Annotated in this window: 47 protein-coding genes (1 of these 47 cut by a window edge); 26 read left to right on the top strand and 21 right to left on the bottom strand. The window is 70.6% G+C overall.

The genetic code is table 11. The features are described 5' to 3' along the window. On the top strand, positions 1–173 hold the end of the coding sequence (locus ACZ6K0_RS22115) for a MarR family winged helix-turn-helix transcriptional regulator (RefSeq protein ID WP_376403755.1). The gene continues 295 nt to the left of window position 1, outside the view; the window shows 173 of its 468 coding nt (coding positions 296–468); its start codon lies beyond the left edge, outside the window; its stop codon occupies positions 171–173. 236 nt (positions 174–409) lie between these two features. Continuing rightward, complete coding sequence (locus tag ACZ6K0_RS22110) at positions 410–1,465, top strand: zinc-binding dehydrogenase (RefSeq protein ID WP_469229782.1); 1,056 nt, start codon at positions 410–412, stop codon at positions 1,463–1,465. A 7-nt stretch (positions 1,466–1,472) separates the two neighbouring features. Here the strand turns inward: ACZ6K0_RS22110 and ACZ6K0_RS22105 are convergent, their stop codons facing one another. After that, positions 1,473–2,201 carry a GntR family transcriptional regulator gene (locus tag ACZ6K0_RS22105; protein WP_376403759.1) on the bottom strand — a complete coding sequence of 243 codons (729 nt, stop codon included), beginning with the start codon at positions 2,199–2,201 and terminating at the stop codon, positions 1,473–1,475. A gap of 177 nt (positions 2,202–2,378) precedes the next feature. Here ACZ6K0_RS22105 and ACZ6K0_RS22100 point away from each other — a divergent pair, with 177 nt between their 5' ends. The 6 genes from ACZ6K0_RS22100 to ACZ6K0_RS22075 all read left to right on the top strand — a co-directional run bounded on the left by ACZ6K0_RS22100 (position 2,379) and on the right by ACZ6K0_RS22075 (position 9,372). After that, on the top strand, positions 2,379–4,487 hold the full coding sequence (locus ACZ6K0_RS22100; RefSeq protein WP_469229780.1) for an alkaline phosphatase D family protein: 2,109 nt from the start codon (positions 2,379–2,381) through the stop codon (positions 4,485–4,487). 213 nt (positions 4,488–4,700) lie between these two features. Next, entirely contained in the window at positions 4,701–5,618 is a 918-nt protein-coding gene (locus tag ACZ6K0_RS22095) for a phosphate/phosphite/phosphonate ABC transporter substrate-binding protein (RefSeq protein WP_376403763.1), read from the top strand. Next, positions 5,618–6,331 (top strand): phosphonate ABC transporter ATP-binding protein, encoded by a 714-nt coding sequence (locus ACZ6K0_RS22090; RefSeq protein ID WP_376403765.1) that lies wholly within the window; start codon positions 5,618–5,620, stop codon positions 6,329–6,331. Before ACZ6K0_RS22095 ends, ACZ6K0_RS22090 begins: the two co-directional genes overlap by 1 nt. Then, complete coding sequence (phnE, locus tag ACZ6K0_RS22085) at positions 6,328–7,200, top strand: phosphonate ABC transporter, permease protein PhnE (protein ID WP_469229778.1); 873 nt, start codon at positions 6,328–6,330, stop codon at positions 7,198–7,200. Before ACZ6K0_RS22090 ends, phnE begins: the two co-directional genes overlap by 4 nt. A gap of 22 nt (positions 7,201–7,222) precedes the next feature. Beyond that, the gene (locus ACZ6K0_RS22080; protein ID WP_376403769.1) at positions 7,223–7,876 is read left to right on the top strand and encodes a phosphonatase-like hydrolase; all 654 of its coding nucleotides are present in this window, start codon (positions 7,223–7,225) and stop codon (positions 7,874–7,876) included. 239 nt (positions 7,877–8,115) lie between these two features. Continuing rightward, complete coding sequence (locus ACZ6K0_RS22075) at positions 8,116–9,372, top strand: extracellular solute-binding protein (RefSeq protein ID WP_469576755.1); 1,257 nt, start codon at positions 8,116–8,118, stop codon at positions 9,370–9,372. A gap of 144 nt (positions 9,373–9,516) precedes the next feature. Here ACZ6K0_RS22075 and ACZ6K0_RS22070 read toward each other — a convergent pair whose 3' ends face one another. Together ACZ6K0_RS22070 and ACZ6K0_RS22065 are read right to left on the bottom strand one after the other, a co-directional pair. Continuing rightward, positions 9,517–10,716, bottom strand: a complete 1,200-nt coding sequence (locus ACZ6K0_RS22070; protein ID WP_376403773.1) for a S8 family peptidase — start codon at positions 10,714–10,716, stop codon at positions 9,517–9,519. 292 nt (positions 10,717–11,008) lie between these two features. Next, positions 11,009–12,442 (bottom strand): tetratricopeptide repeat protein, encoded by a 1,434-nt coding sequence (locus ACZ6K0_RS22065; protein WP_469229776.1) that lies wholly within the window; start codon positions 12,440–12,442, stop codon positions 11,009–11,011. A 148-nt stretch (positions 12,443–12,590) separates the two neighbouring features. Between ACZ6K0_RS22065 and ACZ6K0_RS22060 the strand changes: the two genes are divergently transcribed. The 4 genes from ACZ6K0_RS22060 (at position 12,591) to ACZ6K0_RS22045 (ending at position 16,106) form a co-directional block, all read left to right on the top strand. Continuing rightward, positions 12,591–13,568, top strand: coding sequence for a hypothetical protein (locus tag ACZ6K0_RS22060; RefSeq protein ID WP_376403777.1), 978 nt, complete (start codon positions 12,591–12,593; stop codon positions 13,566–13,568). Positions 13,569–14,255: 687 nt separating this feature from the next. After that, positions 14,256–14,612, top strand: coding sequence for a hypothetical protein (locus tag ACZ6K0_RS22055; protein ID WP_469229774.1), 357 nt, complete (start codon positions 14,256–14,258; stop codon positions 14,610–14,612). Between the two features lie 121 nt (positions 14,613–14,733). Beyond that, positions 14,734–15,117, top strand: a complete 384-nt coding sequence (locus tag ACZ6K0_RS22050; protein ID WP_469229772.1) for a BlaI/MecI/CopY family transcriptional regulator — start codon at positions 14,734–14,736, stop codon at positions 15,115–15,117. Continuing rightward, positions 15,114–16,106, top strand: coding sequence for a M56 family metallopeptidase (locus ACZ6K0_RS22045; RefSeq protein WP_469229770.1), 993 nt, complete (start codon positions 15,114–15,116; stop codon positions 16,104–16,106). Before ACZ6K0_RS22050 ends, ACZ6K0_RS22045 begins: the two co-directional genes overlap by 4 nt. A gap of 71 nt (positions 16,107–16,177) precedes the next feature. On the opposite strand, the gene ACZ6K0_RS22040 is transcribed toward ACZ6K0_RS22045, so the two are convergent. From ACZ6K0_RS22040 to ACZ6K0_RS22025, 4 genes are all read right to left on the bottom strand, one after another. Further along, positions 16,178–17,119, bottom strand: coding sequence for a M56 family metallopeptidase (locus ACZ6K0_RS22040; RefSeq protein ID WP_469229768.1), 942 nt, complete (start codon positions 17,117–17,119; stop codon positions 16,178–16,180). A gap of 266 nt (positions 17,120–17,385) precedes the next feature. Beyond that, positions 17,386–18,048 carry a hypothetical protein gene (locus ACZ6K0_RS22035; protein WP_469229766.1) on the bottom strand — a complete coding sequence of 221 codons (663 nt, stop codon included), beginning with the start codon at positions 18,046–18,048 and terminating at the stop codon, positions 17,386–17,388. 83 nt (positions 18,049–18,131) lie between these two features. Continuing rightward, the gene (locus tag ACZ6K0_RS22030; RefSeq protein ID WP_376403790.1) at positions 18,132–18,686 is read right to left on the bottom strand and encodes an RNA polymerase sigma factor; all 555 of its coding nucleotides are present in this window, start codon (positions 18,684–18,686) and stop codon (positions 18,132–18,134) included. A gap of 78 nt (positions 18,687–18,764) precedes the next feature. Further along, positions 18,765–19,181, bottom strand: a complete 417-nt coding sequence (locus tag ACZ6K0_RS22025; protein WP_469229764.1) for a hypothetical protein — start codon at positions 19,179–19,181, stop codon at positions 18,765–18,767. A gap of 603 nt (positions 19,182–19,784) precedes the next feature. On the opposite strand from ACZ6K0_RS22025, the gene ACZ6K0_RS22020 reads away from it, so the two are divergent. The 3 genes from ACZ6K0_RS22020 (at position 19,785) to ACZ6K0_RS22010 (ending at position 22,835) form a co-directional block, all read left to right on the top strand. Continuing rightward, entirely contained in the window at positions 19,785–20,804 is a 1,020-nt protein-coding gene (locus ACZ6K0_RS22020; RefSeq protein WP_469229762.1) for a cupin-like domain-containing protein, read from the top strand. 15 nt (positions 20,805–20,819) lie between these two features. Beyond that, on the top strand, positions 20,820–21,578 hold the full coding sequence (locus ACZ6K0_RS22015; protein WP_469229760.1) for an SDR family NAD(P)-dependent oxidoreductase: 759 nt from the start codon (positions 20,820–20,822) through the stop codon (positions 21,576–21,578). 105 nt (positions 21,579–21,683) lie between these two features. After that, positions 21,684–22,835, top strand: coding sequence for an amidinotransferase (locus ACZ6K0_RS22010; protein WP_469229758.1), 1,152 nt, complete (start codon positions 21,684–21,686; stop codon positions 22,833–22,835). Between the two features lie 52 nt (positions 22,836–22,887). Here ACZ6K0_RS22010 and ACZ6K0_RS22005 read toward each other — a convergent pair whose 3' ends face one another. Further along, the gene (locus ACZ6K0_RS22005; RefSeq protein WP_469229756.1) at positions 22,888–24,810 is read right to left on the bottom strand and encodes a B12-binding domain-containing radical SAM protein; all 1,923 of its coding nucleotides are present in this window, start codon (positions 24,808–24,810) and stop codon (positions 22,888–22,890) included. Positions 24,811–25,068: 258 nt separating this feature from the next. On the opposite strand from ACZ6K0_RS22005, the gene ACZ6K0_RS22000 reads away from it, so the two are divergent. From ACZ6K0_RS22000 to ACZ6K0_RS21980, 5 genes are read left to right on the top strand one after another with little or no spacing between them, the layout of a single operon-like run. Further along, positions 25,069–26,202, top strand: coding sequence for an amidohydrolase family protein (locus tag ACZ6K0_RS22000; RefSeq protein WP_469229755.1), 1,134 nt, complete (start codon positions 25,069–25,071; stop codon positions 26,200–26,202). 10 nt (positions 26,203–26,212) lie between these two features. After that, a complete protein-coding gene (locus ACZ6K0_RS21995; protein ID WP_469229753.1) occupies positions 26,213–27,472 on the top strand; it encodes a hypothetical protein in 1,260 nt (419 codons plus the stop codon). Positions 27,473–27,511: 39 nt separating this feature from the next. After that, entirely contained in the window at positions 27,512–28,369 is an 858-nt protein-coding gene (locus tag ACZ6K0_RS21990) for a hypothetical protein (RefSeq protein ID WP_469229751.1), read from the top strand. A gap of 33 nt (positions 28,370–28,402) precedes the next feature. Then, entirely contained in the window at positions 28,403–29,392 is a 990-nt protein-coding gene (locus ACZ6K0_RS21985) for a TauD/TfdA dioxygenase family protein (RefSeq protein ID WP_376403807.1), read from the top strand. Between the two features lie 28 nt (positions 29,393–29,420). Further along, positions 29,421–30,644: an aryl-sulfate sulfotransferase gene (locus ACZ6K0_RS21980; RefSeq protein ID WP_469229750.1), complete on the top strand. Its 1,224-nt coding sequence runs from the start codon at positions 29,421–29,423 to the stop codon at positions 30,642–30,644. A 22-nt stretch (positions 30,645–30,666) separates the two neighbouring features. On the opposite strand, the gene ACZ6K0_RS21975 is transcribed toward ACZ6K0_RS21980, so the two are convergent. The 7 genes from ACZ6K0_RS21975 to ACZ6K0_RS21945 are packed head-to-tail and all read right to left on the bottom strand — an operon-like array spanning position 30,667 to position 40,395. Next, the gene (locus ACZ6K0_RS21975) at positions 30,667–31,533 is read right to left on the bottom strand and encodes an NAD-dependent epimerase/dehydratase family protein (RefSeq protein WP_469229749.1); all 867 of its coding nucleotides are present in this window, start codon (positions 31,531–31,533) and stop codon (positions 30,667–30,669) included. Positions 31,534–31,537: 4 nt separating this feature from the next. Next, complete coding sequence (locus tag ACZ6K0_RS21970; protein WP_469229748.1) at positions 31,538–33,769, bottom strand: FAD-dependent oxidoreductase; 2,232 nt, start codon at positions 33,767–33,769, stop codon at positions 31,538–31,540. After that, the gene (locus tag ACZ6K0_RS21965) at positions 33,766–36,078 is read right to left on the bottom strand and encodes a hypothetical protein (protein WP_469229746.1); all 2,313 of its coding nucleotides are present in this window, start codon (positions 36,076–36,078) and stop codon (positions 33,766–33,768) included. The genes ACZ6K0_RS21970 and ACZ6K0_RS21965 overlap by 4 nt, the downstream gene beginning before the upstream one ends. Before the next feature lie 41 nt (positions 36,079–36,119). Further along, positions 36,120–37,001, bottom strand: coding sequence for a carbohydrate ABC transporter permease (locus tag ACZ6K0_RS21960; protein ID WP_376403817.1), 882 nt, complete (start codon positions 36,999–37,001; stop codon positions 36,120–36,122). Further along, positions 36,998–37,951, bottom strand: a complete 954-nt coding sequence (locus tag ACZ6K0_RS21955; protein WP_469229744.1) for a carbohydrate ABC transporter permease — start codon at positions 37,949–37,951, stop codon at positions 36,998–37,000. The genes ACZ6K0_RS21960 and ACZ6K0_RS21955 overlap by 4 nt, the downstream gene beginning before the upstream one ends. 7 nt (positions 37,952–37,958) lie before the next feature. Further along, entirely contained in the window at positions 37,959–39,338 is a 1,380-nt protein-coding gene (locus tag ACZ6K0_RS21950) for an ABC transporter substrate-binding protein (RefSeq protein ID WP_469576735.1), read from the bottom strand. Positions 39,339–39,393: 55 nt separating this feature from the next. After that, positions 39,394–40,395 carry a LacI family DNA-binding transcriptional regulator gene (locus ACZ6K0_RS21945; RefSeq protein WP_469229740.1) on the bottom strand — a complete coding sequence of 334 codons (1,002 nt, stop codon included), beginning with the start codon at positions 40,393–40,395 and terminating at the stop codon, positions 39,394–39,396. Between the two features lie 204 nt (positions 40,396–40,599). Here ACZ6K0_RS21945 and ACZ6K0_RS21940 point away from each other — a divergent pair, with 204 nt between their 5' ends. The 5 genes from ACZ6K0_RS21940 (at position 40,600) to ACZ6K0_RS21920 (ending at position 47,719) form a co-directional block, all read left to right on the top strand. Continuing rightward, positions 40,600–41,742, top strand: coding sequence for a mandelate racemase/muconate lactonizing enzyme family protein (locus ACZ6K0_RS21940; RefSeq protein WP_469229739.1), 1,143 nt, complete (start codon positions 40,600–40,602; stop codon positions 41,740–41,742). Between the two features lie 59 nt (positions 41,743–41,801). Next, positions 41,802–43,955 (top strand): DUF6351 family protein, encoded by a 2,154-nt coding sequence (locus tag ACZ6K0_RS21935; RefSeq protein WP_469229737.1) that lies wholly within the window; start codon positions 41,802–41,804, stop codon positions 43,953–43,955. 297 nt (positions 43,956–44,252) lie between these two features. Then, positions 44,253–45,443 carry an alpha/beta fold hydrolase gene (locus ACZ6K0_RS21930; protein WP_469229735.1) on the top strand — a complete coding sequence of 397 codons (1,191 nt, stop codon included), beginning with the start codon at positions 44,253–44,255 and terminating at the stop codon, positions 45,441–45,443. 477 nt (positions 45,444–45,920) lie between these two features. Continuing rightward, complete coding sequence (locus ACZ6K0_RS21925; RefSeq protein WP_376403936.1) at positions 45,921–47,138, top strand: type III PLP-dependent enzyme; 1,218 nt, start codon at positions 45,921–45,923, stop codon at positions 47,136–47,138. Next, a complete protein-coding gene (locus ACZ6K0_RS21920; RefSeq protein WP_469229733.1) occupies positions 47,135–47,719 on the top strand; it encodes a GNAT family N-acetyltransferase in 585 nt (194 codons plus the stop codon). The genes ACZ6K0_RS21925 and ACZ6K0_RS21920 overlap by 4 nt, the downstream gene beginning before the upstream one ends. Positions 47,720–47,781: 62 nt before the next feature. Here the strand turns inward: ACZ6K0_RS21920 and ACZ6K0_RS21915 are convergent, their stop codons facing one another. Then, positions 47,782–49,122: a type I glutamate--ammonia ligase gene (locus ACZ6K0_RS21915; protein ID WP_469229731.1), complete on the bottom strand. Its 1,341-nt coding sequence runs from the start codon at positions 49,120–49,122 to the stop codon at positions 47,782–47,784. A 226-nt stretch (positions 49,123–49,348) separates the two neighbouring features. Next, complete coding sequence (locus ACZ6K0_RS21910; RefSeq protein WP_469229729.1) at positions 49,349–50,383, bottom strand: 3-oxoacyl-ACP synthase III family protein; 1,035 nt, start codon at positions 50,381–50,383, stop codon at positions 49,349–49,351. 284 nt (positions 50,384–50,667) lie between these two features. Between ACZ6K0_RS21910 and ACZ6K0_RS21905 the strand changes: the two genes are divergently transcribed. After that, positions 50,668–51,759, top strand: a complete 1,092-nt coding sequence (locus ACZ6K0_RS21905; protein WP_469229727.1) for an alpha/beta fold hydrolase — start codon at positions 50,668–50,670, stop codon at positions 51,757–51,759. A gap of 54 nt (positions 51,760–51,813) precedes the next feature. On the opposite strand, the gene ACZ6K0_RS21900 is transcribed toward ACZ6K0_RS21905, so the two are convergent. Genes ACZ6K0_RS21900 through ACZ6K0_RS21885 form a run of 4 tightly spaced genes read right to left on the bottom strand, consistent with a single transcriptional unit; the run spans position 51,814 to position 57,035 of the window. Continuing rightward, on the bottom strand, positions 51,814–52,605 hold the full coding sequence (locus tag ACZ6K0_RS21900) for an ABC transporter ATP-binding protein (protein ID WP_469229725.1): 792 nt from the start codon (positions 52,603–52,605) through the stop codon (positions 51,814–51,816). Then, a complete protein-coding gene (locus ACZ6K0_RS21895; protein ID WP_469229724.1) occupies positions 52,602–54,467 on the bottom strand; it encodes a dipeptide/oligopeptide/nickel ABC transporter permease/ATP-binding protein in 1,866 nt (621 codons plus the stop codon). The genes ACZ6K0_RS21900 and ACZ6K0_RS21895 overlap by 4 nt, the downstream gene beginning before the upstream one ends. Before the next feature lie 2 nt (positions 54,468–54,469). Next, a complete protein-coding gene (locus ACZ6K0_RS21890; protein WP_469229722.1) occupies positions 54,470–55,438 on the bottom strand; it encodes an ABC transporter permease in 969 nt (322 codons plus the stop codon). A 13-nt stretch (positions 55,439–55,451) separates the two neighbouring features. After that, positions 55,452–57,035 (bottom strand): ABC transporter substrate-binding protein, encoded by a 1,584-nt coding sequence (locus ACZ6K0_RS21885; protein WP_469229720.1) that lies wholly within the window; start codon positions 57,033–57,035, stop codon positions 55,452–55,454. Positions 57,036–57,408 lie beyond the last annotated feature (373 nt).

Below are 57,408 nucleotides of genomic sequence, written 5' to 3'. Positions count from 1 at the left end.
AGCTGGTGAGCATCACCCGGGCCGGCCGGGAACTGGCCACCGGCCTGGCGCCCGCGGCCATCGCGGTGAGCGACCAGATGCTGGCGCACTTCTCCCCGCACGAACGGGACGAGTTCCTCACCCTGCTGCGCCGCGCGATCGAGGGGCCGCGGAGGGACACCCCCGCGACGTGACCAGCACGACCGCCCAGCCGACTCCACTCCACTCCACTCCACTCCACTCCAGCAAGGAAAGCCCGGCCATCCAGTGGAGCCCGGGCAGAGGCCGAGGGCTCCACTCCGGCACGGGAGAGCAACTTGTCAAGACAAGTGCTTGCCCCGCCGGGCCGTCTCGTGCCATGTTGAGCGCTGTGACACCTCTGACACTCCCCCCTGACACCGTCCACGCCCGATGCGCACGCTGGGAGGGTGTGGGCCGGCCGTTCTCCGTCGTCTCCGTCGGGACACCCCGCACACCCGGCGCCGGCGAAGTCCTCGTACGGATCGATCTCGCGACCGTGTGCGGCAGCGATCTGCACACCGTCGGCGGACGGCGGGCCTCCCCCGTGCCCGCGCTCCTCGGGCACGAGCAGGTGGGCACGGTGATGGCCGTCGGCGCAGGTGGTCCGCGCTGCGCCGACGGGACTCCTGTCGCCCCCGGCATGCGGGTGGTGTGGTCCGTGACCGCGTCGTGCGGGACGTGCGACCGGTGCGGACGCGGCATGCCCCAGAAGTGCCGACGGCTGCTCAAGTACGGGCACGAGCCGTGGGACGAGAGCGCGCCGCTGACCGGCGGATTCGCCACCCATTGCGTCCTGCTCCCCGGCACGACCGTGGTCTCCGTCCCCGACGCCCTGCCGGACGCGGTGGCCAGCCCCGCCTCGTGCGCCACGGCCACCGTCGCCGCCGCGCTCCGCGCCGCCGGACCGCTCGACGGGCGGCGCGTACTCGTGACCGGCGCGGGCATGCTCGGGCTGAGCGCGGTGGCGATGGCGCGGGAGGCCGGGGCGCACGTGGTCGCGATGGACCCGGAGCCGCGCCGGCGGGAACAGGCCCTGCGCTTCGGGGCCGCGGAGGCGCGGGACACCGGAGCCGCACCCGGCGACGTCGACGTGGCCCTGGAGCTGTCCGGACAAGCCGAGGCCGTGGAGACCTGCCTGGCCGCCCTCGCGGTGGGGGGCGGGCTCGTCCTGGCGGGTTCGGTGTCGCCGGGGAGGCCCGTCGCCCTGGACCCCGAGCGCGTCGTACGCGGCCTGCACTCCGTGGTCGGTGTCCACAACTACCGGGCGGAGGACCTCCAGACCGCGGTGGACTTCCTCGCCGCACACCACCGCACGTACCCGTTCGCCGAGCTGATCGGCGGGACCTACCCCCTGCACGCGCTGGACGCGGCCGTGGAGGCCGCTCGCCACGCGGCCGAGCCGCGGCAGGCGATCGCGCCCGCCCTCCAGGGCCTGTCCGCCGGATCACGGCCGGACAGGCCCTAAAGGTCCGTCACAGCATGGCGGTGCGTGAACTGCGGGTGTTGGTGACCGTGATGGTGGCGACGTCGGGGCGGTAGCGGTCGTCGGACCACTCGATCGGGACGCCCTGGGAGTCGGTGGTCAGCCGCCGCTCCCGCAGCAAGGGCGAACCCTCCGGCACGTCGAGGAGCTGGGCGTCGACGGCGTCGGCCGCGACCGCGTCGAAGGTGTGGCGGGCGGAGTGCAGATCCACGCCCTGCCCGGTGAGCAGGGCGTAGATCGATCCGGCGTCGAGATCGGCGTCGATGAGCAGGCGTCCGACGGGCGCCGTGTAGGTCATGCGTTCCAGCATCGCCGGACGTCCGTCGAGCAGCCGCAGCCGCAGGAGCTGGACGGCGAGCTCGTCCGGGTCGATCTGAAGTGCGGCGGCGACCTCCGGCTCGGGCCGCCGCCGTGCGATCTCCTGGAGCCGCTGGCCCGGCGCGTACCCCGTCATCTCGGCGCGCCGGGTGAAGGAGAGGAACGACTCGAAGGGCTGGGCCGGGACGGCGTCGAGCACCACGGTCCGCTTGCCCTGCCCGCCGCCGATCAGCCCCTCCTCCCGCAGCGAGGCCAGGGCCTGGCGCACCGGGCCGCGCGACGCGGAGAACTCCTCGCACAGCTGCGACTCCGAGGGGAGCGGCTCGCCGATGCGGATCTCTCCGCTGCGGATGCGTTGACGCAGCGTCGCCTCAATGGCCCGGTGCAGGGGTGTCGCCATGCACGTGACCTTACTGGTTCCCCCCTGCCGATCAGCGGGTTCCCTGAACCGGTGAACTTCAGATGACTTGTAAATACAAGCTATTGAATCCGGTCCACCACCTCTGCCAGCGTTCCTCCCGGGACGGAACCGTCCGCACACCCACCCGCGCCACCCGCGCCTCCGAGGGGACGAGACATGACCGAAAAGGGCTTCGACAGACGGCTGTTGCTGACCGGCGGTGTCGCCGCCGCGCTCGTCGCCGCCACGCCGACCACCGCGACCGCCACCGCAGCCGCCACCACGACCGCCACCGGTACCGCGACGCCGTCCGCCGCGGCCGGCCCGCTGCGCGCCGCCGTGCTCGAGTACGCCGACCAGTGGACCAAGGCCACGGGGCTGGCCGAGTTGCTGCGGCGGGCCGGCTTCACCGTCGTACCGCTGGACCTCACCCGGTCCGCCGTCGACCAGCCCGAGCCGGTGGACCTGATCGCCTTCGGCAGCTTCACCAACAACGACCCCCGCTACGCCACCTACCTCTCCGCCCACGGCGGTTCGCTGCGCTGCTTCGCCGAGGGCGGCCGGGTCGTCCTGGACCTGGCGCAGTCCGACCAGTTCGGCGCGGAGGTGTCGTACCTCCCCGACTCCCTGGGCGCGGTGCGCACCGATGCCGACTACGACACGATCCACCCCGTCGTCGCCGACCATCCCCTGGTCGCGGGGCTTCGCACCAGCGGCGGCCGGCTGTTCACCGGTCGCAGCACCTCGATGCGGGTCAGCTGGGAGACCGTCGGCACATGGCGGTCCCTGCGCGTCCTGATGGCCTGCGCCGCCACCGGCCACCCGCCCGCCCTGCTCGAAGGCGCCCACGGCGCCGGGCGGTTCCTGATCACGAGCCTGACGATCGACAAGTGCTTCGACGCCACCGGCGCACCGGTCCAGCCGGAGCTCGCCGTGGCGGACAGCGTCGCGTTCTTCGAGGCGCTCGCCGGCTACGTGGGCCTCGTACGGGAGGGCAGCGCGCCCCCCGTCACGCCGACGCCCATGCCGCCCGACCCGGCGACCGGCCCGCTCGTCGGACACGTCGACTTCACGACCGCCCGCGTCTGGGCGCGCCCCGGCCTCGATCCCACGCTGCACGCCCGCTGGACCTGTACGTACCAGAAGGAGAAGGGCGTACCGCACTCCGTCGAGGCGGCGCTGTCGACGGCCAACGACAACACCCTGCTCTTCGACCTCCGCGGTCTGAACCCGGACACGACGTACGAGATCGTCATCGCACCCGCCACCCCGGTGGCCGGCTTCACCCCGCTGACCGGCTCGTTCGCGACGTCTCCCGCCCCGGGCCGGCCGGCCGTCGTCACGATGGGGATGGGCTCCTGTGCGCCGTCGACCCCGGACCACGTGTGGACCAGGATCATGGACGAGGGCTGCGACAGCTTCGTCCTGCTCGGCGACACACCCTACCTGGACACCTCGGACCTGACGGTGGCCCGCCGCAAGCACCGGACGTTCCTCCAGCAGCCGGAGCTGGCGCGGCTGGTCGCCTCCCGGCCCGTCTGGGCGACCTGGGACGACCACGACTTCGGTGGTAATGACAAGCACGGCGACCACCCGGGCAAGGGCAACAACCGGACCGCGTTCGTCGACTACCGCGCCAACGCCACGTTCGGGCACGACGCCGACGGCGCCGGCCTCACCACACGCGCCGACGGCCTCGGCGTCTACACCTCCTTCCGCCGCGGCCCCATCGAGGTCTTCCTGCTCGACCCGCGCTGGTTCAGCCGTACGGAGGCCAGCTGGGCCGACCCGGCCAAGCCCGGCTGCCTCGGGCAGGTGCAGTGGGACTGGCTGCGCGAGCGACTCCTCCGGAGCACGGCCCCCTTCAAGGCGCTGGCCAGCGGCATGATCTGGGACGACAAGCAGAACGGGGAGTCGGACGACTGGGGCACCTACGCCCACGAGAAGGAAGCGCTGCTCGACTTCATCGCCGCCGAGCGGATCCCCGGCTGCTTCCTCATCGGCGGGGACATCCACGTCTCCCGTGCCCTGAACTACGGCCCGCGCGTGGGCTACGACCTGTGGCAGTTCATCGTCAGTCCCCTGCACAGCAGCACGATCCCGAGCCTGAACGTGCCCAGCCCGTACCTCGTGCACAGCGCGGTCGAGCCGCACGTGTTCCTGAAGCTGGTGGCCGACACGACCGGCGCCATGCCGACCCTGACCGCGACGTGGATCAATCGCGACGGGCGCCGCCTCTTCGAGGTGCGCCGCACGGCCGCCGACCTGGGGCATGTCAGCACCTGACCCGTACGGCAGCCGCGTCCCAGATGAACAGCCGATGACTTGTAGATACAGGCTCTTGACCCGGGTCGGCCCGCGCTGAGACCTTCGTCCTGGCCGGCCCGGCGAGATCTCCGCCGCAGCACCGCCCTCCCCCTCCCCCTCTCCCCCTCCCCCCCTCCCCTCTCCCTGCCCCCCTTCTCTTCTCGCCAGCCCGCAATCATCCCGGAGTACACCGTGTCCGTCCGTCGTCTCGCCCTCGTCGGCTCCGTCGTCGGCTCCCTCGTCGCCGCGCTCACCCTGACCGCCTGCGGGAGCGACGACTCCGCCGGGGCGGAGTCCGCCACCTGTCCCGGCGGCAAGGTCCGCTTCGGTGTCGAGCCCTTCGAGGACCCCGAGCGGCTCACGCCCGCCGCGAAGATCCTCGCCGACGCGCTGGGCGAGAAGCTGAACTGCCCCGTCGAGCTGACCATCACCGAGGACTACTCCGCCGAAGTCCTCGCCATGCAGAACCGCAAGCTCGACATCGGCATCTTCGGCCCCCTCGGCTACGTCTTCGCGGAGAAGCGGGCGCACGCCGAGGCGGTCGCCTCCTTCGGCGACGCGAACGGCAAGCTCTCCAGCTACACCGCCGGCATCTGGGTCCCCAAGGACTCCCCGCTCACCTCCATCAAGGACCTGCGCGACCACAGCCTCGCCCTGGGCGCGCCCGGTTCCACCTCCGGTGACGCCCTGCCCCGTAAGGCCCTCCTGGACGCCGGCCTGGCGGCGGACGACGTGAAGGTCAACTACGCCGGCGGCCACCCCGAGGCCCTGCTCGCCCTCAAGAACGGCGCCGTGGAGGCCGCCGAGATCAACTCCCAGCAGCTGGCGAGCGCCACCGCCGCGGGGACGTTCGACCAGAGCGGGTTCCGCCGGATCTGGACCTCGGACCCCATTCCGAACGACCCGATCACCGTCCGAGGCGACCACTCCCCCGAGTTCAAGAAGGCCGTACGCGAGGCGCTGCTGAAGCTCCCCTCCGACAAGGTCGCCAAGATCGGCGCGCTGCTCGACGTCGACCCGCCGGGCCCTCTGGTCGCCGTCGACAAGTCCACGTACCAGCCGCTCTTCGATCTCGCCGAGACGCTGAAGCTCTCCGAGAAGGACGTCTGATGCTCGCCCTGTCCGGCATCACCGTGCGGTACGGCGAACGCCGCGTCCTGCACGGTGTGGACGTCCGCGTCGCCCGCGGGGAGCTCCTGACCGTGCTCGGCGCCAACGGCTGCGGCAAGTCGACGCTGCTGCGCGCCGCCGCCGGTCTCGAACCGATGGAGTCCGGCCACGTGACCGTGGACGGCAAGCCCGCGGGCCCGCTCGACATCGCCATGATCTTCCAGCACATCCACCTCGTCCGCCGTCGCACCGTCCTCGACAACGTGTGCGCCGGCGCCCTCGGCCGGCTGTCGCTGCGCCGGTCGCTCGTCCCCGCGCTGTTCCCCCGCGAGTTGCGCGAGGAGGCCATGGCCTGCCTGGACCGCGTCGGCCTGGCCGACCGTGCCCACGACCGGGCCGGCAGCCTCTCCGGAGGCCAGCAGCAGCGCGTCGCCGTCGCCCGGGCCATGTGCCAGCGGCCCCGGGTCCTGCTCGCCGACGAGCCGGTCTCCGCGCTGGATCCCGCCGCGTCCGAGCAGGTCCTCGCGCTGCTCGCCGAACTCGCCCGGGTGGAACGGCTGGCCGTCCTCGCGGTGTTGCACCAGCCCTCGCTCGCCGCCCGGCACGCCGACCGGGTCGTGGGTCTGCGCGAGGGCCGGGTGGTCCTCGACGGGGATCCCCGGCAGAGCGTCGACGTCCTGTACCAGCCGACGGTCGTGGAGGCCGCGTCATGACCCTCGTCGACCCCGACACCTCAGCCGACCTGGCCGCCCCGGTCGACGACGGCCCGGCCGACCGCGACGTACGCCGTCTGCCGGTGCCGCCCCGACCCCGCCGTCCCCGCAGGGACGTGAAGGTCACGGTCGTCGCCGCCGTGGTGGTGGCCGTGCACGTGATCGCGTGGAACGCCACGGACGTGTCCTTCGCCGCGCTGGTCGAGGGGTGGCGCGGCATGGCCGACTTCCTCGGTGAGGCCTTCCCGCCGGACCTCTCGTGGGAGGTCCTCGAACCCAGCCTGTCGGGCGCGCTCGTCACGCTCTGGATCGGCCTGCTCGGTACGACGCTGTCCATACCGTTCTCGCTGGTCCTGGCCCTGCTCGCGGCGCGCGGCACCTCGCCGTCCACCGGGGTCTACCAGGGAGCGCGGTCGGTGCTCTCGTTCCTGCGGGCCGTGCCCGACGTGGTGTTCGCGCTGATCTTCGTCACGGCCGTCGGTCTCGGCCCGTTCCCCGGCGTGCTCGCCCTCGTCTGCCACAACGTGGGCGTGATGGGCAAGCTCTGGGCCGAGGCGCTGGAGGACGCCGACCCCGGGCCGTCGCGCGTCCTGCGATCGGCGGGAGCCGGCCGGATCCAGATCGCCGCGCACGCGCTGCTGCCGACCGTGACACCCCAGCTCGCGGGGCTGCTGCTGTACCGCTTCGACGTCAACGTACGGTCGTCGCTCGTGCTCGGCCTGGTGGGCGCCGGCGGCATCGGGTTCCTGATCAACCAGTCCATCCGGCTGTTCAAGTTCGACGAGATGCTCACCCACATCCTCGTGGTCGTCGTCATGATCGTGGCCGTCGACCGGCTGTCCGCCGCCGTCCGCACCCGTCTGTCCTGACCCCCCTTCCGAAGGAACAACGATGATCAGCCTGGCCGTACTCGACATCGCCGGCACCACGATCGACGAGAAGAACGCGGTGTACGGCGTCCTCGCGTCCGTGGTCGCGGACCACGGCACACGGGTCGAAGAAGCCGACATCCGGCGCTGGATGGGGGCCGACAAGCGCGAGGCGCTCGCCGCTCTGACGGGCGACCCCGACTCGGTGGAGGACCTGCACTCCACGTTCGTCGACCGCCTCCACGACGTCTACGCCACCGTGCGGCCCGCTCCCCTGCCGGGCGTCCCCGAGGCACTCGCCGCGCTCCGCGCCGCGGGCGTGCGCGTCGTCCTCACCACCGGTTTCGACCGACAGGTCACCGACCCGCTGCTCGCGGCGGTCGGCTGGCGCGTGGGCGACCGTCTCGACGCCGTCGTCTGCGCCTCCGAGGTGGCAGCGGGCCGCCCCACGCCGCACATGATCCACCGCGCGATGGAGCTGACCGGGGTCACCGACCCCGCCGAGGTGGTGGTCGCCGGCGACACCGCGCTCGACATCCGGGCCGGGCACGCGGCCCGGGCGGGCATCGTCGCGGGCGTCCTCACCGGGGCCCAGTCCCGCGACGAACTCACCGCGGAACGCCCCACCCACCTCCTCGACGGCGTGCACGAACTCCCGGCCGTCCTGCGCCTCTGACCCACCGCCCGCCGCGCCCCCCTCCCCGACCCCGCCGGGTTCCCTGAAGGAACGAGGTCTTCTACGCGCGTCCAAGGGGCCCCGGCATATCGGAAAACACCATGCGGAATCCCGTCACTTGGAGCTATGACCACAACGTGCGGCAGGGGGCGCAATTCCCCCTCTGACCAGGAGAGAATTTCAGCCGCACTGTCCAAAAAGATCCAAAGGAAAGACCCATGCGACGAAGACTCTCCGGTTTGACGACCTCCGTGGCCGCGTTCGGACTACTGGGTTCCCTCGTCACCGGCTGCGGCTCGTCCGACAGCGACGCGACGACGTTGCGCCTGGTGGCACCCGAGTACGGCGCCGGCCCCGCGACCACCTCCAAGGCGTACTGGGACAAGCTGACCACGGCCTTCACCGCCGCTCATCCCGGCTTCAAGGTCGAGGTCACGATCCACCCGTGGGCCGACATCGACCGCCAGGTCACCCGCATGGTGCAGGACGGCAACGCCCCGGACGTGGCGCTGATGGGTGCGTACTCCGACTTCGCCGCGCAGGGCCGCCTCTACGCCGCCAGCGAGGTGATGTCGGTCAGCACGGAGGCGAACTTCCTGCCGCCCCTCGCGGAGGCGGGCTCGTTCGACGGCGACCTCTACGGCCTGCCCTTCGTGGCAAGCAGCCGACTGCTCTTCTACAACGAGGAGCTGTTCGACGAGGCGGGCGCGAAGCCGCCGAAGACCTGGTCGGAGCTGAAGGACGCGGCCCAGGCGCTGAAGCAGGAAGGCGTGCTCTACCCGTACGCCCTCCCCCTCGGCCCCGAGGAGGCGCACGCCGAAGCCCTGATCTGGGAACTGAGCAACGGCGGCGGGTACACCGACGAGAACAGCGGCGGGTACAGCATCGCGTCCGAACAGAACGCGCGGACATTCCGCTGGATCAAGGACAACCTGGTCGTCCCGGCCCTGACCGGCCCGGTCCCGCCGGCCGAGCTCAACCGGCAGGACGCCTTCGACGCCTTCCTGCGCGGCGACGTCGGCATGGTCAACGGCTATCCCTCACTCCTCCACGAGGCGACGGCGAAGGGCATGAAGGTCGGCACCCTGCGCATGCCGGTGTCGGACACGCTGGACGTCAGGGAGACCCCGCCCGCGGCGGGCGTCGCCGACTGGATGATGGCCTTCAAGCACGACGGCAATCGCGAACTGGTGGGCTCGTTCCTGAACTTCGTCTACCAGGACAAGAACATCAGCGAGTTCGCCGGGCGCTACCACCTGTTGCCGTCGACGGTGTCCGCCACCGAGACGTCCCAGTACGCGACGGACCCCAGCGCCGAGCAGTTCCTCAGCGCACTGCGCACCGCCCGGCTCTACCCGGTCGACGACCCGTCCTGGCTGCAGGTCAGCGACACCATCAAGCGGAACATCGGCAAGGCCGTCGCGCCCTCCGCCGACCCGAAGGCCGTCCTGGAACACATCGCCCAGCAGGCCCGGGACGCAACGCAGCAGAGGTAGCGGTCCCCGAAAGTGGAGGGTCGGGAGATCACCCATGGTGGCCGACACACAAGGAGGTGGCCCTCCATGGCGCGGAGGGCCACCTCTTGTCGGTCGGTTCACCGGCGTGCGGCCGTCACGCCGGGCCGTGGTGCGACGGTGCCGTTACGGGGCGACCTTCAGCAGCTTGTTCGCGGTGCCGGAGGAGGCGTTCTTGATGGCGTCCGCGGTGGCCGCGCCGGTCAGCGCGGCGGCGGTGTCGGCGGGCGTCGCGGACGGGTTGGCCGCCAGGTACAGGGCGGCGGCACCCGCCACGTGCGGGGCGGCCATGGAGGTGCCGGAGATCGTCTTGGTGCCGGTGTCGCTGTCGTTCCAGGCGGACGTGATGTCCGAGCCCGGCGCGTACAGGTCGACCACCGCGCCGAAGTTCGAGAAGTCCGACTGCTCGTCGTCCTTGGTGCTGGACGCCACGGTGAGCGCGTCCGGCACCCGGGACGGCGAGCCCTGTCCGGCGTCGGAGGACTCGTTGCCGGCCGCGACCGCGAAGGTCACGCCTGAGTCGATGGCCCGCTTCACCGCCGCGTCCAGCGCCTCGTCGGCGCCGCCGCCGAGGCTCATGTTCGCGACCGAGGGCCCGGAGTGGTTCTGGGTGACCCAGTCGATGCCCGCCACGACCTGTTCGGTGGTGCCGGAGCCGTTGTCGTCCAGGACGCGCACGGCGACGACCTTGGACTTCTTGGCGACGCCGTGGGAGGTGCCGGCGATGGTGCCCGCGACGTGGGTGCCGTGGCCGTTGCCGTCGTCGGCGGTGTTGTCGTTGTCCACGGCGTCGAAGCCGTGGCTGGCCCGGCCGCCGAAGTCCTGGTGCGAGATCCGTACGCCGGTGTCGATGACGTACGCGGTCACGCCCTCGCCGCCGTTGTCGGGGTAGCTGTACTTCTGGTCGCCCGCCGTGTCGGCCTGGTCGATCCGGTCCAGGCCCCAGGACGGGGGGTTCTCCTGCGTCGCGTTGATGCTGAACCGCTTGTTCTGGACGACCGTTCCGACGGCGGGGTCGGCGGCGAGGCGCTTGGCCTCCTCGACGCTGAGGCCGGACGCGGAGAAGCCGTTGACCTCGGAGCCGTAGGAGCGAACGAGGGTGCCGCCGTACTTCTTCGCGAGGTCCGCCTTGTTCGCGGATGCGTCGAGGATGACGACGAAGCTGCCGGAGACGGCGCCCGGGGCGCCGAGACCGTGCACGGTCCCTTCGGCCGGGGCGGCCGCTCCGGCGATGTTGCTCGCGAACAGCGCCGCGGCGGCGGCGCCTGCCACACCAGTGGCTATGGCCGCGTTGCGAAGACCGTGGGATCGCTTGTGAGTTGCCATGAAAGGGGATCTCTCCTCGTGTTGACGTGTGGGGCGTCAAACGTTCGAGAGAACCCTGTGCAGGTTGGCAGGAGCAAATCAAGTGCGTACCCGAGGTTCGGACTTGTTCAACAAGGTTTCTTAATGATCTCTCCGCACCGTCTCCACGTCGCACACGTGGTCTGGCGAACTCCCGCCTGAAATGGGCACGTTCTCACCGCCCCCGCCGGGCCGGGCTCGCTGCGCGGCGAGCGGGACGGTTACGAGCCCGGCGCCGGCGCCGGCGTCCAGGGTGAGGACGAGGAGTGACGCCTCACAGATCGGTGCCCGGCAGGAGGGTTTCGGCGGCTGCCGCGGCCGCGTCCCTCTCGTGGTCGCGAGCGACGGCGGCCAGGGCGGCGTCGCCCAGGGCATCGGCGAGGCGAGCCCGAGCCGCCCAGTTGTACGAACTGTCGGGCCGAAGCCCGATCCGCTCGCTGATGAGCGCACGGGCCAGTTCGTGCCGTCCAGAGCTGAGCGCGGAGTCGAGCAGGGTCTTCTGGAGCGCGTCGCGCTGCGCGTGACTCCCTCCGAACGCGTGCAGCCTACGGCGCAGCGGCCACAGGATCTCCACGACGGTGGCGTGCTTCCCTTGCCCGTGCGCCACCAGCGCTTCGCACACGGGCAGACCGATGTCCGCGGTCATCCGCCGGTTGGTGACGGAGTCCGGCCCTCCCTGGGCAAGCCATCGCCGCCGGTCGGCGATGAGCCGCTCCGCCTCCCCCAGCCGCCCGGCACCCACATAGGACATGACGGCGTGCACGTCGTTGAACGCGTAGAAGGGGGGATCGGCCCGCGAAGCCCACGCGTCTGCCAGGGCCCCGCAGCGGAGGCCGGAATCCCCTCCCCCGAGCCTGATCCGCCACAACAGCGCTGCGGCATCCAGCAGTTCCATGGCCTGACCGGCCGACGAGTCGTTGTGCAGCGCGGCGTCGTAGATGCTCAAGGCGGTGCCGGTGTCGCCCGCCTCCAAGGCGTACAGGGCGTAGTGCCACCAGTTGTGGACGTTGAGGTAGTTGCCCCGCGCCCAGTCGTCTCGGCGCGCATCGAGGTAGCCGATGCCTTCCGACACCCGTCCCTGCATCTCATAGGTGTGCACCACGGCGTGGATCGCCCAGACGTCGCGAGGGTTCTGCTCGACCGCGGCGAGCCCCGCCTCCTCGGCCAGGCGGTAGTGACCCGACTCCTCCAACCCGAACGCGTACATGCCCAACACCAGGCCACGGTGAGGATCGGCGGCGTCCCAGGCCGAGAGGGCTCCACCGATGCGATCACGCAGGCGGACCGAGTCACCGGTGAAGAAGTCCAGTTGGTGCCCCACGGCCAGGGCGAGCGCGTCCCTCGGGTACGCCAGGGACAGCTCCTCCAGCAGCCCGCCGGCGCGAAGCAGATCTCCGGCCAGCCACGCCCCGGCCGCGGCGACGTGCAGGCGCTCCCGCGCGGGCAGGGACGAGACGTCCACACCGGCCGCGTACCGGTCGAACCGCCGCCGCGCGGCGAGGGCGTCGCCCGGCTCCGTGCCCAACGCCCCCAGATAGGCCGCGAAGGACTGGGCGACGGGCGAGGTCGGCGCGCTTTCGAGAGCGTCGGCGACCGCTTGCTCCACCTCGGGGCTGAAGTGGAGCAGGGACTCGACGGCTCGGTCCAGGTGTGTGGCCGTCTCCAGGGTGCATGCGTGCAACGGGTTGCCGTACTGGTCTGTCACCATCAGGGGTCACCTCGGCGCGTCGACGGGGTGGTGCGAGGAGCACGGCAGCACGAGCGTCACCGCACCTCTCGACCGGGCGCCCCGCCGCCGGACGTCCAGGACCTAGGATGCCCGGGTTCGGACGTGCAGGACATCGGGGGTAAGTGGCATGAGCGGTTACGGCAGCGGTGGGTACGGCGACCCGGCGGACAGCGGCGGCGCGTACCTACGGCAGGGACACCCCCACGCTCCTCCGGTCCCCCCGCCGGGACACCCGAACGCCCACCCCCGTCCGCCGCAGGGATATCCGTACGCACAGTCCGGCCCTCCGCCGCAGTACCCGTACGCGTACCCGTACCCGCCGACCTACACACCGGTCCCGCCGCCGCGCGCAGAGCCCTCACGGGCCCGGAAGATCCTGCGCGGCCTCTACAACCCCCTGTACGCCGCCCAGCGGACCTTCCGTCCCTCACGTCCCGGGATCGTCGACGATCGGGAGGTCCGCAAGCTCCAGTTGTGGCGGACCGGGCTGGGACTCGTCGCCTGGGTGGGTTTGATGCTCACCTACAACGCCATCGCGAGTGCCGACGACGTCCAGGGCGTGGCGAGCGACCGCCTCGACCAGAGCTGGTCCAGTGTGCTGGTGCTGGTCTGCACCTTCCCCGTGGTGGTCGGCGCCTTCGTGGCAGCCGCTCGGGACGGCCTGCGCCGGGTGTACCTGCGCCGGGCCCTGCGCCCCCTCGGCTCGGTACTGGCCATCATGGCGTCCATGGGCAACTCCGCCCTCGCCATGGCCCCGGAGTTGGCCGGACTGCGGGAGGCCGTGGGGCTTCCCGGCAGGACCGTCATCATCGTGCTGTGCCTGTGGTCGATCACCTTCGCGCTCTACGGCATCGGACTGTCATTGGTGCACGTGTTCCGCACCGCCGACATCCACGAAGTGCTGCCGCCGATCCTCGCCGGCGTCCTGGTGTGGGAGATGGCCCTGCTGGATGTGATCACCGGTGCTTACGCCCAGGTCCCGACGGGCGCCCGGATGATCTTCATCCTCGGCGCCCCCGTCACGGTGACGGCCCTGTCGTGCTGGGAGCTGTACCGGCTGCGGCGCAACCACGGACTCACGCTGCGAACGGCCCTGCGCCGCTGACCCCTTCGGCCGCGTGCCGGACGACCACGCGCGAGCGGCATCGAGCCGGTCTCGTGCACGGCACGGGCGCGACTCGCGTGCCGTGCAGACAGCGACTACAGTGATGTAGACAAACGGTAGAGATGATGCGCGGCGCGCCGGACACATTCGCCCGGCATCCCGACACTCGCGCTCACGGGTGCGGCGATCGACCCCCGCTTCCCTTCTCCGCGGCTCGCGCAGAACGCCCCATGAAGGCGATGTGTCCCGAGCTTTGGAGCAGTCGCAACCATCAGCCCCTCCCCTACGGAGAGCGGCTGTGTTCGCGGGCCACCAGACGGGCCGAATCGGACAGGGCGCCGCGAAGGAGGGTCGATGCAATCCCGGAACAGGGGGGATCCACTTCTGATCGCGGTTTCCGGTCCGGACGGGACAGGGAAGTCCTCGTTGGTCCGGCGGGAGGAGGCCCTCCTTCGCGAGCTCGGCTGGGCCGTGGGAACCACGTACTGCTACGGCTGCTTCCTCTGCCGCCGGTTCCGTACGCCCCCGCGGGCCACGCAACAGGGCCAGGGAACGTCGAGCGCGCGCGGACGCACCCGCAGTTGGCCGTGGCTGCGCCGCGTCCACGCCCTTGTCGACGCGGGCGAGCTGGACCTGCGAACGCGCGTCGCGCGGATGGCGGTGGCGAGACGGGCAAGGGGGCGCCCCATGGCCGTGGTGACAGATCGCGGACCGCTGGACGGACTCGTCAAGTTCGATCTCCGGCCACGACTTCCTTCAGCCGTCTACTTCGCGCGGCTCGCCGACCGTTACGACGTGACGCTCCTCGTCGAAACGACGCCCGCGACCCTGAAGCGTCGCGGCTGGGACGACGCGGCCGGATCGCCCGAGGCATGGTGGGCCCGCTATCACCTCTGGGCGGCCCGGATACCCCGGGTGACGCCCGTCGACGGTGGGCCGGCCCCCGCCACCGTGGCCCTCAGCGCCTTGGACATCGTGGTGTCCGCCGCCGGTGGACCTCCAGGCCCCTACCTGAACCCTGCCGGTGCGTACCAGCAGCGATAGATTAGGTACACCTGAGAAATACGTATATCTACGTACATCAGCGCAGTCGCCCGAACGGGCGGTCCGAGAGCCGCACGGGGCCGACTGCGCGGAGCAAGGGTGCGGGGAGATCGGGCCGAGAATGTCGGGCAAGGGTCAGGACGAGAGACGGCCGAGCGGCGAGCTCGTCGCGGACGTGCTGGCGGCGCTGTGGAAGTCGGGCAAACCGATGACCACGCAGGAGGTGAACGCCGCCCTCGACAAGGGCCTGGCCAGGACGACGACGGCCACCATTCTGACGCGGCTGTACGAGAAGGGGACCTTGCGCCGAGTCCCGGCCGGGCGGGGATTCGCCTACGAGCCGGAGGAGGACGCGGCCGGGCTCGTCGCCGGCCGGATGCGGCGGGTGCTGGAGAGTGAGCCGCAGCGTGATCTGGTGCTGAAGCGGTTCGTGTCGTCGCTGACCAAGAGCGATGAGGAAACGCTGCGGCGTCTGCTGCTCGCGGCCGAGGACGGACCGTCGTGACGTTCGTCCTCGTTCTTGTGCTGCTGGTCCTGGTCTTTCCCTGGGGCGGAGCGGCGATCGCCAGGCGTCTCGCCTCGGTCCTGCCGCCCCGCTCGGCGTGCTGGGCGCTGACGGGGGCGGCGGTGCTCTTGGCCGGCGGGACGATCGCCGCCCTGATGGGGCTGTTCCATGTGCCGTTCCTGGCATCCCAGGAGCAGGTGCCTCTGCGGCGGGTGGTGGAAGTGTGGCCCGCGGCGATTCCGTTCGCCGGTATGGCCGGGGTGGTGCTGCTCGTTCAGTCGGTGCTGCTGATGCGCCGGTGGATCACGCACCGTTCGCTGCTCAAGCGGGCCTGGCTGACTGCCGAGGAGGGAACCGGGGACGGGGATCTGCTGGTGGTTCCGGGTTCTGACGTGGATGCATTCGCGCTGCCCGGGTACCGGGGCCGCCGCGGCCGGATCGTCGTGACGTCCGGGATGGTCCGGGTCTTGAAGGATGGCGAACGGGAGGTTCTGCTGGCGCATGAGCGGGCCCACCTGGACGGGCGTCACCACCTGCTGTCGGCCGTCGTGGATCTGGCCGCCATGGTGCACCCCGCCTTGCGAAGCCTGCGTGAGGCGCTGGCCTTCCACCTGGAGCGGTGGGCGGACGAGACGGCCGCGGCGGTCGTGGGCGACCGGCGGGTGACTGCCGCGGCCATCGCGCGGGCGGCACTGGCCAGGGCGTCGCGCGGCCGTGCGGACGGTTATCCGCTGCTCTCGGTGACGAGCGGCCCGGTGCCGCAGCGGGTACAGGCTCTGCTGCTGCCGGAGCCAGCCGCACCTCGGGGAGGCGCACGGCGGGCTCGTGCCCTGGGGATGGCCGTGACGGTGGCCGCCGTGGCGCTCGGTTCGCTGGCTCTGGCGTACGGGCTGCACGAGTACGTGGAGTACTCGGCGAGTCAGCTGCTCGGCGCTCCTTCGGGCTCCTCCGGCCTGTGGAGTGCGCTCGACACGCTGTTCGGCTCGTAGCCGGGCGGATCACGGGCCGAGGACCTGCCGCGCAGCCCTGCCCTCAGCAGGGCCCGCTGCGGTGCGGCCCGTCATTCGGAGGGATGCTCGCCCTGGGCGATCTCCACCCCTCGGTGCAGCCAGACGGCCCCGGCGGCGGAGGAGACGCTCGCCGCGGAGCAGAGCAGGATGACGGCCAGCAGCGCAGGGGCCATGCGGCGCGTGGGCGCCTGAGCGAGGAGTGCCCTGACTCGTGCCGGCACCGGTCCGGTGGTAGCCCGTGCGGCGAGGACGGGGAGTTCCGGTCCCGCCGGACGCGCGCTCACCGCAAGGGCGGCGCGGCCGACGGCGCGGGCCGCCAGGCGGCGGTCCCCGCAGGCCCGGGCGGCGGTCTCGTCGGCGGCCCGTTCGACCGCGAACGAGACGTGTGGGACGACGGCCGCCAGGGCCGGGTGGCACCAGCCGGCCAGCCGCGCGAGCCCGAGGAAGAGGTGGTGCCGGCCGGCCAGGTGGGCGCGTTCGTGACCGAGGAGCGCCTCGCGCTCGTGGCTGTCGAGGGCCCGGAGCATGCCGGCGGTGACGACGATCCGCCCCGTGCCACGAGGCCCGCCGGGCAGCGCGAAGGCATCCGGGCGGTCGTCGTCGATGACGCACATCCCCCCGGCCTCGGGGAGCCCCGCCACCCTGCGGCGGGCCGTGCGCAGCTGGGCCGCTTCCGCCAGGGCTCCGCGGACGGCGGCCGTCAGGGTCACGGCGAGGGCGCCGGCCGCCACGGCGGACGCCGTGGACACGAGGACTGCCGGACCGGCCTGGAGCGGCTGGAGGAGGTGCAGGAAGGCCGCGAGCCGAGGAACACGGACCGCGAGCGGGAGCAGCAGGACGCCGAGGCATGCGACGACACCGAAGGCCAGTGCGGCGTCGGCGCCCGTGATCGCCACGAGGGCGATGTCCGGCCGCACGCGCTCGACGGTCCTGCGCGCCAGGGCCGGCAGGGCACAGGGCAGCAGGAGGGGGATGAGGAGGAGGGCGATCATGGACGCTCTTCCCGCAGAAGGCGGCGTAGGTCGGCCTCGTCGTCGGGGCTGAGGCCCTCGACGAAGCGGGCCAGAACGAGGCTGCGATCGGGGTACCGGGAGTGGCGTCAGGTCGACATGTCCACACCCGAGTTCATCTACCGCGTGGTGGCTGATCCGCAGTTCGAGCCCTTCTCGATCGCGGCCCTGGTACCGGAGCCCTTCTTCGCGCCCGCTCCGGAGAGCACGTTCTGAGCTTGACGTCAGTTCGTCGGACGTGACCGGGCCTACGGACGGCCGGGGTCATTCCTGACCTCGGGGTGGTCCGGGCCGTGGTCCCGGCCGTCGTGCGTCGCCTCGGGAACGCCCTTTTCACGGGCCGGAGATCGGCCCGTGAGCGTCTCGCAATAGACCGGCACGGCCTCCTTCCCACCAGCCGCCTCGACCAGGCGCCGAAAGGCGGTGGAATCCGAGGACTTGCCCGCGAGCCCGGCCTTCTGCTCGTACGCACGGCACAGCGCCTCGTGGCTCTTCGCGGCACCCGGAGGCACCCGCTCCAACCCCGTCGGCCCCGGCACGGAGGTCTCCCGTACCGGTGCCGTGGACGGAGCCGGTGCCGTGGACGGAGCCGGTTCCGAGGGCGGTGCGGGCTCGACGGCATCCTTGGGCGATGTCGGCACGACCGCGCTGACACTCGGCTCGGGACGGCGTTCCGGCGCATCCGGAAGAGGACTCGGGAGGTGGCCCGTGGCCACTGCCACGCCGCCCAGCGTCATGCCGGAGACCAGCGCGACCAGCACCGCTCGTGGCCAACGTCCCGTACGTCGGTCCGCGACCGGCCGCCAGTCGTCACGGCGGCGCGTCCGAGGCGCGCCCGACCCGGAGTGCATGCCCGCGTCGCGAGCGGCGCTGAACGCGGCGACCGCCTGTTGCGCCTCGTTCTCGCTCATGGGCTGGTTCGGACGCAGGGCAGCCCTCAACGCCGCCGCAGCCGCGTCGCTTTCGTGGTCGTCGTCCCCTGCACGGCCCCGCCTCATCTGTCACCTCCCCGTAGCTGGTTCGCCAGTCGCCTCAGTCCGCGATGCGCAGCGGACCGTACCGCACCGGGCCGTTTGCCCAACACTCGCGCCGCGGTCGGCCCGTCGAGTCCGACCACCACCCGCAGGAGCACGGCCTCCGCCTGCTCCCGGGGGAGGCCGGAAACCAGCTCTAACACCCGTCCGGTGGAAAGCGTCTCCATGGCATCGCCCGCGGTGTCCCGCTGCGCGGGCAGTTCCAGCACGTCCTGGTCGAACAGGTCGTGGCGCGGCCGGGAACGCACTCGCCGAAGGTGGTCGAGCGCCCGGTGACGGGCGATGGTCGCGGTCCAGCCGCGGAAGCCCGCGCCGTCACCGCGGAACCGTCCGAGGTCCCGTGCTATCTCCAGCCAGGCGTCGGAAGCGACGTCCTCGGCGTCCTGGCCGACCATCCCCCGCAGGTATCCCAACAGCCCCGGGTGCAGGATGTGGTACGCCTCGGCGAACGCCGCCTCGTCGCCGGCTTGGGCTCGCTCGACAGCATGCCCCAGCGCAGCATCGTGAGCCTTCATCGGTGCCAGTCGATCTTCCTGCCGGACGTCGTCTAGGAGCGCGGCGGCTGACAGCGCCGTCAGACCGCTCCCGGCCCGCTACCTTACGCGTCCGGCGGCGCACCCCGTGAGGGGGGACGTCCGGGCTCGCCCCGGGAACAGGAAGGAAAGCTCGTGCATGGACTCGGCGGCGCCCCGCTCGAAGCGGTTCACGACCTTGCCCAGCGGGTTCCAGGCCCGCCCGTCCGTGCTACGGACGCCGACCGGCTGCTGGAAGAGCCCGTAGGTCTCCTCGTCGAAGTCGACCCAGCGCGCGCCGTATCTGCGAACGAACACCTCGCCGGCGTAGGCGCCGAGCCCTTGGAGGGTCTGTCTGACGGCGGAAGGGTCGTCGGTCGTCCGTCGCAGCCCGTCCACCACGCGGTCCACGATGCGCAGGCTGGTCACCGAGTAGTCCAGCGGCAAACGCGCCCTCGCCGTCGCGCGGGAGACGAAATCGGCGGCATGCCCACTCATCTCGGAGGCTCGTAGCGTCCGACTGTCGCGGTCCATCATTCCCACCCCTCGTACGCGAACCGGCGCGGCGCCCGGTCCTCCGTGGTCCTCGGAGGGCACTGGGTTCTTCGTGGCCCTCGCGGAATCCAGCGGAACGCGAACAGGGATCATCACGGCTTCGCGCTGTGATCACCGCCACATCCCGAGGACAACCGGCAGTGGACAGGGGATCCCGCATCGACGCCGAGTGCTTTTCAGAGACATCACACTCAGCCGGAATCATCGGCGTCCCGGGAAGGGCCGGTGGGGCGGGCGGTCGCGGAGGGGCTGATTCGGGCGCAGGGGGTCGGGGTGGCCCCGGGGCCATTACCTGGTCGTCCCTGCACGGGCGGCCGACGGGGCATCAGCCTGGATGGCCGGTTGACGCTGGTGACGATGCGTCTGATCCCTGGCCTGAACTGGCCGTCCGTGCTCGACGAGGCGCGTGCTCCCCTATGCAAACCTCACCGCTGTCGCTTACCAAGTAGAGGCCTGCGCCCGGTGAGCGCCCATCGGCGCAGGTGCCCGGTTGCCCTGTCGAGCAGCGAGATGCCCGTATCGAGCACGCGCGAATGGTGAGGGGTCATGAGTCGACTTGATCGAGCACGGAACGGCCCGGGCACACCCGAGGACGGGGAGGCCGTGGGACACCGGATGCGGGCGGCCGGAATGACCGTGCTGCCGGTGCCGCGCATCGCCACCGGGGATCCGCGAGTCCTGCGCCGTGCCGTCGCCGACCGCTCCGGGCCCGTGCTGTGCACCGGACTCATGGACGGCTGGCGCGCGCGCCACGCGTGGAGCCCGACCGAGCTGCGCGGCCGCCACGGTGAGCGGCGGGTGACCGCCCTGGTCGACCTGCCGCCCACGGGCGTGCTCTTCCCCCAGGACCAGCAGCTCTACGAGAGGGAACTCAGCTTCGCCGCGTTCGTGGACACCATGCTCGCGGCCACTCCGGCCACGCCCTGCTACCTCGCCTACCGCCGCGCCCATGAGTTCTTCGACCCCGCCGACGTCGACTTCGGCTCCCTCGTCCCGCCCGACGGGCGGCACGGCACGGACACCCGGGTGTGGATCGGCTCGGCCGGCACGCGCTCGATGCTGCACTCCGACCTCAAGGACAATCTGTTCTGCCAGGTCTGGGGAGAGAAGGACGTCACCCTGCTGGCGTGGCACGACAGCAGAGCCGCGTACCCCTTCCCCGACAATCTGGTGAACAGTCAGGTGGACCTCGGGACTCCGGATCTGAAGCGGTTTCCCCTCCTCGGCCGGGCACGCTTCCACCACGTACGGATGGGGCCGGGCGATCTGCTGTACATCCCGCGCGGCTGGTGGCACGACATCCGTTCGCGCACCGCGTCCGTGTCCATCAACCACTGGTTCGGGGAGCCTCTGGGACTCGCCCAGTACCTGCGACTGCTCGCCGTGCTCGGGCCGGGTTACTGGAAGAGCACCGCCCGCGACTTCGTCGTGCACGGACTCCTGCGCCGCGAGGAGTCCACCCGCTTCTTCTTCAGCCCGGCGTCCACCGGCAAGCGGCTGTACGACGCTCTGCGCTCGGGGAACTTCTCCCAGGGCAACGACCCGAGCGCCACCCGACAGCTCTGAGGGGAGAGAGGCCACATGTCGGCTACGGAACAGCCCCGCCGCGTGCTGATCACCGGAGGGGCCTCGGGCATCGGTGCGGCGATCGTCCGGCGCTTCGTTCGGAACGGTGACCGGGTCGGCGTCATCGACCGCGACCGCGCCGGGCTCTCGGCGCTCGGCGGGTCCGATCCCGGAGTGGGGTTGCTGCTCCCCGCGGACGTGGCCGAGGAAGAGGAGGTGACCGAGGCCTTCGCCACCGTCGACAAGGAGTGGGGCGGAGTCGACGTGCTGTGCAACAACGCCGGGGTCAGCATCCGCAGCCCCTTCCTCGACACCACGCTCGACACGTGGGAGCGCACTCTGCGCGTCAACCTGACCGGAGTCTTCCTGGTGGCGCGGGAAGCGGCCCGCCGCATGACCGACGCGGCGGGCGGCGTGATCGTCAACACCGCTTCCGTCAGCGGAATGGTCGGCATGCCCCACTACGCCGCCTACAACGCGAGCAAGGCCGGCGTCATCGAACTCACCAGGACCATGGCCCTGGAACTCGCCCCCCTCGTTCGGGTGAACGCGGTGTGCCCCGGCTACGTGCTGACGCCCATGCAGCGGGCCGAGTACACCGAGCGGCAACTCGCGGAGCAGGCCGGGGTCGTTCCGCTGCGACGCCTGGGCGCACCCGAGGAGATCGCCTCCCTGGTCCACTATCTCGCCTCCCCCGACGCCGCGTTCGTGACCGGTCAGTCCTTCGTGATCGACGGTGGCGAGACGGCGGGAGGACTGGCCAGCGCGCAGTAGACATGCCGCGGCGCACACATCGCGCACCGCACAGACGACTTCACCGAACGGCGGCCTCCGCACGGGTCGCCGGGGTTCCGCCTGAGAAGACATACGGAGGATCCGTTGGAACGGACACGCACGTGGGCAGAGACGACCCGTCGCGCCACCGACGCACCCGAGGGGGAGGTCGACCTGTCCGCCGTGGCGCTCAACTCGTACACGGAGTGGGACCCGCTGCGCGAGGTCGTCGTCGGCTCCCTCTCGGGCGGGGTGTTCCCCAGCTGGCAGGAGTCCATGGCGCACACGCTGCCCGAGTCGGCCTGGCGCAACAGCCAGGAGGAGGGTGGGCTGCCGTTCCCGGCCGCCCACCTCAAGGCCGCCGAGGAGGAACTGGACACCCTGGCCGAGGTCCTGGAGGGCGAGGGCGTGCGGGTGGTGCGGCCCGACGCGGTCAGTCACCAGCGGCCCTTCCGGACTCCGCACTGGGAGTCCGCGGGCGGCCTGTACGCGGGCATGCCCCGCGACCTGTTGATGGTGGTGGGGGACGCCGTCATCGAGGCGCCCATGTCCTGGCGGTGCCGGTACCACGAAGGGGACGCCTTCCGGACGCTGCTCAAGTCCTGGTTCCGGCGAGGAGCCCGCTGGATGCCGGCGCCCCGCCCGCAACTGACGGACGAGCTCTACCGGATGCCCGGCGACGCGGCCTCCCCCGAGGGGGAGCGGTGGGCCGTCACCGAGTTCGAACCGGTTTTCGACGCCGCAGACTTCCTCCGGTTCGGTGAGGACATCGTCGTACAGCGCAGTCATGTCACCAACGAGTTCGGCATCGACTGGGTCCGGCGCGCTCTCGGACCGGGGTTCACCGTCTCGGTCGTCGAGACCGATGACCCCCACGCCATGCACATCGACGCCACCCTCGCCCCGCTGGCCCCGGGGAAGCTGCTGGTGAATCCCGAACGGTACGTGCCCCACGATCTGTTCGAGGGCTGGGAGATCCTGCCGGCTCCGGCGCCGACGCTGCCGTCGGACTGGCCGATGTACTTCTGCAGCCCGTGGGTGAGCATGAACGTCCTGTCCCTCGATCCGGAGACCGTCGTCGTGGAGCGCCAGGAGCAGCCGCTCATCGACGCGTTGACCGCCTGGGGCTTCCGGTGCGTGCCGGTGGACTTCCGGCACGTCTACAGCTTCGGCGGGTCGTTCCATTGCGTGACCCTCGACACGGTGCGCGACGGGGGATCCGCGAAGTACCTGGCCTCCGCGGCGAAGGAGCGCTGACCCGGCGGTGGCGCGGGCGCCGCCCTCGCCACCGTCCTTCTGCGGGCCGCGATCAGGCCGTGAACAGCAGCCGCGCGTAGTCCGGGCGCAGCACCACGTTGTTGTCGTACAGGCAGTACTCCATCGCCAGCAGCGGCACCGTGCCGTCCCCGGGTTCCGTCAGTTCCTGCACGGCGCGCGTCAGGTCTTCGGCGGAGTCGAACCGGCGGGCCAGGGCGGCCCCGACGTCGTACGGGCTCCAGCGCGGCCGGTCGTCCCAGTAGCCGGGCAGCCCGATGGCCGCGAGCACGGTCCGTGTGCGGTCCGGTCGGGTCCCCACGACCAGCTCGACGAGGGACCGCGTGAGCTCCCCGAGGGGGGCGGACGAATCGGCGGGGGAAGCGGCCAGGATGCGCCGCAGCATGTCCTCGGCGTCGGCCGCGAGCGGCCGTGTGAGCGTGCCTCGGTCGAGTTGGCGGGTGAGGAAGGCCCGCCAGTCGCGGCGTGTGCGATAGGCCCGGGAGAGGAAGGTGTCCTCGACGTGGGCGAAGAACTCGTCGACCGCCCGGTTGTCGCCGAGCTCCGCCACGAGCGCCGGCGGATAGCTGAACGTGGGGTAGAGCAGGTCGACGTCGGCCAGCCGGCCGCGGGGGCTCATGGAGTAGGTGGACTCTGCGGAGTCGCCGATCAGCCCATGGCCGAGGTCGAAGACGCGCGTGGCACGAGTGATCAGGGAGTCGTCGAAGCGCTCCCCCAGGCGCAGCTCGTTCACCGCGTGCAGGGTGGTCGAGACCGTTTCGGCGGTGGCGTAGGAGTTGCCGAGGAACATGTCGAGGCGCCGGGGAGGTACGGGCTCTCCGCGCTCGCGCCGGAACCGCTCCTCCTCCTCCATCCAGTACACCTGCGCCTGTACGGCGTGCCGGGCCCGGTAGGGGACGCGCGTCTGCTTCAGGTTGTCGTCGTGGTAGGAGGCGAACTGGTTCCAGCTGGGTTCGAAGTGGGCGTCGAGGAGCGTCCGGATCTCGTCGCGGTCCAGGGCCGGGTTGGGCAGCAGGTAGCAGGTCCAGCCGACGGGTCTGGTCCGGCCCTGGTTGAGCTTCCGCATGCGCTCGGCCATCTCGAACAGCAGCGCGTTGCTGCCGATGTTGATCTCGGAGCACACCAGCCACACCCGGGTCACCCCGCGATCGGCCAGGAAGGTGATGTCGGCCATCACCACGTCGAGGTCCCTGATCCGGTGCTGCCGGCCCTTGACCACCGGCTCGGTGCAGAAGTAGCAGCGGTACGGGCAGCCTCGCTGGATCTCCACCGGGACGTGGGCGGCGTCCGGTCCGGTGAGTCCCTCCGGGCCGTAGAAGGCGAGGAGGTCGTCCAGGACCGCGTCGGAGTACTCCGTGTGGTCCGCGGGCGGCAGGAACACCCGTGGGCCGACGGCGTAGTCGTCGCCCACGGGGTGGGCCAGGTTCGCGATGCCGTCCAGATCCCGGTGGGCCAGCACGTCGTCGAGGCGGGCCATGACCTCGTCGGGCTCGCCGACGACGCCGAAGTCCGGGCGCAGCCGCCTCAACAGTGCCGGCGCCTGGGTGGAGAAGCCGAAGCCCCCCACTATGACGGGTGTGTCCGTCAACGAGCGCACCACCGTGATGAGTTGTTCGGTGTCGTCTACCGGCCAATAGCTGTTGCGCACGACCTGCGGCGCGCCCGGCAGGTCGCTCTCGGCGTAGTTCCAGATGAAGATGGAGTCCACCTGACGCAGGTGGATCCCGATGAGTCGGGGCCTGTGGCGGTCCAGGGTCCCGTGCAGCGCGTCCTCCCAGCGGTGCTTGGGCGTGTGCAGCAGATCGAGCCGCTCGACCGTCAGACCGTGCCGTGCGGCGATCGCCGAGACCTGCACGAAGGCGTAGGGATAGATGGGCACCGCCGGGTAGTTCGAGGCGCTGAGGAGCAGCAGGTCCACGCTGGTCCGCGGACCGGTCTCCGAGATCTCGACCGACATGGGTCGCCGTCCTTCGGGGGGCGTGAGGTGGCTCTGCCGGGATGGCCGATAGGGGGATATCAGGGATACCGAAGGGGTTGGCCGGTCACAAGAGGCGGGTCCCGGACAGGCTGTCCGTATCCCTCTCCCCGTCCGTACGCCGCGGGTGTCCGGATCGGGACTCCGCGCGGTGAGGGGCCCTTGACTGTGCGTCAGGTGTGCCCACAATCGACCAGAGCGCTCGCTGTCGCCCTCCAACCCCGACGCTGGAGCAAGCGTATGACCTCACCTGTCATCTCGGCGGACTCGCATGTCGTGGAGCCTGTCCGGCTATGGGCCGATCGACTCGAACGCAAGTATCAGGACAGAGCGCCGCGGATCCACTGGGATGCCGAGCGCCGTGGATGGTTCTTCTCGTGCGACGGGCTCCAGCCCGCGCTGATCAACTCGCTCTACGCGACGGACAAGTCTCCGGAGGCGTTCGCCGACACCTTGGAGTCGGGCATCGAAGCGGCCCGGGCCGGCGGCAATGACCCGGCGGCGCGGATGAAGGACATGGCACAGGACGGAGTCTCCGCGGAGGTCCTCTATCCGAGCCTGGCCATGAGCCTGTTCTGGCTGCGGGACGCGGAGTTCCAGCGTGCCTGTTTCCGCGCGTACAACGACTGGCTGGCCGAGTTCGTGAGCCACGCGCCCGACCGGCTCGTCGGCCTCGGGCTGATCTCGCTGTGGGATGCCGAGGAAGCCGTCAAGGAGGTGAACCGCTGCCGCGCCATGGGGCTGAAAGGGGCCTCGATCTGGGCCTCTCCGGCACCGGAGCGGGACTTCGCGGGTGAGGCGAACGAGCCCTTCTGGCAGGCGGCCCAGGAGCTGGGGATGCCGGTCTCGATGCACTGCCTGACCGGGTACCGGGACAGCCCCAAACTGTTCGACTACAGCACGCCACTGGGGCGGATCCAGCGGAACATGGCATATCCCGAGGAGATGCAGCACTCACTCACCGACCTGATCTTCTCCGGCGTACTGGAACGCTTCCCGCGCCTCCAGCTCGTCCTCGCCGAGAACGACATCGGCTGGATCGGCTACCACCTGCTGCACGCCGACCGCATCTACGACAAGCTCGGCCCTGTCCTGGACACCACGCTGACCATGCCGCCCGGCGAGTACTTCCGCCGCCAGGTCCACGCGACCTTCACCGACGACGGGATCGGCATCGCCACGATGCGCCTGCTCGGCTCGGGGAACTTCCTCTGGGGCAGCGACTACCCGCATTACGAGGGGAGTTGGCCGCACTCCCAGGACCTCATCGCGCGGTCCTTCCGGGAGGTTCCCGACGAGGACCGGCGCCAGGTGGTGTCCGGCAACTGCGCACGACTCTACGGGTTGGATCTGGCGGCACTGGACGCCGAATGAGGGAGCCGAAATGGGCGAGCGGACCACGAACCCCTGGTACCTGTTCATCGACGAGGACATAGAGAACAGAACAAGGCAGACACCGGGCTTCACCAACCTGATCTCCGACCGGTCCTACTCACTGGATGCCCCGACGCTTCAGGGGTTCGTCGAGCGCAACGCGCTGATCCGCACCTACCAGCGGATCACCCGCGACCTGTTCATGGCGAGCGTGCACGGCGAAGCCGATCCCGCCATCGCCGCAACCGTACTCTCCGGCCAGCCACCCGAGCGCGGCCTCGAGTACCACCGCAACCTCACCGAGCGTCAGCTCGCCCTGCCGGTGTACTTCCGCACGGACGAGGCCGCCCCCGGAGCGATCGCAGAGATTCAATGCCCCGCCTCCGGCTGGGAGATCGCCGAGCAGGTGCACAGCATGTACCAGGAGTTCCCCGCCGACTTCGGCGCCCCGACCCACGGCTTCGGTTCGTTGATCGGCGGGCTCGCCACCTCCCTGCACAGCTGGCTGGGCCCCGACCCCGTCGCCCACCACCTGACGAACAACGCCTCCCGGCCCCACGGGGTTCACTACACCGTGCAGCGACTGCGCGAGGCGGGCATCCGGCACTTCGGCTGGGACCCGGTCCACTGGAAGGACTGCAACTTCGTCCGGGCCCACGAGTTCTACGACTTGCGGTACAACGGGTTGTTCGACCAGTGGATGGAGGAGTGCGAGAAGGGAGAGCTCTTCTTCGACCATCCGCCGCTCCCCCTGTACGACGCCAAGGTAGCCATGGCGTGGCCCTTCTGGGACAAGACCCGCGCGTACTACTCGGACGAGATCCGCGGGCTCTTCCCGCACACCGAGCTCATCACCCCCGACGGGTTCCACCTGCCCGACGGCTCCTGGATCAGCCTGGACGACTACTGCACCCTGGGCGAGCGCAAGCGCACGTACTACTTCAAGTTCGGCAGCCATCACCCGACGCTCAACTGGGGCAGCCGCGCCGTGTACTACTCCGGCAGCTTCAGTGCGGTGGCCCTGCGGCAGTTGTTCGACCGCATCCTCGCCGACACCGCGGCGGGGCACCTCTGGGTGGCGCAGGACGCACGGATGCACCCTGAGTCGGCCACCGCGGTGACCAGGGAGGGGAACGAACTGAAGATCGACGCCTACACCAAGTTCAGCGGCTTCTACACCCCCGAAGGACTGGTCGGAGTGCTGGCCATGCAGGAGCGGTCCCGCAAGGTCCACGGGTCGCCGCAGACCGTGGTGAGCATCGTCTACTGACGGCCGTCCCGAAACCCCCGACAAGGGAGAACGACGCTCATGACCGAATCGGGCTCCGCCACATCGCCGGCCGGGCGGCAGAAGAGCGCAGAGTACTTCCGCTTCGTGGAGCGGGACGGCGTCGACTGGGACGCGTGGTGGGACGTACTGTGCGGGCGCGTCGCCGGCGCCGTCTTCCGCGGGGCACTGTCGCCGGACGTCTGCGAGCGCACCTGCCGCAGGTTCTGGAGCAGCCCTCTGCTCACCAGCCCGAACGCCACCCGCAGTACCGAGCGTGCCGTGGGGCCCCTCCTGCTGGCCTCCGACACCCTGGACGGCTACCTGGCCGAGTCCGAGCGCACCCGCGTCGGACTGGCGGACATCTGCGGCGACCGCGGCCGTACCCTGCCCGCCCTGCTGGACGAGTGGCGCGCCCATCTGGCCGGCCTCGGCGTACGCTTCCGGCTCGCCCAGTACGAGGGCCGGCAGGCCGGCGCGTTCAAGATCCGCTCGCGGGCGGACAGCGAGTCCTTCGGCCTGCTGCCCCACGACGACGCCATGCACAGCTGGTTGCTCCCTCACCTCGTCGGCTTCGAGATCCAGGACGTGCAGCGCGTCTGCAACGCGCTCGTCTGCCTGGAGAACGGCCCGGGCGGTGAACTGCTCTACTGGAACGCCGCGTTCAGCCAGGAGGACCGCAAGACGCTGGGGATCCGGCCGGACAGCTACGGCTACCCGCTGGAAGCGCTGAGCGGCGTGGACCGGATCACGCTGCCGATCCACGCGGGAGACATGTACATCTTCGACGGCGGCAACGTGCACGCCGTCGCACCCAGCGGGACCGAACACGTACGCCGCACCGTGGCCCTGTGGATCACCGGCCCGCTCTCCGACGGGACCGTCCTGCAGTGGGCCTGACCCTGACGGATGAGCGAGCGGAGGGGGAACAGCATGATCTCGACAACGGCGCACCGCGCCGGGATTGACGTACGACAGGTCTCGGGCCACATCGGCGCCGAGATCAGCGGGGTCGACCTCGCCTCGCCGCTGCCGGACGCGGTCCTGGCAGCCGTTCGCGCGGCCCTGCTGCGCCACAAGGTGGTCTTCTTCCGTGGACAGCGGCTCGGCCACGCCGAGCACGTCGCCTTCGGGCGGCGCCTCGGCCGGCTGACCCGGCGTCCGGGCCGCAAGCACGGCGTGCATCCGGAGGGATATCCCGAGATCCTCACCGTCGACCCGGACGTGGAGGACACCCGCTTCGGGCGCCGGTTCGAGGAACGGCTGCGGCCCAAGGAACTGCGTCCCGACTCCGGCTGGCACGTCGACCTGGCCGCCGCCGTCAACCCGCCGGCCATGTCGGTACTGCGGGCCGAGGTGGTCCCCCCGTACGGTGGCGACACCCAGTGGACCAACCTGGTCGCCGCCTACCAGGGCCTCTCGCAGCCGCTGCGCTCGCTCGCCGACGGGCTGCGCGCCGAACACACCCTGTACGCCGCCTGCCAGCTGCTGCTGTCCGACGACGAGGACGTGGAGGTCCTGCGCCGCCTCACCGAGGACACCCTGCTCTCCGTCCACCCGCTCGTGCGCGTTCACCCCGATACGGGGGAACGGGCCCTGTTCGCTCCGCCCGCCTCGGTGACCCACCTGCTGGGACTGCTGCCGTGGGAGAGCCGCCACCTGCTGGAACTCTTCCACGGACACGTCGGCCGGCCCGAACACACTGTCCGCTGGCGCTGGGCACCCGGCGACGTCGCCATCTGGGACAACCGCGCCGTCGCCCATCTGCAACCGTCCGACCTGCACCACACCGACCACCGTCGCACCCTCTACCGGGTGACCGTCCTCGGCGACCGCCCCGTCGGCCCGGACGGCTTCACCTCCGAGGCTGTCCGTGGCGAACCGCTCATCGCCTGGGACATTCCTGAGGAGCGACGAGGATGAGGCGCACCATCCGGCCCTGGAGCACGCCGTGACCGAACAGATCAGCCGTCCGTTCCCGACCGGCCGTGGAGGGGACTACTTCGTCTACTCGCCCGCCTCCTCGTACCCCATCCCCTACGCCACCCTCATCGACCGGACAGGCGCCGAGGTGCACACCTGGAGCCACACTGCCGCCCAGCACCCGGTGTCGGACGACCCACCGAGCTTCCTGCGAGGCTGGAGCCACGTCGAAGTCGACGCGGACGGCTGTCTGTTCGCGATGGTGCCGCTGCGGGCACTGATCAAGCTGGCGCCGGATTCCACGCTGCTGTGGCAAGCCGACATCCCCGCCCATCACGATCTGGCCCTGCTGCCCGGCGGCGGGGTTCTGACACTGGCCGGGGCGCCGCGTCGGATCGTGCTGGACGGGCTCGCCGCCACCGTGCTGGACAACACGATCGCAGAACTCGATGCCACTGGGTGTCTGCTCCGCGAGGTGTCTCTGTTCGACGTCCTGGCCACCGAACACGCTGTCGTGTCCATCGTGCGCCAACAGATCTCGCTGAGACAGGCCGTGTTCGCCCGCACAGGCGAGATGCCGACCGGTGAGGCCGGTGACGTGTTCTCCACCGGCTCCTTCAGCGGCCCGGTGACTCGCGCGATTGCGCACCTGCGGCAGTTGCCGGGCTCGCCCTGCGACGTCCTGCACGCCAACACCCTCGAAGTCCTGGCTGAGCACCCGGCCGGGCTGTGGCCGGACGGCGCGCTGCTGGTCTCGATGCGGGATCTCGACCTGATCGCCGTAGTCGATCTGAGCGCTCCTCGAGTGCTGTGGTGGTGGGGCCCGGGCGAAGTGTCCGGGCAGCACCAGCCCTCGATCCTGCCCAACGGAAATCTGTTGGTCCTGGACAACGGAAGCACCGTTGGTCGCTCTCGCGTGCTGGAGGTGGATCCGGTGACCCGCACGATCGTGTGGCAGTACGGAACGCGGCCCGGCGAGCAGTTCTTCACCGAGGTGGCGGGTGGCTGCGAACGGCTCCCGAGCGGAAACATCCTGATCTCCGACGCCCTGGCGGGACGGGCCTTCGAGGTCACGTCCACCAGGCACACCGTGTGGCGCTGGCAGACGGGGAAGGAAGCCGACTCCGTCGGTACGAGTCGGGCCACCTTCTACCGCTTGTCCCGCGTCCCCGACCAGGCGGCCGCAGCGCTCCTACAGGGCCGCCCGGCGCCCGTTCCGCCACCCGGTCGTGGCCTCGTCCTACCCACCTGAGGGGGTCACTGAAGAGGTCCCTTCAGCAAGAAGGGAGACCCTCGCGGTCGACGAGATTCCTGGCGGTGAACCCCAGGAGCCTGCGCGCCGCCGAGGTGTCGACCGGGGCCGCGCGGCCCGGCAGCGGGCCGCGCAGCACGGTGCCGGGGTGGTAGCGGCGCAGCAGTTCCTCCGTCGGGTACGGGACGATGATCTCGGGGGCGCAGAGGTGCACCGCGTGCGCGCCGCTGCCCCGCACGTCCAGCGCGAGCAGTGCCGCCCTCGCCGCGTCGTGGACCTCGAGGTACGTCCACAGGTCCCTGGCGCCGGCGGCCGGGTCGGCCGTGAGCCGGGCGGCGTGCGCGAGCAGCCGTTCCTCGAAGCCGCCCACGTACGGATAGCGCAGGCACACCACGCTCATGCCGTGGCGTCGCGCCATCATCCGCGCGGTCAGCTCGTCGACCTGTTTGGACAGGCCGTAGGCGTCGGCGACCTGGGAGTCCATCGCCTCGTCGACCGGAACGTACTGCGGATGCGGATTCTCGGCCGCCGTCCAGGGCAGACCGGTGACACCCCACGAGCTCGCCAGTGCCACGTGCCGGATCCCGGCCCGACCGGCCTCCTCCAGCACGGTGAAGGTGGTCAGGCTGTTGGCCGTGAAGACCTCGACCGCGGTGTTGCGTTCCGGAGTGGGGATCGCGGCCAGGTGGACGATCGCGTCGGTGCCCTCCAGGGCTGCCCGAACGGTCTTCGCGTCGGCCGCGTCGCCGGTGACGACCAGGCGGGCCGGGAGGTCACCGGGGTCGTCGAGGACCAGGGCGTTCGCCTCGACCCCGCGCTCGGCGAGCAGCGTGAGGACCGCTCGCCCGATCCGTCCGGCGGCCCCGGTGACCAGCACTCTCGCGACCATCGCGTCACTCCCCCGCCGCGTAGGCGCGTACGGCGACGAGGTGCGCCGAGTCCGTGCCGTTGGTGGCTTCGACGACGATCCGGACGGCCGATGTGGTGACCGGCTCCGACGGCGTGTGCGACCGGCGGCGTCGTCGGTTCCGCTCCGCGCGGGCGATCACGCGCCAGGTGCCGTCCGCGTCCCGCGCCTCGACGCGGTAGTCGCACAGGAGGGTGGGGAGGGTGTCGAAGGGGGTGCGGTGGTGGTGCAGGTTGATCAGGTCCTCGTTGACGTCGTCGTCGGCGATGACCTCGATGCGGCCCAGGGTGACCGGTTCGGGCCAGGTGAGCGAGAGCCAGGGCGAGGGATCGTCCGCCAGGGGCGCGGAGACCCACATGTGCGGTCCGGCGTACGGGCGGGCGTAGCCGTCGACGGCCTTGGCCGGGGCGTACGCCGCCGTCTCCCCCGCACGGAAGCAGAAGGTACGGCGCAGCAGACCGGCGTCCGTCCACTCGCGCAGCAGCTGCGGGGATTCGTCCTGGGGACGCAGCGGGACACGCGTGAAGCACAGGACGCCGGGGGTCGGCCGGTCGGCGCGGTGCAGGGCGATCGCGTCATTCGCGCGGATGACGAGGAAGGCGTTGCGCGGGGTGTCCGGGGACCAGTCCAGGCCGGTCTTGAGCCATTGCCGGCGGCCGGCGGCGACCGGCAGGGTGGTGGAGGTGACGAGGCGGCGCGGGACGTAGTTCTGGCCGAGTTCGGGGTCGTAGAGGTCGATCACGAGCTCGGTTTCACGGTCGGCGTCGACCAGGAGTTCAAGGCCGGTGAGGTCCGGGTCGGCGGGAAGGACGAGTCCGGCGTCCGCCGTTAGCGGCCACGGCTCGTCGGAGTCCTCGACTGCCAGGCAGGACAGGGCAGATGACGCGACTGCGGTCGCCCGCAGCGCCAGGTCCTCCGGGTCCGTCGAAGCCAGCCCGATGAGCGAGGCGTCCTGGCGCAGCAGCACCCGGTGCAGCTCGGATACGGAGAGTTCGCGCGGCGCGAGCTTCCCGGCAGCGCACAGGGCCGCCGCCGTGCCCGCCGCCTGCCCGATCGTGGCGCAGGTCGCCATGACCCGGGTCGAGCCGAACGCGACATGGCTGGCGGAGATGTTCCGCCCGGCGAACAGCAGGTTCTCGGTGTTCACCGAGTACAGGCTGCGGTACGGGATGTGGTAGATCCCGTCCGCGTAGAGCTGCTTGGCCCCCGACTCGGTGGCGTACATGCCCTGCGGCGGATGCAGATCGATCGACCAGCCTCCGAAGGCGACCCGGTCGGCGAACTCCGTCTGCCCGAGAATGTCCCCCTGGTGCAGCACGTAGTCACCGAGGAAGCGCCGGTACTCCCGCTTCCCGGGCACCGAACCGACCCACTCCAGCGTCATGTTCGCCGCGTCGAACTCGCCCGAGTTCTTGATGTGGTCCCAGATCCCGTAGATCACCGACCACAGCTCGTCCCGGATCCGCTCGTTGTCGTGCACCGTGTCCAGCTCGCCGCCGAACTCGATCCACCAGTACGCACACCCGTTGTCCCCCGCCTTGATGATCCGCCGCTGCGGGATGGAGGTGGTGCTGATGTCCTTGGCGAAGTCCGGCGGCACGAACTTCACCGGACGCCCGGCGTCCTTCGTGTAGAAGAGCAGCGTGGAGCCGAGAGTGATGGCGTCGGCCGACTCCGGGGCCCACGCCTCCTCGAACTCGTCGCGCGCCTCACGGCCGATGCGGTGGTGGGCGCCGGCGAGGTGGCCGATCAGGCCGTCTCCGGTGCAGTCGAGGAAGACGGGGCTCTCGAAGCGGATGCGGCGCTCGGATCCCATCATCCAGCCGGTGGCCGAGGTGATCCGCCGGGCGTCGTCCGGGCCCTCGGCCTCGACCTCGCGCACATCGGTGTTGAGGTAGAGCGTGATGCCGGGCTCGGCGCGTACCGCGTCCAGGACCACGGCGTCCCAGTAGTACGGGTTCCCGTCCGGGTTGCGGTACTGGTTCTCCACGAGCAACTCGCCCATGATGCCGCCCTCGCGGGCATGGTGGTTCTTGCCGTGGCCGGTCGCGCCGCACACCCAGACGCGGACCTCGCTGCTCGAATTGCCGCCGAGCACCGGCCTGTTGTTGATCAGTGCGACGGTCCGACCGAGGCGGGCCGCGGCGATGGCCGCGCAGACCCCGGCCAGGCCGCCGCCGACGACGGTGATGTCGTGCCGTGCGGTCTCGTTCCTCATGCGGTACGTCCCCTGGTTCCGGGCTTGCGGTCGGGATCGGCGGCGAGGCCGTAGTAGATGCGCGGGGCGCCGTCGACGGTGAGTGTGATCTTGCCGCCGGAGGCTTTCAGGGAGCGTTCCCGGCCGATGCAGTCGAGCTCGCGCACGGTGCCGGCGGCCGCTTCGGCCACGACCTCGGTCCTGGTCGTCCAGGTGTCGACCCACGGCTCCGGCGACGCGTACCAAGGGTCCTCGCCGTGCTCGGAGTTGAGGATGTAGCCGTCCTTGCGGCTCCAGAGGATCGACACCGGCCCATCGGGAGTCGTGAACAGCAGCCCCTTGATGTCCTGGTCCGCGAAGGCGAGATGGCGGACGAACTCGGCCTGGTCCAGGACCCGGGCGGCCGTGGCGAAGGCCAGCAGCGACGGCTTGGCGCTGGTGTCGCGGTTCATCAGGCCGTAGTAGTACTCGGGGTTGGCCGGGTCGGCCTCCTGCGGGTGGTGGATGATCGAGTCGTGCAGCTGGTACCAGTTGACGGCGCGCACGTTCTCCGACTTGGCGAGGGCGAGCGAGAGCAGCGTGTTCTCGGCGGCGTGCCGGTAGGTGTCGCCCCACCAGACGTTGGGGCGGGTGGGCGCGTACGCCTCGGTGAGCCAGAGTTCCTTGTCGCCGCCGTATTCCGCCATGACCTGCCGTGCCTTGCGCAGGGCGCCGAGGAAGTTCCAGTACGTGCCGGACGAGCCCTGGGTCCACTCCTCCGGCGGCGGCGCGAAGTCGGGCGTGAAGTTGCCGCGGCCGGGGTGGAAGGCGAAGACGTCGATGAGGTCCCAGCCGCCCGCGTCGTGGAAGTTCTTGGTCCAGATGTGGTCCATGCCGCCGAGGCCGGCGTTCATGACCTTCATCGTGGAGCCGGCCGCGGCGAGGCGGGTGGTGACCTGGCGCAGGCCGTCGCGGACGTAGGCGTCGGCGCCGCGGCCGGACATCCAGGGCTGGTTGACCTCGTTGCTGACCTCGAAGTACGCGGCGTCGGCGGCGAGGGCCTTGGCGACGTTGGTGTCGGCCCAGGCGGCGATCTGCTCGGGGCTGCCGCCCACGGGGATGCCGCTGAGCTGCACGTTGTGGCCGATGCCGTTGGCGTCGAGGGTCGCGATGTCGATGCCGGGGGCGCCCGCGTAGGCGATCCGGATCCACTTGATGCCGAGCGTCTTGACCAGGCCGAGTACGGCTTCCTTGCTGGGCTGGAGCAGCCAGGGGTAGTTGGCGAGGCCGAACATCGACTCCTTGCCGGCCTGGTACGCGAACTCCGGGAGCACGCTCAGATTGGTGCGGGCGATTGCCGTGTCAGCACCGCTGACCGCCTCCACACCGGTGAACACGATGTTCTGCGAGGGAGAGGTCAGCGGGAAGGAGGCGTTCCAGGCGGCGCCTGCCGCGAGGTCCTTGCAGAGGGTCCCGCCGCCGATCTTCTTGCCGCCGAAGTCCCGCGCCCACCAGGTCAGGGTCACCTTCCGGGCGGCTCCCGACCCGTTGACGACCTGCGCCTTGAGCGTCATCGTCTGCCCGGCCGACGTGTAGAGGTTGAACGGCTGGTCGGTCCACACCTCCACGCCGAGCGGCCGCTTGGCGGCGATCGTGCCCGCCGCGCGCGGCCGCAGGTCGCCGAGGACCAGATCGGCCTCGGTGACGGCGGTGCCCGCGCCGGTCGAGGTGCCGGGCGCATGGATCCATGTGGCGTTCGTGCTGGCGGGGTTGGTGGAGGAGAGGCAGAAGAAGCCCTTCGCCCCCTCCCACGTCTCCACGTACGTCCCGCCCGCGTTCACCTCGTACGGGATGCCGCCCCGGGCGTCCCGCGCCCAGACGGTCAGCGCTTCGTACGACTCCGGCGCGCTCGCCCCGTACACCGTGCGGGAGAACTGGAAGCCGGACGGGGTGAGCGTGCCGGAGCCCGCGACCTCCCACTTCAGGTGCGCCTTGCGCACGGTGACGTCGAAGGTGCCGCGCACGGTGACGCCGGGCGCGCTGCTCCCCATCGTGTACGTGACCTGGATCGCGGGCCGTCCGTCGGCGAGCGTGATCAGGGCGGGGCTGCCGCCGAAGGTGCGCTGCTGGCCGAGCGCGGTGTCCTTGATCATGAAGTGGCTGAGGAGGACGCGGTCGGTTCCCGCACCGTCCTGGACGAGGACGCTGCCGTCGCTGCGGCCGACCAGTTTGATGCCGTCGGCCTCGACGGTGACCGGGTCGGCGGCTGCGTACGCCGGAACGTTCGGCAGCAGTGCGGCGCCGGCGGTGAGGGCCGTGCCCTGGAGGAGTCTGCGTCGGGCGACTGACATGGAGGTGCCCTTCTTTTGTGTCCGGGTGCGAGTGGTGGGACTCAGCCCTTGACGCCGGTGAAGCCGAGCCCGGCGACGATGTACTTCTGGCAGACGACGAAGACAAGGACCGGCGGGGCGACGGCGAGCACCATCGCGGCGATCAGCTGGTCCTGCGGGGCCTGCGTGGCGAGCTGCGCCAGCGCGACGCTGATCGGCTGCTTCTCGGGGTCGGTGATGGCGACCAGCGGCCAGATGAAGTCCTTCCAGGAGTGCATCACCGCGAGCAGGCTGATCACGGCGATCACCGGCTTGCTCATCGGCAGCACGATCCTGGTGAGCAGCTGCCGGGTGTTCGCCCCATCGACCCGTGCCGCGTCGAACAGCTCCCTGGGCAGGGCGTCGAAGAACTGCTTGGCGAGCAGCACCGTGAAGGCGTTCGTGCCGGCCGGGAGCCAGATCGCCCAGTACGTGTCACCCAGGTTGAGGTGCAGGAACGGCACGTCGATCACGGTCATGAAGAGGCTGACCATGTTCACCGTGTACGGCACGAACATGGTGGCCAGGATCGCCCCGTAGACGACCTTGCCGAACTTCGGCCTGAGCACGGAGAGCGCGAAGCCCGCCGTGGCCGAGACGAAGAGCTGCACGAACCACGATCCGCCGACCACCAGGAAGGTGTTCATCAGATAGCGGCCGACGCTGAGGTCGGTGTACGCGGTGGCGAAGTTGCCGAGGGCCGCGCGGTCCGGCCAGAGGGCGAGCGGCTGGGTGGTGAGCTCGGTGGGCGGGGAGACCGCGCCCTTGAGCATCCAGTACAGCGGTCCGATGCCGATGAGCAGCAGCAGGATCAGGGTGAACCCCTGGATGGAGCGCACGGCGGCGCGGACGCCGGGCCGTTGCCGGTCGTTCGTCGAGACGAACGTGGTGAGTGCTGTGGTCATGACGTGCTCCAGCTGCGGGTGGCCCGCAGATAGACCGCGGAAAGCAGGGCGAGGGCAAGCACCATCAGGAAGGAGAGGGCGGCGGCCTGGCCGTACTCGCCGTCCTGGAAGGCGTATCGGAAGATCAACAGCAGGACCGTGAGGGTGGCGTTGTCGGGTCCGCCGCCGGTGAAGACGTACGGCTCGGTGAAGACCTGGACCGTGTTGATCAGCTGGACGAGAAGCAACAGGCCGATGACGGAACGGAGTTGGGGCAGCATGACGTGCCAGATGCGGCGCCAGATGCCGGCTCCGTCGACCTCGGCGGCCTCGTAGAGCTCGCCGGGGATGGAGACCATGGCGGCGAGGTAGATGAGGACGGCGCCGCCCATTCCGGCCCAGGTGGCTTCCAGGACGAGCGAGAGCATGGCGCTGTCGGAGGACTCCAGCCAGGGGTACGGGCCGAGGCCGATCTTGCCGAGGATGTTGTTGAAGAGGCCGCTGCCGGGGTCGTAGAACCATTTCCAGAGCAGGATCGCCACGACCGGCGGGATGACGACCGGCAGGTAGACGAGGAAGCGGTAGACGCCGGCGCCGCGTCGCACGGTCGACATGACGGCGGCGAGGATCAGTGGCGCCGGGAAACCGATCAGCAGGCCGAGGGCCACGAAGAAGAGGGTGTTCCCGACGGCGGTGGTGAGCAGCGGATCGTCGAAGAGCGTACGGAAGTTGTCCAGGCCGACCCAGACGGCCGGCTCCACGAGGTTGGTGCGCTGGAAGCTGAGGAGCAGGCTGCGCACGATCGGCCACCAGGCGAAGAGCCCGAAGACGAGCAGTGCGGGGACGAGGAACAGCCAGGCCGTGAGCTGTTTGCGGGCCCCGGTGCCACGCTCCCGCCGCATCGGCGGCGACTTCGGCACGGGCTCCTTGGACACTGCGGCGGTGCTCCGGGAGGGAGTGAGCAGAGTCATCGGCCGGCTACTTCTGGTCCGCGGCGAGCTGTGCGTTGACGTCCTTCTCGGCCGAGGCGAGGAGGGAGTCGATGTCGGCGTCGCGCTTGGTGAGCACGGCCTGGACCACCGGGTCGAGCGCGGTGTACAGCTTCTGCGCCTGGTACGGCGGCTCCGGCTTCAGCTCCAGCGTCGTGAGCCCGTCGATGTACGGCTTGAAGTGGTCCAGCTTCACGTTCACGTACGGCTTGATCGCGGCGTTGATCTCGGTCTGCCGCTTCCGGTCGAAGACCGGCAGGGTCGGTACGCCCACCGCGGACTTCGGGTCGGCCGAGAGCGCCTTGGCCTGGGCGGCGGCGATCTCGGTGCTGTACTGCGGCTTGGCGTAGGCGAAGGTCAGCCAGTCGACGGCCGCTGCCGCGTGCTTCTTGTCGGCGGACTTCGGGACCATGTAGATGTCGCCGCCGGTGAGGGTCGCGTCGCCGCCGGACTGCGGCATCGGGGCGGCCCCGAAGACGTCGATGTTCTCCATGCCGAACTGCATCTTCGCCAGCCGGTACGTCCCCGGGCTGCCCATGAACATGCCGACCTGTCCGGCCGCGAACTGCTTGATCACATCGTTCTGGTTGACCAGCAGCGTCTTGCCGAGCGAGTCGTCCTTCCAGCGCATGTCCTTGAGCAGCCGCAGCGCCTTCTTCGTCGGTTCCCCGGTGAGCGTGGCGGTGTACTTGCCGCCCTCCTGCTTCTGCAGCTCGCCGCCGAAGGCGTACGAGAGCATGGTCAGCTGCCAGCCGCCCTGGTTGTCCTTGGACTCGTGGACGAAGCCCGCCTTGCCGGTCTTCTCGCTGATCGCCTGCGCGGCGGCGCGGACCTCTTCCCAGGTGGCCGGCGGCTTGTCGGGGTCGAGGCCGGCCTGCTCGAACAGCTCACGGTTGTAGACCAGGCCCTGGGCGTAGGGGTTCTGCGGTACGCCGTAGACGTCGCCGCCGCCGTCGGTGAGCTGCTGGAGCACCTGCGGGTTGAACTCCTTGAAGTGCTGCCACTCCTTGAGCTGCCCGGTGATCGGCTGGACCTGCTTCTGCTGGATGAGTCGCTGCGGCTCGGTCAGCGGCACCTTGATGACGTCCTCGACGTTGCCGCCGGAGAGCTTGGCGGAGAAGGTCAGCGGGTCGAAGACCGTGGTGGAGCCCTTGACCTTGATGCCGGGGTGGGCCTTCTCGAAGTCGGCGACCTGCTTCTTGAAGAGGGCGAGGCCCGGCTTGTCGGTGGCCGGGGGCATCCCCTGCACCCGGAGGACGAGATCGCCGGAGGTGTCGGCGCCGGTCGGGGTGAGGGAGGAACAGCCCGCGAGGGTCACGGTCAAGGCCATGGAGCCACATATGGCGGCATAGCGGAAGTTTCTGGGCATGACGGCTCCAAGAAGGGCAGGGGTGAGCTCGGTGCGGTGTTGTGTTCGCTGGGGATCAGCGGGTGGGCGCGGGGCCCGTGGAAGCACGGGGGATCAGGCGGGAGCCGATCTCCACGATGGGGGACGTGGCATCAAGTCCCTTGGCCTTACGCTCCCTTGAGCCGGCGATCGTCTCGATCAGGAGGTCACCCGCACGGGTGGCGATCTCCTCGGGGTCGATCCTGATCGTGGTGAGGCCGGGGGTGGAGACGGAGGCCAGCAGGGTGTCGTCGATGCCGATGACGCTCACGTCGCCGGGCACGCTCATGCCGAGGTTGGCCATCTGGTGCAGCACGCCGAGGGCGACCAGATCGTTGTGGGCGATCACGGCGGTGGCCTCGTGAGCGGCGACCAGGGTGGCGGCGTGCACACCCGTCTCGAACCTCGGCTCGTACGGGCCGAGTTCGTGCAGGGAGAGGTCGAGCGCCTCGAAGGACTCCTGGATGGACTTGCCGCGGCTCAGTTCGGCGCGGGAGGCGTTGACGAAGACGCAGCGCCGGTGACCGTACGCCTTCAGCAGCTCGGCGGCCTGGGCGATCCCGGCGGAGAGTGAGATGCGGACCTCGGGGATCCCGGGGACGTGGCGGTTCACCACCACCAGCGGCATCCGCCCCGCGAGTTCATGGAGGCGCCCCTCGGTGAGGGTCGAGGCCCACAGGATCAGGCCGTCGACCCGCTTGGACACGGCCGCGATGACGGCCAGTTCGTCCGCCTCGCGCTCGTCGCTGTCGGCGACCAGGACCGTGTAGCCCAGACGGCGGGCGCGGGCCTGCATCGCCTTGATGATCGGCGGGAAGAACGGGTTGGCGATGTCCGGGACGATCAGGCCGAGCGTTCCGGTGGAGCCGCCGCGCAGCGAACGCGCCGCCGGATTGGCGGAGTAGCCCAGCTCGGCCGCGGCGTCGAGGATGCGCTGCCGGGTCGCCGGCTGCACCTGGTCGGGCGCGGTGAACGCACGGGACACCGTCGAGACGGAGACACCGGCGGCACTCGCCACCTCCCGGATCGTGACTCCCACGGACGGCCTCCTCGTCGTCTGAATCCTGCCAACGCGGTTGATGCTTGCGAACGTTCCCGGGAAGTGTCAAGACGTGTGACACGACTTGATCGTCGACGGAATCCCACTCACTGCAAGGGTCTTGCGCTGGGACTCGACTGCCCCCAATGATGCGTTCCCGAGAAAGATGCTGACGTTGCGGGAACGTTTTCATAGAGGAGTGGAATGAAGATCACCGGCCTGGAAGTGCTGACTCTCCCCGACCACGGCGACAGCATGATGCTGGTCGTGGTCGACACCGACGAGGGCATCCACGGTCTGGGCGAGGTCGGCATCAGATCGCGGCAGCGGGCGGTCGCGGGGGGCCTGGAGCATCTCGCGGAGCTGATCGTCGGCGAGGATCCGCGACGGATCGAGCATCTGTGGCAGGTGATGTTCCGGCGGGGCTTCTTTCCCGCCGACCGCATCCTCGGGGCCGCCATCGCGGCGGTCGACGTGGCCCTGTGGGACATCCGCGGCAAGGCGCTCGGCGTACCGGTCCATGAACTTCTCGGCGGCCGGGTACGTGATCACGTACCCGCCTATGTGCACGTCGGTGACGGGTACCACGACCGCGAGTGGTTCCTGGACCGCTGCCGCGAGTTGGTCGCCGAGGGCTGGCGCCATCTGCGGTTCGCCTCGCCGCACGACGCGGACGACACCCTCGATGCCCGCCGCTGCCTGCGGGACTCGGTGGACCTCTTCCACCAGGTGCGGGGCGCGGTCGGCGACGAGGTGGAGCTGATCCTCGACGTCCACACGCGGCTTGATCCGCCGGAGGCGCTGACGCTGTGCCGGGAGATCGAGGCGGCCCGCCCGTACTTCGTCGAGGACCCGTTGCGCTGCGAGAACCCGGACAGCTACCGGATGCTGCGGGCGCGTACCGGCGTACCGCTGGCGGCAGGCGAACAGTACGGCTCCAAATGGGAGTTCAGGACCCTGATCGAGGGCGACCTGATCGACTACGCCCGCGTGGACGTCGGGGTGGCCGCGGGCCTGACCGAGGCGAAGAAGATCGCGGCGATGGCGGAGACCCATCACATCAAGCTGGCCACCCACAATCCGCTCGGGCCAGTGACCGCCGCCTCGTCGCTCCAGCTCAATCTGGCCTGCCCGAATGTGGCGATCCAGGAGCACCAGACCGATCCGGATCCGGAGATCGCCGCGCTGTTCACCGCGCGGCCGACGATCGTTCCGGGTCGGGTGGAGATGAGCGAACTCCCGGGCATCGGCGTCGACATCGACCGGGAGGCCGCACGCCGCTACCAGGCCACCGCGGCCGAGCGGCCTCATCTGCGCGCGGCGGACGGGGCGTTCACCAACTGGTGACCTGCCGCGTCCGGACATCGAGTACGCAATCCCACTCAGGAAGTGAGGCGAATTCCATCGTGACTTTCACCGCAGCCACGAGGAGACCGGCCCGGCTGGGCCTTGCCGGTCTGGCGATCATGGGCGTACTGGTCGGCGCGGCAGCGACGCCGGCCAGCAGCCTGGACGGCGGGCAGCTCCAGGTGACGGCCCTGTCGTCACGGCCCGGCACGGTGTCGGGCGACGACGCCCTGATACGCGTCGAGGTGCCCGCGTCGACACCGGCCGGCACGGTACGGGTCGAGGTGGGCGGCCGGGATGTGACCTCGGCCTTCCGGCCCTCCGGCGACAACGCGCTGACGGGCGTGGTCAAGGAGCTGTCCCAAGGTGACAACCTCCTCACGGCGAGCGCCCCGGGAGCGGAATCCGGGCAACTGACCCTGAAGAACCACCCGGTCACCGGCCCGATCTTCTCCGGACCGCACGAACAGCCGTTCGTCTGTGACACCGCCGAGTTCAAGACGATCACCGGCGTCACCCTCGGGCCGCCGCTCGACCAGGACTGCTCGATCAAGACCCGCGTCGACTACATGTACCGCACCACGGCCGGCAAGTTCGTCCCCCTGCCCGACCCGGCCGTACGCCCCGCCGACCTCGCGACCGCCACGACGAGTACCGGCGTGAAGGTCCCGTACATCGTCCGCGTCGAGACCGGCACCATCAACCGCGCCATCTACGAGACGGCCGTACTGCACGATCCGCAGTCCCCCGACCCCGACCCGCTGCAGCGCGGTCCGGGCTGGAACGGGCGGCTGGTGTACGGCTTCGGCGGGGGCTGTGCGGGCGGCTGGTACGTCCAGGGCCGCAACACCGTCGGCATCATGAACGACGCGTATCTGAGCAAGGGGTACGGCGTCGCGTCGTCCTCCCTCAACGTCTTCGGCAACAACTGCAACGACGTCCTGGCCGCCGAGACCATGAGCATGGTCAAGGAACACTTCGTGGAGACGTACGGCGAACCGGCCTTCACCATCGGCAACGGCTGCTCCGGCGGCTCGTACCAGACCCATCAGATCGCCGACAACTACCCGGGGCTGCTCGACGGAATCCTCTCCGGCTGCAGCTTCCCCGACGTCGGCTTCGGGACGGTCCAGACGCTCAGCGACGCACAGCTCCTGAACCACTACTTCACTCAGGTCGCGCCCGACGCGTTCACCCAGGAGCAGCAGCGGGCGGTCTCCGGGTTCGGAAAGTGGGAGAGCATCGGCAGCCTGGCCAGGGCGGCCGGACGGATCGACCCGACGGTGTACTGCCCGGCCCAGCTGCCCGCGGCACAGCGTTACGACCCCGCGACCAACCCGGGCGGTGCGCGCTGTGACGTCTACAGCCACACCGTGAACGTGTACGGCAAGGACCCGGAGACCGGGAAGGCGCGCAGGCCGCTGGACAACACGGGGATCCAGTACGGGCTCCAGGCCCTGAACGACGGCACCATCGACATGGACCAGTTCATCGACCTGAACCGGCGCATCGGCGGACTCGACTCCGACGCCAAGCCAGTCGCCGCGCGTACCGCCGCCGATCTCGCGGCGGTGCGGCTCGCCTATCGCACGGGCCGGTTGCTCAACGGCGGTGGTGGGCTCGCGAACGTGCCGATCATCGACTACCGCGACTACGTGGACGACGCGGCGACCGGTGACATGCACATGCGTTTCCACTCGTTCTCCACCCGGGCACGGCTGGACAAGGCCAACGGCACCCACGCCAACCAGGTCATGCTGACCCGCTCCAGCGGGCACGGGTTCACGCTCGCCGGGATGGTGTCCGACATGGACCGGTGGCTGACCGCCATCAAGGGGGACGCGGGGGACGGCGCCCCCATCGACAAGATCGTCCGGAATCGGCCGACGGGCCTCACGGATGCCTGCTGGACGCGTGGCATCGGCGCGCAGAAGATCGAGGAGCCGCAGGTCGAGGGCATCGGCAATACGGCGTGCAACACGCTCTACCCGGTGTGGACCTCGCCTCGGATGGTCGCCGGCGCCGATGTGGCCAACGACATCGTGAAGTGCCGCAAGCGGCCCGTGACCCCCGATGACTACCAAACACCGGTGACTGACGTGCAGTTGAGCGCACTGAAGGTGATCTTCCCGTACGGCGTCTGCGACTGGTCCGTTCCCGGGGCGGGGCAGCAGGGGCTTGTCGGGACATGGCTCTCCTACGGCACGGGCTGACCGGAACCGACAGGGACAGGACCCCCGGCCCGCCGCCCCCCAACGAGGGCCGCGCCGGGGGTCTACTCGTCGGGCCGCGGCGCGACCCAGTCCGTCCCGGCCGCCAAGGGCATCTGAAAGAACGTCAGCGTGTGGTCGCAAAGGGGTGATTACCGCATAAAAGGAGTTCAGAGCAAAACGCGACACTCAGGTATATCTACACGGTCGACCGCCCGACCTCGGATAGGTAGTGGATCTTCCCTCTTCCCTGACCGAGGAGCCCTCGTGCTTTGTCGTCGCGCCCTGGGCGGGCGTGCCGTGGCAGCCTTCACCGCCGCAGCCTCCGCCGTACTCACCTTCACCGTGCCCTCCGGCGAGGCGGCCGCCGCCGCAGACCAGCCGCGTACCCTGCGTCCGACGAGCCGGCCCGCCGCGAACGGCGACGCGATCAGCTCGGAGCCGGCCGTGTTCTACCTGGACCCGCTCAAGGCGATCAAGGTCAAGGCGAGCGTGCACCGCATCATGTACCGCACCACCGACCGCACCGGGAGGGCCATCGCCGTCACCGGCACCGTGCTGAGTCCCACGACTCCCCGCGCCGGCCAGCGCCCGATCATCGCCTTCGCCCCCGGCACCCAGGGCCTGGCCGACAAGTGCGCCCCCTCCCGGCAGCTCGCCGAAGGCACCGAGTACGAGGCGCTGCCCATCAAGAAGCTCCTCGACCAGGGCTATGCCGTGGTGGTGACCGACTACCAGGGGCTCGGCACACCCGGAGTCCACACCTACCTGGACCGCGAGGCGCAGGGCCGCGCGGTCCTGGATTCGGTCCGGGCGGCCCAGCGTCTGGACGCCGTGGATCTGCCGGACGCCGGTCCGGTCGCCCTATACGGCTACTCCCAGGGTGGCGCCGCGGCAGCATCCGCAGCCGAGCTGGCCCCCACCTACGCGCCCGAGCTGAAGATCAGGGGCGCGGTCGTCGGCGCTCCGCCCGCGGACATGAACAAGGTGGCCGCGAGCATGGACGGCTCCGCCTATGGGGCGTTCTTCAACTACGCGCTCTCGGGGCTGGCCACCTCGTACGGCATCGACATCGGCCCGTATCTCACCGCCCACGGCAAGCGCGTGACGAACGACCTGCGGGACAACCTGTGCACGACGCAGGCCCTCGCCAAATACCCCTTCCTCAACTCGCGTTTCCTGACCGTCGACGGGCGCCCGCTGACCGAGCGCCTCGGACGCGTCCCGTGGGACACGATCGTGGCCGAGCAGCAGCTCGGCAAGCGCAGGCCGGCCGTGCCCGTCCTGCTCTCCCACAGCGCCCTGGACGACGTCATCCCCCAGCAGGTCGGCAAGACCCTTGCCGCCGACTGGTGCCGCCTGGGTACGACGGTGAAGTTCTCCGGCAACATCGTCCCCGGCCACATCGCCGCGACCGAAGCCACCAGCGCCGACGGACTGCCCTGGCTCGCGGACCGCTTCGTCAACAGGACCGCACCCACCACCTGCTGAACCCGGCGTCATCCCCCTCTGCCCCGACCCCGGCCACGATCCGCCGGACAGGCCCTAGCCTCCGCAGAGGGGGATCGGCCCCCGAAGTCCTCGATCCGGGATGAGAATGCCCGCGCGTCCGCTGTCAGGCATCGAGGATGGTCACTCAAAGGCCGCTGAGTTCACAGGCCATCTGAAAGTCGTCGACTTTGGCGGTACCGGGCCTCGCTCGCACCGTCTCGCGCAGATACCACGCTCTCCATGACGCGGTGGTGCAGGGAGCGCGGCGAGGTGAAAAGCCGGGGCAGGCGTCATAACCGACCTTCGCCCGTCTCGTTTCCCCTGTGGATGCCGGCAAGCCCCTGGCATCGATCAGACCATCGGATTGGAAGTTCACACGTGAGGCCTCAGGCCACCGACACGCGTCATATCGCCGAGCAGCGCCGGACGGCCGACCGTAGCAGCACCGGCCACCGCACCCTGACCGCGTCGGCCACAGTGCACGAGCCCCCCGCCCGCCACCCCGGCCGGCACGACCGTCCCGGCCTGCGCGCCGCCCTCGCCGCCGCCACCGAGGACGTCATCATCTACGACCTGGACGGCATCGGCCGCCAGTACACCGCGCTGCGCGCCGAACTACCCGGCGTCGCCATCCGGTTCGCGATGAAGGCCTGCCCCGTGGAGGAGGTGCTCGACCACCTCGCCCGCCTCGGTTCCGGCTTCGACGCGGCCAGCCCGCAGGAGATCACCCAGGCGCTGCGCACCGGGGTGGCCCCCGAAGCGGTCCACTACGGCAACACCGTCAAGTCCGACCGCAACATCGCCGAGGCCTACCGGCTGGGCGTGCGCGACTTCGCCACCGACAGCGTGGAGGACGTCGCCGCAATCGCCGAACACGCCCCTGAGTCGCGGGTGTTCTGCCGGATCGCGACGACCGGCGACGGCGCGTTATGGGGCCTGAGCCACAAGTTCGGCTGTTCACCCGAGGATGCCCTGCGGGTGCTCGTTGCCGCCCGGGCCGCCGGGCTGGTGCCCTCTGGTCTGTCTGTGCACGTCGGCTCCCAGCAGATGACAGCCGAGGCCTGGGGCGAGGCGATCGAGACACTGGCCGCCTTACTGGAGCGGCTCAACCGGCACGGCGTCGTTCCGGACCGGGTCAACCTCGGTGGTGGGCTGCCCGCCCTGGGTGTCCTCGACCGGCGCGGCCGGCCACTGGAACCGCCGCTGGACAAGATGTTCACGGTGATCCGCGAAGGCATGGAACGGCTGCGCGCCGTCAATGCCGCTCCGCTGAACTTCCTGCTGGAGCCCGGCCGCCACCTGGTCGCCGACCACGGCGCGATCCGTGCCCACGTCGCCCGGCTCACGTCCCGCCATCGGCTCGACGGCACCCGTGAGGACTGGCTCTACCTCAGCTGCGGTAAGTTCAACGGCCTTTACGAGATGGACCAGTTGCAGTACCGGCTGGAGTTCCCGGCCCGCCCCGACGGGCAGTTCGTCAACGCCGTGGTGGCCGGTCCGACCTGCGACAGTGACGACGCGTACGCACAGGACGGCATGGTGCGCGTCCCGCGCACGATCGCGTCCGGCGACCCGGTCTGGGTCCACTCCTGCGGTGCGTACGCCGCCGCCTACGCCACCCAGGGGTTCAACGGCTTCTCGCCGCTGCCGTACACCTGCATCGGCGGCACGGCTCCGGAAGGAGACGGCGCATGACCGACACCCGGATCCGGCTGCTCCAGGAGGGCGACTGGGACGAGTTGGTGGCGTTGGAGGAACGCACCTACACGGCGAGCGGCCTGTCCGAGGGAGAGGCGGCGCTGCGCTCCCGGCACCGTGCCTCGCCCTCGACCTGCTTCGTGTTGGAGCACGCGGGCGGCTTCGGCGGCTACCTGCTCGCCCTGCCGTACCCGCTCTTCCGCTGCCCTGACCTGAGCCTGGCCGAGGAAGGCGCGGTGCAGGGGAGCAACCTGCACCTCCACGACCTGGTGATCGCCGAGCGGGCGCGCGGTCGGGGTCTGGCTCGCCGGATGCAGGAGCGCCTGGAAGAGACCGGACGGGCAGCTTCGTACCAGACGCTCTCTCTGGTCGCCGTGAACGGATCGCCCGTGCTGTGGACCACGCTGGGCTACCGCACCCAGCCCGGGATCGGGCTGCCCGCGAGCTACGGCACCGAGGCGGTCTACATGGTGAAGCCCGTGGAGATCGCTGTCACGAGCCGCGTCCCGGGTCCTCTCCCAGAGCAGAAGCGGGCTGACGCGGATGGTTCCGTCCCCGGCGTGGTCCGCCGATCCTGACCGGCCACCGGGGCGCTGTCCTTCCTCTCCGGGTTCCCCTGGGCCGTCGCGTGATCCGCGCGTCAGTACCGCCAGCGCGCCGCCTCGATGACGTACGCGTCGGTACGCGTCGCGAACAGCTCTGCCTCCGCCCGCCGGACGGCAAGCACGGCTTCGTACAGTTCGGCGCCGAGTGCCTGTCGAAGCAGAGTGGACTTCTCGTACGCGTCGGTCGTCTCCGGCAGGCTCGCCGGGAGGCGTTCGACGCTGCCGAGGGCTGCGGGGTCGCTCCGGGTCTCGGGAGGCAGGGGCAGGCCTGCGTCGAGACCGGCGAGTCCGGCGGCCAGCACGCCACCGATCACCAGATACGGGTTGGCGGTGGCGTCGAAGCACTTGAACTCGGCGTTGGCCTGCCCGGCGGTGGAGCCGGCGATCAGACGCAGCGCCGCCTCACGGTTCTCCAGGCCCCAGCAGCGGTAGGCCCCGGCAAAGCGGGAGGGGACCAGGCGCAGGTAGGAGGCGGCGCTGGGCGCGCCGAGGGCGAGGAGAGCGGGCAACTCGGTCAGTGCGCCCGCGAAGAAGTGCTCGGCGTCGGGGTGGAGCCCGTGGCGGCCGGGGCCGCCGTGTCCGAGGTTTCGGTCCTGTCGCCAGAGGCTGAGGTGCAGGTGGCCGCCGTTGCCGATCTCACCCTCGGTGAAGACAGGCGCGTACGAGACACGGAGACCGTGCCGGGCGGATACGGCCCGGATGGTGTGGCGCACCAGCATCGTGGTGTCGGCCGCCTCGACCGGCCCCTCGGCGGCGACAGAGACCTCGAACTGGCCGGCGGCGTACTCGGGGTGGAGCTGCAGCACGTCCAGTCCTTGCCTGGTGAGGGCGCGCAGCACCTCCCGCAGGTAGTCGGAGTGCTCGATGAAGCGGGTCATCCCATACCCGGGCCCGACCGTTGCGGGGTTTCCGGCGGCATCGGCCACCACCCACTCGATCTCGATCCCGGCGCGCACCGAGAGCCCCCGCCGCTCGACGGCCTCGGTGGCCCGGCGGGCGAAGCCGCGCTGGCAGCCGGGGTGCGGGGTGCCGTCCTGGGTGTACCGGTCGGCCGGGGCCCAGGCCCAGCCGGGCTGTGCGGCGAGCGGGGTGAGCCGGTCGAGGTCGGGGACGAGCCGCAGGTCGCCCATCGGGCCGGCACTCGAAGGCGCGGTGGTGAAGGAGTCGTCCACCAGGGAGACGTCGAAGCAGGGTAGGGCGCCGACGCCGTACTGGGCGGCGTGTTCGAGCTGGGCGAGCGTGACGGATTTCACCCTGGTGAGCCCGGCGTTGTCGACCCAGCCGAACACCACCCCGTCGATTCCGTCGGTAGCGAGCTGAGCTTCGGCTGCCCGGGCCTGTGCGGCCCGTTCGGCCCGGGATCGTGTGGTGGTCATGCCACCCATGCTGATGCTCGCGACAGCGGGTGCCTCAGGAATTGCCGAGAGTTCACTCGTCCGTGAACGGACAGAGCAGAGACGAGCCACGGGGCGGAAAACGACCGTGGAACACAGTGCCTCCCCTGTGCCCAGGGGTTCGCATTCCGTAGGCTCGCGTCGGCCGGGATCGACGGGGTTCGAGGTTCGGCAATCCACCTCGGGGCATATCAGTTCCGTGGATCGGTCAGGCGTGCCGGAGGCAGAGGGTTCCCCACTGGAAGCCTGCGCCGATCCCGGACAACACGTAGGTGTCTCCCGGGAGGAGGGAGCCCTCGGCGACGGTGGTGTGCAGTGCGGTGAACAGGCCTGCCGATCCGGTGTTGCCCAGTCGGTCGATGGTGATGGGTGCCCGCTCGCGGGGAACGCCCAGGGCGGCCATGGCCTCCGTGAGGATGTTCACGTTGGCCTGGTGCAGGAAGAAGTACCGGAGCTGGTCGATCGGCACGCCGGCGCGGTCGGCGGCGCTGGTGATGCTCTCGGGCAGGCGGGTGGTCGCGGCGTTCCAGACGGCGCGGCCGTCCATGGACAAGTAGTGGTCTCCGGCGGCGACGGTGGCGCTGCTGGCGGGCAGCCGGGAGCCTCCGGCGGGGATCTGGACATCGTAGGAAAGCTGGGAGCCCAGGCTGTAGGAGAGCAGGCCCGCTCCAGGGGTGTCGGCACGGGTGAGGACGACGGCCGCGGCGGCGTCCCCGAAGAAGACACCGGTGGTGCGGTCGGTGGGATCGGTGATCCTGGAAGCGCAGTCGGCCGCGAGGAGCAGGACGGTGCTGACGGAGGGGTTCTGCAGGAGGTGGGCGGCGATCAGCATGGCCTGGACGCCGGAGGCGCAGGCGGCTTGGGTGACATCCAGGGACAGAGCGCGGTGGGCACCTAGGGCGTCTTTGACGATCAGTGCGGTCGACACGAGCGGCTGGTCCCCCGTGTAGGTGGCGACGATGACCGCGTCCAGTTGCGCGGGCTCGATGCCGGCGGCGTCCAGAGCCGGGTGGGCGGCCGCGACGCACATGTCGGAGGTCGCCAGATGCGGCTCCAGACGGCGGCGCTCGCGGATACCGGTACGGCTGGTGATCCATTCGTCGCTGGTGTCCAGGGTGCGGGTGAGCTCCTGATTGGTGACGACCGTCGGTGGCAGGTGCATCCCTGTTCCGGCGACGGCGAACGGCACGGGCAGGCCGGCACCGGTCTGGTGGAACAGTGTCCGATCCAGGGCGACGGTCACTCCGCGGCGCTCCTCTCGGGCACGTTCGGGGCACCTCGAAGAATTCCCATATTCCGTCCTCGATATCGATTTGCGAATGCCCGGAACTGCCGGGTCCTTCGCAGGGCAATGCCGCCGCAGCATCTCACGGGACGCGGATCTGAAGTTCACCTTTTAATCAATAAGAGTGCACAAAGATACGACTGCTTGACGTCGCATTACTGGAAAGGCTTCGCCGTGCTCCGAGTGGGCGCGGGGCGGATACTGGCCGTGATCGATTCTCGAATACCTGCGCGGAGGGGCCGATGCGACGGGACCGGCGGGACGGACGAGTTGCGGATTCCCTGCTCGCGCTGTTGAGCCGGGACTGGATCGGGGTGCCGGCCGCGGTGCTGATGGCGGGGGTGGGCGCAGGGCTGGCCGGAGCGGGGGCGGGGTGGGCGACGGTGCTCGGCGCCCTGGTCATGGCTGTCGGTGTGCTGCTGGCGGTGGGAGCCGTTCGTCACCTGGTCCTGATGGCCCGCGAGCGGCGGGAGAACCCGCCGCCGGGGCGGCTGGTCGATGTGGGCGGCCACCGGATGCACCTCCTCGCCGAAGGAGAGGCCGGGAGCGGGCCGACGGTGGTCTGGATACCCGGCGGGCACTCCCCCGGGGAGGACTTCCGGGAACTGCACACGATGCTGTCGGCCGGAGCCCGGTCGGTGCTGGTCGACCGGTTCGGTTCGGGCTGGAGCGATGTCGGGACCTTCCCGAGAACGACGGCGGGTGAGGCGGAGGAGCTTTGGGCAGCCCTGGAGGGAGCAAGGGAGCAGGCGCCCTTCGTGCTCGTCGGTCATTCCTTCGGAGGGTTGCTGGTCGCGAACGCGGCCAGGCGTCGGCCGGATCTGGTGGCCGGTCTCGTCCTGCTCGATCCGACGCCCCCGGAGGTCGTCGCCTTCGCGCCGCGCAGTCGGCAGCTCGCGCGGATACGTCGCGGCTTCCTGCTGACGGCGGTGCGGGATCTGTTCGGTGCCCGTCGCGGCACCGGGAGCCGTGCCGGGCAGGGCTGCGCCGCAGCGTCGATTTTCGCCGAGCTGTCGCCGTCCGGGCTGGCGAGAGTCGGCTGGGAGACAGTGGTGTACGACGGGGATCTCGGGGACCTCCCGCTGGTGCTGGTGATACCCCGGGACCTCATAGGCGGCGAGACGGTGCTGGCCGGCGCCGGGGACGCTGCCGAGGCCGAGCGGATCAGCCGCTTCTACCTCCGGAGCAGGGTCCGGTATCTGGCGACGTCGACGTCCTCACGACTGGTGCACACACCGGAGGGAACGGGCCACGACTTTCCGCACGAGGTTCCCTCGTTCGTGGTCGGCGTGGTCGGGGACCTGGTGCGGGAACTCCGCGCCACCGCCCCCTGACCATCCCCGCGGAGTCGGGCCCGACCGGGCGTCGGCGGGAGGAGGAATCCAGGTTCACGACGGCCTCTCCTCGCGCGGGGAGGTGCGCAGGGACGGCACGGAGGCGAGCAGCGTCCGGGTGTACGGGTGCCCCGGTGCGCGCAGGATCGTCTCGGTCGGGGCGGTCTCGACGATCCGGCCGTGCCGCATGACCGCCACGATGTCGGAAACGTGGCAGACCGCCGGCAGGTTGTGGCCGATGAACAGCATGGACAGTCCGAGCCGTCGCTGCAGTTCGCGGATCGTGTTGAGGACGGAGGCCTGCACCGAGACGTCGAGCGCCGAGGTGATCTCGTCGGCGATCAGCAGGCCGGGGTCGACGGCCAGGGCGCGGGCGAGGGAGACCCGCTGGCGCTGGCCGCCGGACAGCTGCCGCGGCAGGCGATCGGCGAGCCGTGGGTCCAAGCCGACGAGGCCGAGCAGTTCGGTGACGCGCTCAGCGCCGGCGGCCCTGTCGAGTCGGCGGAAGACCGTGGCGGCTTCGACGAGAGTCTGGCGAACCGTCATCCGGGGGTCGAGCGCGGTGTCCGGGTCCTGGAGGACGACCTGGACGAGGCGGCCGAGCCGACGCCGGTCGCGGACGGTGCGGGTACGGACCTCCTGGCCGTCGATGAGGACCCGGCCACCCTGCACGGGGACGAGGCCGACGATCGCGCCGGCCAGGCTGGATTTCCCGGAGCCGGACTCCCCCACCAGACCGAGCGTCGTACCGGACGGAATCTCCAGCGAGACACTGTCCACGGCGGCCGGGGAGTCGCGGGGGCCGGGGTGGCGGACGGTGAGGTCGGTCACCTGAAGGGTGGTCATGACGCGGTCACCGTCTCCAGGACCCCTGCCACCGGGGCCGGATGCCAGCAGGCGACCCGGTGGTCGGCATCAAGGTCCTCCAGTGGCGGAGCCTGCTCGGCGCAGCGGTCCTGGCGTCGCGCGCAGCGGGGCTCGAACGGGCATCCCGGTGCGAGTGCGAGCGGGTCGGGCGGTGCGCCCTCGATCGTCGGCAGCGGTCGGCCGCGGTCGGCGCCGAGGTTCGGCACCGAGGCGACCAGGGCCTGGGTGTAGGGGTGCTGGGCGCCGTCGGCGAGGCGGTCGACGGGCAGGGCCTCGACGATGGTGCCCGCGTACATCACCAGCACCCGTTCGCAGAACTCGCCCACGAGCGCGATGTCGTGGCTGATGAACAGGATCGCGGCGGAGGTGTCCCGCCGGACGTCCGTGAGCAGCCGGGTGATCTGGCGCTGCACCGTGACGTCGAGCGCGGTGGTCGGTTCGTCGGCGATGATCAGCCCCGGTCGTACCATCAGCCCGGCTGCGACCATCACGCGCTGGCGCTGGCCGCCGGAGAGCTGGTACGGACGTGAGCGCAGCAGTGCCGGGGGCAGGGCGACCCGGCGCAGGGCGTCGGCGGCCTCCGCAGCGGCCTCTGCCCGGCTCGTACCGCGGTGGGCCCGGACGGCCTCGGTGAGCTGGGTGCCGATCCGCAGGGACGGGTTGAGCGCCGAGGCCGGGTTCTGGAAGATCACCGACAGGCCCGTCGCAAGGTGCCGGTCCCGCTCCTTCACCGTCAGGGCTGCGAGGTCGGCTCCGAGCAGGCGGAGAGTGCGCCGGGACACCCGGGCACCGTACGGGAGCAGGTCGGCGACGGCGAGCGCGGTGAGCGACTTGCCCGACCCCGACTCGCCGACGAGTCCGACGATCTCCCCCGGCCGGAGCGAGAGGCTCACACCGCGTACCGGCCGGATCGTGCCGTAAGGGGTGGGGAGTTCGACGGAGAGGTCTTCGACCTGGAGGACCAGGCCGTCCTCGGCGGGGCCGCTCGGGGTGGGTGTCGGCACGGGTGTGCGCGGCGCCGGGCCGCGGCGCGCGACGTTCCCGGCCAGGACCTCGCCGAGCAGCTGGAAGGTCAGGGCCGCGTAGAGAACGGCCAGGCCCGGGGCGAGAGCGGGCAGCGGCTCTGCGTAGATCCGGTCGAGCCCCTGGCTGAGCAGCTGCCCCCAGTCGTAGCCGGGCGGTTGGACGCCCAGACCGAGGAAACTCAGCCCGGAGAGCGCGACCAGGGCGGTGCCCGCCGCCGTGGTGGTGCTCAGGAGCAGCGGCTCGGCGATGTTGGGCAGGACATGCCGCCACAACAGCCGGTGGCGGCGCAGGCCGAGGACCCGGGCCGCGGCCAGGTGGTCGGTTCCCGCGACGCCTGCGGCGAGGGTCTGGGCGAGCCGGGCGAAGCCGGGGACGCCCGCCGCCGCGAGGGCCAGTACCGCCCCGGCGGCGCCCGCGCCGAACACGACCGCGAGGAACATCGCGACGAGGAGCGCCGGGAAGGCGAGCAGAAGGTTGATGAGCCCGGCGGTCAGCCGACGGCCGCGCCGGCCGAGGACGGCGGTGCAGGCCCCGAGGAGGACTCCGGCGGTCGCACTGAGCAGTGCCGCCGCCAGCGCGAGCAGCAGGGAGGGCCGGGCGGCCGTCAGGACTCGGGCGAGCAGGTCCCGGCCGAGGTTGTCCGTGCCGATCGGGTGTTCCGCGGAGGGGCCCTGGAGCACGGCCGAGGGGTCGGGGCGGTGTGCTGCCGCCCCCCAGACCAGCGGGCCGAACAGTGCGAGCGCGACGAGCGACACCAGCATGGCCGCGGTGACCCAGGCCATGGGCGAGCGCCGGAGGCCGGATGGAACGCTCATGATCACATCTCCCGGATCGCCGAACGAGGGTCGAGCAAGGCGAGCAGCATGTCGACCAGGAGGCCTGTGAGCAGCACGGTGGTGCCCAGCACCAGCACCATGGCCTGTACCACCGGGTAGTCCTGTGCGGCCACGGACTGGGCCATGGCGGAGCCGATGCCGGGCCATGCGAAGACCTTCTCGACCAGCACGGTGCCGGCGATCAGGCCGGGCAGCAGGCTCCCGGCGACGGTGAGTGCGGCGGAGGCCATGTTCGGTGCCGCGTGCCGGAGGTAGCGGCGTGCGGAAGACAGCCGTTTGCTCCGGGCGGTGCGCAGGTAGTCCTCGTTCAGCACCTTCAGCGCTTCCACCCGGACGATGCGGAGCAGGACGGCGGTGGGGGCGAGGGAGAGCGCGAGGACGGGCAGGACGAAGGACCCGAAGCCCGCCGCACCGGCCACCGGGAGCAGGTTGAGGCCGACGGCCAGCAGCGCGGTGAGTCCGGCGGCGAGGACGAAGTCCGGCACTCCGGTCAGACCGGCGGTGACCGCGACGAACACCAGCTCGGTACGCGGACGGCGGCCGTCGCGGGTGCGGAGTGCCGCCAGCAGGCCGCCGGGCAGGGCGACGGCGAGAGTGACCAGGAAGGCGAGGCCGGCGATCTCCAGGGTGGCCGGCAACCGGGTGCGCACCAGCTCCGCGACCGGTGCCCCGGTGACCAGCGAGGTACCGAGGTCGCCGTGCAGGAGGTCGCCGAGGTAGTGCTGGTACTGGGACAGGAAGGGCGTGTCGAGTCCGAGGGCGTGCCTGCGGGCGGCCACCAGGTCGGGGGCGGCGTCGACACCGAGCGCGGCCCGGACCGGATCGCCGGGGATGAGGCGGATCATCGCGAACGACGCGGTGATCACGACTCCGAGGGAGAGGAACAGCCGGAGGCCGCGGCGGCCGAGGAACACCGTCCAGGGATGACGCAGCAGCTGGGGTACGGACATGGTGGGCCCCAGGTCACTGGTGGAGGCGGATGCTGGTGGGAACGAGCTGGCCGCCGAAGGTGGTGGCGAAGGTGGTGCGGTAGCCGTACACGCTGCTTCGGCCTTCGGCGATCGGCAGCGCGTCGGCCGAGCGGAAGAGCGCGGCGGCGGCCCGGTTCCAGGTGCCGCATCCGGTCGTGTCGGTCTCCCGGAGGGCCTGGGCGACCAGGGCGTCGTACTCGGGATTGGTCACCCCCGCGAAGTTGAGGCCCTGGGCGGGCGTGGAGCCGGAGAAGAAGGGGATGAAACCGGCCGGCAAGGCGAAACCCGGGGTACTGCCGACCACCACGTCGAAGTCAGCGCTCTGGTACATGGCGTTGACGAGGGCGGGCAGGCTCTCGTTGACCAGATGGACCTCGGCGCCGAGCGCCGTCCACTCGCGGGCCATCAGCTCGGCGACGGAGGCCAGGGTCGGGCCGAGGTCGGGGCTGGTGATCAGGCGGAGCCTGAGCGACCGGCCGTCCTTGGTCAGCGGGCCGTCGGCGGAGCGGGTCCAGCCGGCGGAGCGCAGGGCCTCGACGGCGTTCCGCGCGGGCAGGTTGGCGTCGGCGAGGTCGGCGTGGCAGAGGGCGCCTTCGGCGCCGAAGTCGGTGGCGGGGATGCCGGTGCCGCCGACGGCGACGTTGGCAAGGCCCCGGCGGTCGAGGCCGGAGACCAGGGCACGGCGCAGCGCCCGGTCGGCGAGGACCCGGCCGGGGCGCTGGTTGAAGAAGGTCAGCCCGACTACGGTCGCCACGTCGGCCGTGGCAAGACCGCGGCCGGTGAGCCGGGCCCGGTCGGGCCCGCTCACGCGCGCGATGTCGACGCCCCCGGTGAGCAGCAGGTTCGCCGCCGTGGAGGTCTGGGGCACCACCGAGACGACGATGTGCGCGGGGAGACCGGGTTCCTTGGTCGTCGCCCCGGCGGGTCCCCAGGAGTAGTCGTCGCGGACGGTGAACTCGTACGGCCCGCCCGGGGTGTAGCGGGTCAGTACGTAGGGGCCGGTGCCCTGGGTGGTGCGGTCCAGTGAATCGGGCCGGTCGAGGCCGGCGGGGCAGACGATCGGCAGCAGGCCGAGAGTGCGGGTGAGGAACGGGAAGGGAGCGGCGGCGGTCGCCGACACCGTGCCGGTCCCGTCGTCGGCGCGCGCGGTGAACGGGACGTCAGGGAGGACGGTCCGGGCACCGGCCAGCTGGTTGGCCGGGTCTCCCGCGTAGGTGAGCGCCCGGGCCACCGCCGAGGCGGTGAGGGGGGTGCCGTCGGAGCAGGTGATGCCCGGGCGGAGGGTGAAGGTGGCCGTGGTGGCCGTGGCCTGCCAGGAGGAGGCCAGGCCGGTGACCAGGGTGCCGTCGGGAGCGAGGTTGACCAGGGAGTCGTAGGCGTAGCGGGCCTGGGAGGCGCCGAAGGTCGAGTACGGGTCAAAACTCGGCGTCTCGCTCGCATCGGCGATCCGGACGGTGCCGTGGTCCACCAGGGGGGTGGTCGTCGAGGAGATGGTGCCACCACCACAGCCGGTCAGCGCGACGGCCGAGGCCGTCAGGGCGGCCGCGAGGACGACCGTAGGGGTGCGTCGAAGCATGGCGTCATGCTGCCACCCGGGCTTGGCGGTGGTAAGTCAACCAAAGAGTGAGGCGCGGGTGTTCGAATACCGGGAAATAATGTGGCCAATCTAGGGATACGTAATCAAGCCATCGCGTGAACTCATGTACGAACATGCGGGAATTCAGGTCGCACAGGATGGTCTTGAACACTCACAAGAGTGAACCCAGAGGCATCCATTTGGCCCAGGCGGGCATGGTTCCACTACGGTGATCACGGGATCGGACGGCGCGTTCCGATTTCTGGGAACCCGCTTCGTTAGGTGAATCCCGGATTTCGCGATGGAATGCTTTCACCCACCCGGCTGTGCGCTGCTCCGGTGGTCGCCTTACCCGGGTTCCCTGCCATACGTA

Source organism: Streptomyces sp. NPDC042346 (genome assembly GCF_055581845.1).
This window is presented reverse-complemented; position numbering and strand designations above follow the sequence as displayed.

Bases quoted from the DNA above. Each gene is read 5' to 3' on its own strand.
- ACZ6K0_RS21975 (WP_469229749.1), bottom strand. From the start codon at position 31,533: ATGGTCGCGAGAGTGCTGGTCACCGGGGCCGCCGGACGGATCGGGCGA.
- ACZ6K0_RS21900 (WP_469229725.1), bottom strand. From the start codon at position 52,605: ATGACCACCCTTCAGGTGACCGACCTCACCGTCCGCCACCCCGGCCCC.
- ACZ6K0_RS22015 (WP_469229760.1), top strand. From the start codon at position 20,820: ATGTCGGCTACGGAACAGCCCCGCCGCGTGCTGATCACCGGAGGGGCC.
- ACZ6K0_RS21970 (WP_469229748.1), bottom strand. From the start codon at position 33,769: ATGAGGAACGAGACCGCACGGCACGACATCACCGTCGTCGGCGGCGGC.
- ACZ6K0_RS21920 (WP_469229733.1), top strand. From the start codon at position 47,135: ATGACCGACACCCGGATCCGGCTGCTCCAGGAGGGCGACTGGGACGAG.
- ACZ6K0_RS21995 (WP_469229753.1), top strand. From the start codon at position 26,213: ATGGGCGAGCGGACCACGAACCCCTGGTACCTGTTCATCGACGAGGAC.
- ACZ6K0_RS22005 (WP_469229756.1), bottom strand. From the start codon at position 24,810: ATGTCGGTCGAGATCTCGGAGACCGGTCCGCGGACCAGCGTGGACCTG.
- ACZ6K0_RS21905 (WP_469229727.1), top strand. From the start codon at position 50,668: ATGCGACGGGACCGGCGGGACGGACGAGTTGCGGATTCCCTGCTCGCG.
- ACZ6K0_RS22060 (WP_376403777.1), top strand. From the start codon at position 12,591: ATGAGCGGTTACGGCAGCGGTGGGTACGGCGACCCGGCGGACAGCGGC.
- ACZ6K0_RS21950 (WP_469576735.1), bottom strand. From the start codon at position 39,338: ATGCCCAGAAACTTCCGCTATGCCGCCATATGTGGCTCCATGGCCTTG.
- ACZ6K0_RS22055 (WP_469229774.1), top strand. From the start codon at position 14,256: ATGGCCGTGGTGACAGATCGCGGACCGCTGGACGGACTCGTCAAGTTC.
- ACZ6K0_RS21890 (WP_469229722.1), bottom strand. From the start codon at position 55,438: ATGTCCGTACCCCAGCTGCTGCGTCATCCCTGGACGGTGTTCCTCGGC.
- ACZ6K0_RS22025 (WP_469229764.1), bottom strand. From the start codon at position 19,181: ATGAGTGGGCATGCCGCCGATTTCGTCTCCCGCGCGACGGCGAGGGCG.
- ACZ6K0_RS22020 (WP_469229762.1), top strand. From the start codon at position 19,785: ATGAGTCGACTTGATCGAGCACGGAACGGCCCGGGCACACCCGAGGAC.
- ACZ6K0_RS22070 (WP_376403773.1), bottom strand. From the start codon at position 10,716: ATGGCAACTCACAAGCGATCCCACGGTCTTCGCAACGCGGCCATAGCC.
- ACZ6K0_RS22000 (WP_469229755.1), top strand. From the start codon at position 25,069: ATGACCTCACCTGTCATCTCGGCGGACTCGCATGTCGTGGAGCCTGTC.
- ACZ6K0_RS21895 (WP_469229724.1), bottom strand. From the start codon at position 54,467: ATGAGCGTTCCATCCGGCCTCCGGCGCTCGCCCATGGCCTGGGTCACC.
- ACZ6K0_RS22035 (WP_469229766.1), bottom strand. From the start codon at position 18,048: ATGAGCGAGAACGAGGCGCAACAGGCGGTCGCCGCGTTCAGCGCCGCT.
- ACZ6K0_RS22080 (WP_376403769.1), top strand. From the start codon at position 7,223: ATGATCAGCCTGGCCGTACTCGACATCGCCGGCACCACGATCGACGAG.
- ACZ6K0_RS22105 (WP_376403759.1), bottom strand. From the start codon at position 2,201: ATGGCGACACCCCTGCACCGGGCCATTGAGGCGACGCTGCGTCAACGC.
- ACZ6K0_RS22050 (WP_469229772.1), top strand. From the start codon at position 14,734: ATGTCGGGCAAGGGTCAGGACGAGAGACGGCCGAGCGGCGAGCTCGTC.
- ACZ6K0_RS22090 (WP_376403765.1), top strand. From the start codon at position 5,618: ATGCTCGCCCTGTCCGGCATCACCGTGCGGTACGGCGAACGCCGCGTC.
- ACZ6K0_RS22030 (WP_376403790.1), bottom strand. From the start codon at position 18,686: ATGAAGGCTCACGATGCTGCGCTGGGGCATGCTGTCGAGCGAGCCCAA.
- ACZ6K0_RS21955 (WP_469229744.1), bottom strand. From the start codon at position 37,951: ATGACTCTGCTCACTCCCTCCCGGAGCACCGCCGCAGTGTCCAAGGAG.
- ACZ6K0_RS21965 (WP_469229746.1), bottom strand. From the start codon at position 36,078: ATGTCAGTCGCCCGACGCAGACTCCTCCAGGGCACGGCCCTCACCGCC.
- ACZ6K0_RS22065 (WP_469229776.1), bottom strand. From the start codon at position 12,442: ATGGTGACAGACCAGTACGGCAACCCGTTGCACGCATGCACCCTGGAG.
- ACZ6K0_RS21985 (WP_376403807.1), top strand. From the start codon at position 28,403: ATGATCTCGACAACGGCGCACCGCGCCGGGATTGACGTACGACAGGTC.
- phnE (WP_469229778.1), top strand. From the start codon at position 6,328: ATGACCCTCGTCGACCCCGACACCTCAGCCGACCTGGCCGCCCCGGTC.
- ACZ6K0_RS22100 (WP_469229780.1), top strand. From the start codon at position 2,379: ATGACCGAAAAGGGCTTCGACAGACGGCTGTTGCTGACCGGCGGTGTC.
- ACZ6K0_RS21915 (WP_469229731.1), bottom strand. From the start codon at position 49,122: ATGACCACCACACGATCCCGGGCCGAACGGGCCGCACAGGCCCGGGCA.
- ACZ6K0_RS21940 (WP_469229739.1), top strand. From the start codon at position 40,600: ATGAAGATCACCGGCCTGGAAGTGCTGACTCTCCCCGACCACGGCGAC.
- ACZ6K0_RS21960 (WP_376403817.1), bottom strand. From the start codon at position 37,001: ATGACCACAGCACTCACCACGTTCGTCTCGACGAACGACCGGCAACGG.
- ACZ6K0_RS21990 (WP_469229751.1), top strand. From the start codon at position 27,512: ATGACCGAATCGGGCTCCGCCACATCGCCGGCCGGGCGGCAGAAGAGC.
- ACZ6K0_RS22040 (WP_469229768.1), bottom strand. From the start codon at position 17,119: ATGATCGCCCTCCTCCTCATCCCCCTCCTGCTGCCCTGTGCCCTGCCG.
- ACZ6K0_RS21885 (WP_469229720.1), bottom strand. From the start codon at position 57,035: ATGCTTCGACGCACCCCTACGGTCGTCCTCGCGGCCGCCCTGACGGCC.